Raw genomic sequence first — 55,659 nt, 5'->3', positions numbered from 1 at the left:
GTTGCAAAAAATCCAGTCTTCTCCTTGCAAAACAGGCCCGCCAATCGGGAACTCGGGCCGCGCAAGCGGCCCTTTCATTTGGCGCAGGCTTGATTCCAGTGAGCCAAGGCTTACTTCTGACGTTGACGCGGGGTGGAGCAGCGCCCCGTCCGCCCGCAAAGGCCGAAGGCCTCGAGGACGGACAAAACAGAAAGTCCGGGCTGCCCGGCCGGCATTCGCCGTCTGGTTGACGCGGGGTGGAGCAGCCCGGTAGCTCGTCAGGCTCATAACCTGAAGGTCACAGGTTCAAATCCTGTCCCCGCAACCAAATAAAAAACGGCCCGCATCACGCGGGCCGTTTTGCGTTTGCAGCCTGCTGGCCGCCTTCTCCGGCATGGAAGTGATCATGCGGTCGAGTTCAGGCCGCGTCCCTATTCCCTACCGCAGGCTTTCCAACTCGCGGATGCGTTTGGCGCCGTCGGCCTCGAGCTGCCGGGTGACGGCGCCGATCAGCGTTTCGGCCACGACGAAAAGGGCCGCCGAAGAATCCCAGGCCGAGGGCACGGCGGTGCGCCCGGCGATGACATGGCGGGCAAAGCGGGCGATTGGCGACAGCCACTGGTCGGTGAACAGCACGATCTGCACGCCGCGCTGGTGTGCCGTCTCGGCGAAGCGGACCAGGCTGTCCTGGTAGCGCCTGATGTCGAAGATCACCAGCACGTCGCGCTTGCCCATGTCGATCAGCCGATCGCGCCAGACGCTTTCCTGTCCGGCGAGGTGAAAGACGTTGGGCTGGATGATGGCGAGGTGGGCGGCCATGTAGCGCGCCAGCGGATCGGTGAAGCGGCCGCCGATCAGGAAGGTTTTGCCGCGTCGGTCGGCAAGCTTTGCGACGATGTCGGCAAGCTGTTTGTCGGACAGGTGCCTGAACGTTTCGCGCATGTTGTCGAGCGTCGCCTCCAGCATCGGCGACACCGCGCCGCCGTTCGGCGATGGCGGGTTGAGCGTGCGCGATGCCGGCGACTGCAGTTGCGCCGCCAGTTCGTCCTGCAGCGCCGACTGGAATTCCGGGTAGTTCTGGAAGCCGAGGCGGGCGACGAAACGCAGGATCGTCGGCGAGGAGACGCCAGCGGCAGCTGAGAATTCGGCGACCGTCTTCAGCCCGATCAGCGGATAGCTGGCGATGAGCGTCTGCGCTGCGCGGCGCTCGCCCGCCGGCATCGTGCCGATGCGGTCCGAGATCAGTTCGGCAATGCTCGAAATCATCTTTTCCCCATGCCCGGCCGTTTTGCCGAAATCGCATTTGACCCGAAATCGCGTTTGACAAAGCCGGACAAACTGTATGAAATCATCCACAGGGACGCAATGAGGCAAAATACGTAACATACGATACAGCGCTCCCTGGGGACGACAGGATAATGGAGACAGCACGGCCCGCCAGCCTTGCATCGCCTGAAACCGTAGGGGTGACGAACCCCGGCGGATCGAGCCCTTTCGTGCTGACCTGCGACCACGCCTCCAATTTCCTGCCGCCGGAATTCGGAACGCTCGGCCTTGCTGCCGAAGAGCTTTCCCGCCACATCGCCTGGGATCCCGGCGCGCTGCCGGTGGCCCGCCGCATGGCCGCGGCGCTTGACGCGACGCTGGTCGAGACCCGCATTTCGCGGCTTGTCATCGACTGCAACCGCCCGCTCGACGCACCCGATCTGGTGCCGCCGGTCAGCGAGACCACAACCATTCCGGGCAATGCCGGCTTGTCGCAAAAGCAGCGCGCCGCGCGCATCGCCCTGTCCTGGCAACCTTTTCACGATGCGGTCGCTGACATCATCGATACAAGGCTGGCGCGCGGGCTCGAGACGCGGCTGGTTTCAATCCATTCCTTCAACCCGGTCTACAACGGCAAGAGCCGGCCCTGGCACATTGGCGTCATCCATGACGAGGATCGTCGGCTGGCAGCGCCGCTCGTCGCCGCGCTGCAGCGGCTCGCCGGCGTCACAGTCGGCATCAACCAACCCTATTCGCCGGCCGACCGTGTCTATTTCACGCTGGAACGGCACGCGCGCCCGCGGGAGCTACCCTGCGCGATGATCGAAATCCGCAACGACGAAATATCCGACGAAGCCGGGCAGCGAAAATGGGCGGATCTGCTCACGGGGATTTTTTCCGATCTCGAGCCGTCATCCGGATCCCAGGGATCTGGCCGGCGCGGGCTCGGCCATCCGGTGGAACCGGTCAACTGACAAGAAGAAGGGGACTTTCAAATGGCAGGCGGTAATACGAAGCAAGTTGGCAGCGTCGCATACGCGAAGCGCGACAAATCTTATTTCGAGGACCGGCAACTGGTGCGTCACGCCAATGTCTGGCATCTATGGGCGCTCGGCGTCGGCGCCGTCATATCCGGGCATTTTTCGGGCTGGAATTTCGGATTCGGGACAGGCGGCTGGGGCGGCATGCTGGTGGCCGGCATCATCATCGCCATCATGTATGTCGGCCTCGTCTTCTCGATCGCCGAGATGAGCCCGGCTTTGCCGCACACCGGCGCTGCCTACTCCTTCGCCCGGACGGCGATGGGGCCGTGGGGCGGCTTCATCACCGGGCTTTGCGAAAACGTCGAGTATGTGGTGACGCCCGCCGTCATCGCCTTCTTCATCGGCTCCTATATGGGAGGCATCTGGTCGGTCGCCTTTCCCGACTCCAGCGTCTGGCCGCCGCTCTGGTGGCTGGTGACCTATGGGCTGTTCCTGGCGTTGAATATTTTCGGCGTCGCGCTGTCCTTCCGCGTCACGCTGATCGTCACGCTGCTGTCGCTGGCCGTGCTGATTGTCTTCTGGATCAGCGCTATCCCGAGCATGGACTTTTCGCGCTGGGCGTTGAACATCGGCGTCGGTCCGGACGGAGCGGCGATGGAGCTTCCCGAAGGCAATGGCTCGATGTTCCCGTTCGGTTTCTCGGGCGTGCTGGCAACGTTGCCTTTTGCGGTTTGGCTGTTCCTGGCGATCGAGCAGCTTCCGCTGGCGGCGGAAGAATCGGTCGATCCCAAGCGCGACATGCCGCGCGGTATTATCGCCGGCATGCTGACGCTGATGGTCTCGGCCTTCATGATCGTGCTGCTCAACCCGTCGGTCGTCGGCGTTGGTTCGTTCAAGCTCGCGACTTCCGGCGAGCCTCTGCTTGACGGGTTCCGGGCGATTTATGGCGACTCGGGCGCAGTGCTGCTTGGCGTCATCGCGCTGATTGGATTGATCGCAAGCTTCCACACCATCATCTTCGCCATGGGCCGCCAGGTCTATTCGCTGAGCCGCGCCGGCTATTTCCCGTCGGCGCTGTCGGTCACCCACAAAACGTACAAGACGCCGTATGTGGCGATGTTTGCGGGCGCCATCGTCGGCTTCGGCATCATGCTGATCATGTGGTTCGCGCTGGGCGGCGCTACGGCCGGTTCGCTCATCGGCTCGGTGTTGCTGAACATGGCGGTGTTCGGCGCGATGTTCTCCTACATCCTGCAGGCGGTGTCCTTCATCCTGCTGCGCCAGAACCAGCCGAACATGGAACGTCCCTATCGCAGCCCGCTCGGCGTCCCGGGCGCCGTGCTGACGATCATCATCGGCGTGGTCACCCTGCTCTACCAGATTCAGGACGCGAACTTCACCAAGGGCGTGGTCTGGGTGGCGCTGTGGTTCGCCATCGCGATCGTCTATTTCGGGCTGGTCGGCCGTCACAAGCTGATCCTGTCGCCGGAAGAAGAGTTCGCGCTGGAGCACGCGCAGAAAGCCTAACCTGCCTCGGACCTCAAGAAACACCCGGCCGCTTCCTGCGGCCGGGTCCAGAGTTGAACTCTCGAAGCGCCACAAAGGCGGCGGAGCTTGCAAGAATGGCCGGAAATTTCTCGTTCGATCAGTTGAAAAAGGCGGTCTCCAGCGGTGAGGTCGATACGGTGCTGGCGTGCATTGTCGACATGCAGGGGCGGCTGGCGGGAAAGCGGTTCCTGGCACAGTATTTCGTCGATTCCGCCCATGACGAGACGCATGGCTGCAACTATCTCCTGGCCGCCGACATCGATATGGAACCGGTGCCTGGCTACAAGGCGGCGAGCTGGTCGAAAGGCTATGGCGACTTCGTCATGAAGCCGGATCTGTCGACGCTGCGGCGCATTCCATGGCTGGAAAAGACGGCGCTGGTGATCTGCGACGTGCTCGACCATCACACCCATGACGACTTGCCGCATTCGCCGCGCGCCATCCTGAAGAAGCAGGTCAAGCGGCTGAGCGAACGCGGCTATCTCGGCTATTTCGCCTCCGAGCTCGAATTCTATCTGTTCAGCGAAACCTACGATTCCGCCCGCAAGAAGCACTGGCAGGGCCTCGACACAGCCTCGCCCTATATCGGCGACTACCAGATCGGCATCACCACCAAGGAAGAAGGCGTCATGCGCCGGCTGCGCAACGAGATGCAGGCAGCCGGCATTCCGATTGAGAACTCCAAGGGCGAGTGGGGTCCGGGCCAGGAAGAAATCAATGTCCGCTATGCTGAGGCGCTCGAGATGGCCGACCGCCACGTCATCCTGAAGAACGGCGCCAGGGAAATCGCTGAGTCCGAAGGCAAGGCGATTTCGTTCATGGCCAAGTACAATTACGGGCTGGCCGGCAATTCGAGCCATATCCACAATTCGCTGTGGAGCGCCGACGGCGAGACGCCGCTTTTTTACGACAGAAAGGCCGAATGGACACTGTCGACGCTCGGCCAGCAATGGGCGGCGGGCCAGCTCAAATATGCCAGGGAATTCACCTGGTTCCTGGCGCCCTACGTCAACTCCTACAAGCGCTTCCAGGCCGGCACCTTCGCGCCGACCAAGATCATGTGGAGCGAGGACAACCGCACCGCCGGTTTCCGCCTGTGCGGCGAGGGCACCAAGGGCATCCGCATGGAATGCCGCATCGGCGGCGCCGATCTCAACCCCTATCTCGCCTTCGCCGCGCTGATCGCGGCCGGGCTTGCCGGCATCGACGAAAAGCTTGAACTGCAAAAACCCTTCGTCGGCGATGCCTATCAAGCCTCGCAGCTGCCGGAAATTCCGAAGACCCTGCGTGACGCCACCGAGACGCTGGCAAAATCGGAGATGCTGAAGCAGGCACTCGGCGAAGGCGTGCTCGAGCATTATGTCCATACGGCGCACTGGGAGCAGTTCGAATACGACCGCCGCATTACCGATTGGGAACTGCACAGGGGGTTTGAGCGGTACTAAACTACGCCAGCGTCGCCGTTCAGCTTTGCTGCCGGACGGGCGGGCGGCTCAAAACCGAGATTGTCATAAATTGCGAGGACCCAAGGAATGACCGAAACGGTCAAGATAAAATCTCCCGTCGATGGTTCGATCTATGCCGAGCGGCCCATCGCCACGGACCAGGCGATCAATGCGGCGGTCGAGCGGGCCAAGGCGGCGCAGGAGAAATGGGCTGAGACGCCGATCGTCGAGCGCGGCAAGTACATGCTCGCCATGCTGGAAGCGCTGGTCGCCATGACCGACGAGATCGTGCCGGAGATCGCCTGGCAGATGGGCCGCCCGGTGCGCTATGGCGGCGAGTTCGGCGGCGTCAGGGAACGCACCAGCTACATGGTCGAGATCGCCGAAGCGGCACTCAAGCCGGTGATGGCCTCCAATCCGAAGGACGGGTTTCGCCGCTATGTGAAGAAGGTGCCGCTCGGCGTGGTCCTGGTGATCGCGCCGTGGAACTATCCCTATCTCACCGCCGTCAACACCATCGTGCCGGCGCTGATGGCCGGCAGCGCCGTCATTCTCAAGCATGCGGCGCAGACGCTGCTGGTCGGCGAACGTTTTCAACAGGCGTTCGACAAGGCAGGCCTGCCCAAGGGTCTGTTCCAGAACCTCGTCATGAACCATGCGCAGACCGAAAAACTGCTCGGCTCGGGCAAGATCGACCATGTCAATTTCACCGGCTCGGTTGCCGGCGGCCGCGCCATCGAAAAGGCCGCAGCGGGCACCTTCATGACGCTCGGCCTTGAACTTGGCGGCAAGGATCCGGCCTATGTCTTGGCCGATGCCAAGATGGACCATGCCGTCGCCAACCTGGTCGACGGCGCCTTCTACAATTCCGGCCAGTGCTGCTGCGGCATCGAGCGCGTCTATGTCCACGAGAAGGTCTATGACAAATTCGTCGAAGGCTTCATCGCTGAAACCAGGAACTACGTCGTCGGCAACCCGCTCGACCAGGCGACGACGATGGGGCCGATGGCACAGGCGCGCTTCGCCGACCTGATCCGCGAGCAGAAGGCCGAGGCGCTGCGCAAGGGCGCCAGGGCGCATATCAACATGAAGGTGGCCAATGACGAGCCGGGCTCGCCCTATCTGGCGCCGGAAGTGCTGACCGGGGTCGATCACCAGATGAGCGTCATGCGCGAGGAGAGCTTTGGGCCGATCGTCGGCATCATGAAGGTGCGCAACGACGAGGACGCGATCGCGCTGATGAACGACAGCCCCTACGGTCTGACGGCCTCGATTTGGACCAGCGACACCGACCATGCGGCGGCGATCGGTGATCGCGTCGAGACCGGCACCGTGTTCATGAACCGCTGCGACTATCTCGATCCGGCGCTGGTCTGGACCGGCGTCAAGGACACCGGCAAGGGCGCCGCACTCTCGGCCATCGGCTACGACAATCTGACGAGGCCGAAGTCATATCATCTGCGTGAAGCCATCTGATTTTTTTGAAAGACAGAAATGACAAAATTGATTTCCAAATGGAACTATCCGACGACCGTGCGCTTCGGCGCGGGGCGCATCAAGGAATTGCCTGATGTGCTTGAAGCCACCGGCATCAAGCGGCCGCTCTTCGTCACCGATCCGGGGCTGGCCAAACTTCCGGTCGTCGCTTCGACGTTGAAGATCCTCGACGATGCCAAGGTACCCTATGGCGTATTTTCCGAGGTCAAGCCGAACCCGGTGGACTCCAACCTGACCGCCGGCATTGCGGTGTTCAAGAAGGGCAAGCATGACGGCGTCATCGCCTTCGGCGGCGGCTCGGCGCTCGACCTCGGCAAGCTGATCGCCTTCCAGGCCGGCCAGACGCGGCCGGTCTGGGATTTCGAGGATATCGGCGACTGGTGGACGCGCGCCAACTCCGACGCGATCGCACCGATCATCGCCGTGCCGACCACGGCCGGCACCGGCTCGGAGGTCGGCCGCGCCGGCGTCATCACCAATGAAGCGACCCACACCAAGAAGGTGATCTTCCATCCGAAACTTTTGCCGGCCATCGTCATCGCCGATCCGGAACTGTCGGTCGGCATGCCCGGCTTCATCACCGCCGGCACCGGCATGGATGCGCTCGCCCATTGCCTCGAAGCCTATTGCGCGCCGGGCTATCATCCGATGGCCGACGGCATCGCCGTCGAAGGCGTGCGGCTCGTCTTCGAGAACCTGCCGAAGGCCTTCGCCAACGGCAAGGATCTCGTCGCCCGCGCCCACATGATGAGTGCGGCCGCGATGGGCGCTGCCGCCTTCCAGAAGGGGCTGGGCGCCATCCACTCGCTGTCGCATCCGATCGGCGCGCTTTACGACACCCATCACGGCATGACCAACGCCGTGTTCATGCCTTATGTGCTGACCTTCAACCGCGACGCCATCGAGGCGCGCATCGCCCGTCTCGCGGCTTATTGCGGCATCAAGGGCGGCTTCGACGGTTTCGCCAAGACCGTCATCAAGCTGCGCAAGGAATTGGAGGTGCCGCACGCGCTGCCGGGCCTGATCAAGGGGCTCGACATGGACAAGAAGCGCAAGGGCCTGATCGCCGACATGGCAGTGGTCGATCCGACCGCCGGCGGCAACCCTGTCAAGCTGACCAGGAAGGCGGCGCTGACGCTGCTCGAAAATGCCATTGCCGGCACCGCCTGACACAGTATTCGCGCCGGAAACTGATCCGGGAAATTGAGGGCAAAGAAAGGGGGAAAGATGAAAGGTAAGACGGAAACTCGTTAGCCGGAAAAATAGTTGCGAGGCGATTGCTACAGCCGGTTAAAAAGAGTTTACTTTTTCGTACTGCAGGGCATCGCTTTCACAAACCATTCATCGGGCTGTCACACGAAAACGATACCGCATCGCAGGCGTCCAACGGCGTCAGTTCAACGGAGAGAACACATGTTCAAATTCACGGGAAAAGTACTTTCCCTTACGGCCGTCGCCCTGATGGCGACCTCTGCCATCTCGTCGGCGCAGTCAATGGATGAACTGGTCGCCGCCGCCAAGGCGGAAGGCCAACTCACCACCATCGCGCTGCCGCATGACTGGTGCGGCTATGGCGCGGTGATCGCCGGCTTCAAGGCGAAATATCCGGAAATCACCGTCAACGAGCTCAACCCCGATGCCGGCTCCGGCGACGAGATCGAGGCGATCAAGGCCAACAAGGACAATAAGGGCCCGCAGGCGCCCGACGTCATCGACGTCGGCCTGTCCTTCGGCCCGACCGCCAAGGCCGACGGCCTGATCCAACCCTACAAGGTGTCGACCTGGGACACGATCCCCGACAGCGCCAAGGATCCCGAAGGCTACTGGACCGGCGACTATTACGGCGTGCTGGCGATGATGGTGAACAAGGATCTGGTCAAGGAAGTGCCGACTGATTGGGCCGATCTTCTTAAGCCGGAATACGCCAACGCCGTCGCGCTCGCCGGTGATCCACGCGCCTCGAATCAGGCAATCCAGGCGGTCTACGCCGCTGGTCTTTCAAGCGGCGCCGCGGCCGGTGAAGCCGCAGGTACTGCCGGCCTCGAGTTCTTCAAGAAGCTCAATGCCGCCGGCAATTTCGTGCCGGTCATCGGCAAGCCGGCGACGCTTGCACAGGGTCAGACACCGATCCTGATCAACTGGGACTACAACGCGCTTGCCGGCCGCGACACGCTGAAAGGTAATCCGCCGGTCGACGTCGTCGTGCCGAAGACCGGTGTCGTCGCCGGCGTCTACGTGCAGGCGATCAGCGCCTACGCGCCGCATCCGAACGCTGCCAAGCTCTGGCTGGAATATCTCTATTCCGACGAAGGCCAGATCGGCTGGCTGAAGGGCTATTGCCACCCGATCCGCTTCAACGATCTCGCCAAGAACGGCAAAATCCCGGAGGACGTGATGGCCAAGCTGCCGCCGGCCGCATCCTATGAGGCCGCGGTGTTCCCGACCCTCGATGAGCAGGGCAAGGCCAAGGAAGTCATCACCAAGAACTGGGACGCCGTTGTCGGCGCCAACGTTCAGTGAAGTTGAAAACCGCCGGGCGGCTTCACTGCCGCCCGGTATTCCACTAGAGCGACGTGCGTCCAGTTGGACGCACAAGGTACGTTCTAGAACTCAAATTTTCGCATCGTGCTTTCCGAAAATCGAGTTCGATTTTCGGGCCGATGCGATAAGACGGTAGCCGGCGCATGACCGATCTCTCGCTTTCCGATCACGTGATTGCCGGGAAGACGGCGCCACCCAGCGAGGCGCGAGCGTTTCGGCTGCCGACGCAGTGGCTGGGGGTGGCGCCGTTCTTCATCTTCGCCATCATGTTCCTGGTCCTGCCCACGCTCTATCTGGTGCTCGGCGCCTTCCAGAACGCTGCCGGCACGTTCACCTTCGACAACATCGTCGGCATCTTCGACCCACCCAATCTGTCGAACTACATACAGTGCCAATATGATTCTTGGATCTCCTGGGTCGACGGAAACTGCAGGCTGCCCACTATCCTTGCCGCCTACTGGATCTCGATCAAGATCAGCCTCGCTTCGTCGCTCATCGGGGCATTTGCCGGTCTGGCCATTGCCATTGCCATCGTGCGCGGCGGCCTGCCGAACTGGATACGTTCGGCGACGCTGACCTTTTCCGGCGTGGCTTCGAATTTCGCCGGCGTGCCGCTAGCCTTTGCGTTCCTCGCTACGCTCGGCCGGCTCGGCCTCGCGACGGTGATCCTGAACACCGTGTTCGGCCTCAACATTTACGCCCACGGCTTCAACATCCTGTCGTTCTGGGGCCTGACGCTGACCTATGTCTATTTCCAGATCCCGCTGATGGTGGTCATCATCACGCCGGCGATCGACGGACTGAAGAAGGAATGGGGCGAGGCGGCCGCGACGCTTGGCGCCACCACGGCGCAATATTGGCGCATGGTCGTCATCCCAGTGATATGGCCGAGTTTTCTCGGCACCGTCATCCTGCTGTTTGCCAACGCCTTCGGCGCTATCGCCACCGCCTATGCGCTGACCGGCTCGTCGCTCAACATAATTCCCATCGTGCTTTACGCACAGATCCGCGGCGACGTGCTGCACAACCCGCATCTCGGCTATGCCATTGCCTTCGGTATGATCGTCATCACCGGCCTCGCCAACGTCTTCTACATCTGGTTCCGGACGCGCAGCGAAAGGTGGCTCAAATGAAGAGCGGACGTTTCTGGGCCTGGCTCGTCTTCGCGCTGGGTGCGGCCTATTTCTTCATTCCGCTGATCGCGACCGTGGAATTCTCGATGCGCATGCGGCGCGGGGTCTATTCCTTCGATGCCTACGAGGTCGTGCTAGGCGACCCCCGCTTCCAGGCGACCTTCGGCTATTCGGTGCTTGCCGCCATCTTCACCATCATCCTCGGCGTGCTCATTGTTGTGCCCACCGCCTACTGGATCCGGCTACGGCTGCCGCAACTGAGACCGGTCGTCGAGTTCATCACTCTGCTGCCGCTGGTCATCCCCGCCATCGTCATCGTCTTCGGCTACATCAGGATGTACGGATCGAACTCGCCGCTGCCGTTCCTGGCGAGCGACACGGGCACCAACGCCTTGCTGGTCATCGGCTATGCGACGCTGGCGCTGCCCTATATGTACCGCGCCGTCGACACCGGGCTTCGCACTATCGACGTGCGCACGCTGACGGAAGCGGCGCAGATCCTCGGCGCCGGCTGGGGCACGATCATCGCCCGTGTCATTCTGCCCAATGTGCTGATCGCGGTATTGTCGGGCGCCTTCCTTACCTTCGCTATCGTCCTCGGCGAATTCACCATGGCCAGCCTGCTCAATCGGCCGGCCTTCGGTCCCTACCTGCAGAACATCGGCGCCAATCGCGCCTATGAGCCGGCGGCACTTGCCATCATCGCCTTCGCCATTACCTGGGCGTGCATGTCGCTGATCCAGATCCTGTCGCGTTTTGCGCCGCGATCGGCGAACCGGCCAAACTGACCGAAAAGTACTGACCGAAAGAAAAAAAGCCATGGCCGAGCCGTTCCTCTCCATCCAGCATGTGCGAAAATCCTTCGGCATCACCACCGTGGTCCAGGATTTCAACCTCGACGTCGAGCCGGGCGAATTCGTCTCCTTCCTCGGGCCATCGGGCTGCGGCAAGACGACGGTGCTGCGCATGGTCGCCGGCTTCGAGGAGCCGAGCGCCGGCAAGATCGTGGTGGCCGGCAAGGACATCACCCGGCTCAAGCCCAACCAGCGCAATGTCGGCATGGTGTTCCAGGCCTATGCGCTGTTTCCGAACCTGACCGTGGCGCAGAACATCGGGTTCGGGCTGAAAGTCGCCGGCATGCCCAAGGCCGATACCGACAGGCGCGTTGCCGAGATGCTCGACCTCATCAAGCTGCCGCAGATGGGCGACCGCTATCCCTATCAGCTCTCCGGCGGCCAGCAGCAGCGTATCGCGCTGGCGCGGGCGATTGCGCCAAAGCCGAAGCTGCTGCTGCTCGACGAGCCGCTGTCGGCGCTCGACGCCAAGGTGCGCGTGTCGCTGCGCGAGGAAATCCGCTCGATCCAGAAGAAGCTCGGCATCACCACCATCTTCGTCACCCACGACCAGGAAGAGGCGCTGTCGATCTCCGACCGCATCGCCGTCATGTATGGCGGCAAGGCCGAGCAGGTCGGCACGCCGTTCGAGATCTACAACCGGCCGGCAACCAAGTTCGTCGCCAATTTCGTCGGCACGCTGAACGTGCTCGAAGGCACCGTCACCGATGCAGCCTCGGGCAAGGTGCGCGTCAATTCGCAAGAGGTCTCGCTGCAGGGAAAGCTGAACGGCTCCAAGTCCGGCGACACGCTGTCGCTGGCGCTGCGGCCCGAGGCGATTTCGCTCGGCCGTCATCCCGGCCGCGACTCCAGTCTTTCGGGCGAGATCACCGAAGTGCACTTCCTCGGCTCAGTCATCCGGGTTCGCGTCGGCATCGGCGGCAGCACGGTGTCGCTCGACACGTTCAACAGCCCGGCCTCGCCGCCGCCCGCTGTCGGCGAGAGGGCCGAGATTTCGTTCTCGTCGGGCGATATGCTTGTGCTGCATTAGGGGAAGAGTGAATAGTGAATGGTGAATAGTGAGTAGTGAGTAGCAAGAAATACACTTTACGAGCTCCAACCGACCATTCACCATTCACCATTCACCATTCACCATTCACCATTCACCATTCACCATTCACCAGCCGAGCCATCGCCGTTTTTGCAGTGCCAATCGCCCGGCTTCACCGCTACGATGAGGCATGGCGCTTTTCGAGCTGACCCTTGTTCTCCTATTGATCGCCGTCGCGCTGACGGCGTTGTCGCGGCGTCTCCAAGTTCCCTATCCTTCGTTGCTGGCGTTGGCAGGTGCAGGGATCGCCTTCCTGCCGTTTGCGCCGACCATCGAGATTGATCCCGAACTGGCGCTTGCCTTGTTCATCGCGCCGGTGCTTCTTGACGCGGCCTACGACACGTCGCTGCGCGATCTCAATCGCTACAGACTGCCGCTTGTCTTGCTGGCGCTTGGCGCCGTCGTTTTCACCACCGCTGCCGTGGCGCTCGTTGGGTGGACAATGGCAGGCCTGCCGATCGCTGCGGCCATCGCCCTTGGCGCGATCGTGGCGCCGCCCGATGCCGTCGCGGCGTCTGCCGTGCTTGGACAGTTCAAGGTGCCGCACCGCGTCACCGCGATCCTGCAAGGCGAAAGCCTGCTCAACGACGCCACGGCACTGCTGATCTACCGCATGGCGGTTTCCGCCGCTGCCGGCTCCATCCTGCTGAGCAGCGCGATTCCGGTGATCTTGCTGTCGACGGTCGGCAGCCTTGCCGCTGGTTATGTGCTCGGCCGATTGTCTCTCGTCACACTCAGTCGCATCAGAGATCCGGCAAGCGGCACGGTGGTCCAATTTGCCGGAACATTCGGCGTCTGGATCCTGGCCGACAGGATCGGGCTCTCCGCCATTATAACAATCGTGGTCTATGCCATGACCATCGCGCGCACCGCGCCGCGCCGCATGCCGGCCAGAAATCGCGTCAGCTCCTACTCGGTCTGGGAGACGGCGGTGTTCGTGCTCAACGTGCTTGCCTTCGTCCTGATGGGACTTCAGGCACGGTTGATCGTCGGCCGGCTTGCCGAGCAGGGGCAGGTCGAAGCGTTCGTCTTCGCCGCAGCCGTGCTGGCTGTCGTCATCGTCTCGCGTCTCGTCTGGGTGCTGGGATGCGGCGCGATCATGAGGTGGCTTGCCAGCTTCGGTGACGCGGATCGGCAGGCCGAAGCCCCGTCGTTTCGCGGCGGCGTGCTGATCGGCTGGTGCGGCATGCGCGGCCTGGTCACCCTTGCGGCAGCGTTTGCCTTGCCGGCCGACTTTCCCGGCCGCGACCCGATCGTGCTCGCCGCTTTCTCGGTCGTCCTCGGCACCCTGGTGCTGCAAGGCATCAGCCTGAAGCCGCTGCTGCGCCTGCTTCGTCTCGATCCGGACGAAACTATCGACCGCGAGGTCGCGCAGGCACGCGTCGCCATCATGCAGGCAGCGCTGGAGGTGTTGAGCGGCAAGACATCGAATGCCGCGGCCGTGGTCCGCGAGCAATTTGCCGCGCAGCGCACGATCGCTGAAAATCCGGAGGACGCCCAGGCAGCGACCGAGTACGACAGGTTGCGCCTCTATGCCATCAAGAGCCAGCGTGACGCGCTGGAGCAATTGCGCATCGACGGGACGATCGGCGACGAGGCGTATCATCGTCTAGAGGAGGAAATCGACTGGTCGGAACTGGCCGCCTCTCCGCCGGGACGTTTCCAGCCGTTGACGACCTAGCTGCGCTATCTGGCCCAAGCTGTCTGCATCCGGCTGCACATTGCAGCCGATCAGCCCAACGGCTACTGCTTTCAGGGAATTGAGCCGGATAAGCAATGAAGCTGGTCAGCTACAACATCCAGTACGGGTTCGGCGGCGACGGCCGCTACGATCTCTCGCGCTGCGCCAGGATCGTCGCCGGCGCCGACATCATCGCCTTGCAGGAGGTGGAACGGCATTGGATGCGCAGCAACGAAGACGACCAGCCTGAACTTCTTTCGCGATTGCTGCCCGAATACTATTGGGTTTATGGGCCGGCCTTCGACATGGACGCCAGCGAGCGGCGTGACGGCCGCATCGTCAACCGGCGGCGGCAATTCGGCACCATGCTCCTGTCCAAGCTGCCGATCGTCTGGTCGCGCCTGCACGCGCTGCCGCTGCGCCGCACCGTGCGACCGCTCAACACCCGCAACGCAGCGCTGGAATGCATGGTCCGCACCCATGCCGGTCCGGTGCGGGTGTTTTCGCTGCATCTCGCGCATATCGCCGCCGAGGAACGGCTAGAGCAGATCGATTATCTGCTCGCCGAGCATCGCCGCGCGCCGTCCGACGGCGGCCCGTGGAGCGGCGCCGATGACGAACCGGAGCGCAACTGGAGCAATGGCGAGCCGGAGCCGGAAAACCCGCTGGCGGCGATCTGGATGGGTGATTTCAACATGGAGCCGGGCAGCGCCGAATACCGGCGCATCGTCGGCAGCACGCCGTACCATCGCGGTGCCGCCTATCTCGACGGTTTTGTCGACGCCGCCGCCGTCGCCAGCGAACCGCCGAGAGATTTCCATACCCATGTGAAGACCATCGACGGCAGTCTGGCAAAGCGACGGCTCGACCACTGCTTCGTCGGCGGGATGTTGGCGGGACGGGTGCGCTCGGTCAGCGCCGATATCGGCGAAATCGCCTCCGACCACTTCCCACTGCGGGTCGACATCGACCTGGAAACGCCGTTCGCGACAGGGACCGGAGGCGGATGAGCCGCCGATGACCTTGTCCGTCTTCTTCGCGGTGCTTGCCGCCGCCGCCATGCACGCGATCTGGAACGCGCTGGTCAAGGTCCATCTCGACCGTTTTTTGTCGATCACGCTGATGACGCTCGGCATGGGCGCCGTGGCGCTTCTGGCGCTGCCTTTCGTCGAGGTGCCGAAAGCGGAAGCGTGGCCGTACATCATCGCCTCGGTAGTCTTCCACATGGGCTACAGGACATTCCTGATCGCCGCCTACAGGGCCGGCGATTTCGCCCAGACCTATCCACTGGCGCGCGGCACCGCACCGCTGCTTGCAGCACTTGGCGGCATCGTGGTCGTCGCCGAAGTTCCGGCGCCGCTCGCCATCCTCGGCATTGTTCTCTTGTCGGCCGGGACGCTGGTGCTGTCGTTTCGCGGCGGCGCGCATCTGGAAAGACTGAACCTGCGCGCCGTAGGCTTTGCGCTGGGCACCTCGATCTTCATTGCCGGCTATACGCTGTCCGACGGCAGCGGCGCGCGGCTGGCCGCGACGGCGTCAAGCTATGCCGCATGGCTGTTCGTCTGCGATGCGCTGTGGGCGCTGGTGCTGTGTCTGATCCTCCGCGGACCAAAGGCGCTGCCGGTCCTGGCGCGCGACTGGAAGGCGGGCGTGTACACCGGCGTGCTCAGCGGCGCCGCCTACTGGATCGTGATGTGGGCGATGACCAAGGCGCCGATCGCCTCGGTCGCGGCGCTGCGCGAAACCTCGATCCTGTTCGCCATGATGATCTCGGTGTTTGCGCTCGGCGAGAAGATGACGGCGTGGCGCGGTGCCGCCGTGCTCAGCATTGTTGCCGGCGTCGTCGCGCTGAGGCTTGGATAGGCTAAAGCGCGTCGCGTTCGACCGACCTCACGCGACGCGCTTTAGATTGTTGTTTATGCATGTCGTTAACGCAAAACCGCTGCACACTTTTGCGCGACATGCATTAAGCGCCTATCTCGAGGTCGAACACCATCAGCCCGTCGGTTCCGCCTTCAAGCGCCGCGACCAGCCGAGCGCCGGCTCGGCTGTGAGCCTCATGCACCAGATAGGCGTCGCGTGCGGCGGCATCGCGGAAGTCGATGGTGAAGCCGTGCGTGAAGCCGCGCGCGAACGGTTCTGGGCTGACATTGGCGCTGAATTCGACCTTGGCCATGCCGTCGATCACCGACCGCAGCGCCTCAAGATCGGCATGGCCGCGCGCTCGTCGTCGGTGACGTCATTGCGGAATCGAGCGAAAACACAGTGCCTGATCATTCTTGGAATCTCATGCCGCTTGGTTGGTGGAAAACACGGCCGGCGGCAGCGGGTCGCGGCCAAGGATCAGATCGGCGCCCTTTTCGCCGACCATGATGGTTGGCGCATTGGTGTTGGAGGAGGGGATGCGCGGCATCACCGAAGCGTCGCAGACGCGCAAGCCCTCGATACCACGCAGCCTGAGATCCGGCGTCACCACGCTCATCGCATCATGGCCCATGCGGCAGGTGCCGACAGGGTGGTGGTCGGTCTTGGAACTGCGGCAGGCATAGTCGAACAGCTCGTCGTCGCTGGTGAGTGCCGGTCCCGGCAGCACCTCGCGCAGCACGTAGGGGGCCAGCGCGTTCTGCCGCATGATCTCGCGCGCCAGCCTGAGCCCCTTGATCGACATGTCGCGATCGTAGGGATCGGACCAGTAATTCGGGTCGATCAGCGGGTGGTCGGCCGGGTCGGCGCTGTTCAGCCGCACCGTGCCGCGCGATCGAGGGCGCAGGAAGGCCGAGTTCAGCGTCACGCCCGGATTTTTTAGTTTTTCGACACCGGCCTCGATGCCGGAGCCGAGGCCGAGATGCAGCTGGATATCGGGCGAGGCGGCGGTCGGGTCGGCGTACCAGAAGCCGCCGGTCTCGAACAGGCTGGAGGCAACCGGGCCTTTTTTCAACAGCAGGTATTGCAGGCCGGCCCACACCGTCCGGTGCAGCTTGGCGTAGTTGTCGTAGGTGTGGTCGCCGGTGCATTCGGCAATGACGAACAGGTCGAGATGATCCTGCAGGTTGGAACCGACGCCGGGCAGATCGTGCACCGGCGTCACGCCCACCGACTTCAGATGGTCGGCCGGGCCGATGCCCGACTGCATCAGCAGCTTCGGCGAGCCGATGGCGCCGGACGAGACGATGACTTCGCGCTCGGCGCGCAAGATTTTCTTCTCGCCGCCCGGCCTGTCGACGATCTCGACACCAGTGGCGCGGCCCTTGTCGATGACGATGCGCGTCACCAGCACATCGGTCCTGACGGTCAGGTTTTTTCGCGCGCGGATCGGCCTGAGATAGGCGACCGAGGCAGAGGAGCGTCTCGCGTCCTTCTGCGTCAATTGGTAATAACCGACGCCTTCCTGGGCTACCCCGTTGAAGTCCGGATTGAAGGGAATGCCCATCTCCTGCCCAGCGCGGAAATAAGCCTCGCAGATCGGCAGCGGCGCAATCGGGTTCGACACGCCGAGCGGACCCTGGTCGCCGTGAAAATCGTTGGCGTAGCGCTGGTTGTTCTCGGCCCGCTTGAAATAGGGCAGCACGTCGCGATAGCCCCAGCCGGCAAGGCCCTCTTCCTTCTCCCAGGCGTCGTAGTCGCGGGCATTGCCGCGTGTGTAGATCTGGGCGTTGATGGAGGAGCCGCCGCCGATCACCTTGGCCTGCGTGTATCGGAAGACGCGGTCCTTCATGTGCTTTTGCGGCACGGTCGACCAGCCCCAGGCGGCGATGCCCTTGGTCATCTTGGCGAAACCGGCCGGCATGTGGATCAGCGGGTGCCAGTCCTTGCCGCCCGCTTCGAGCAGCAGCACTGAATTCGATGGCTCTTCGCTCAGCCGGTTGGCCAGCACGCAGCCGGCCGGGCCGGCGCCGACGATGATGTAGTCGGTCATGGCGTCACCTGTTCACAGCCTCGGCACCGACAGCGCACCGTCGACATTGATGATCGAGCCGGTCGAAAAGCCGAGTTTGCCGCCGGCGAGTGCCACTACGGCGGCGCCGACATTGGCGGCTTCGCCCCAGCGCTTGGCCGGCACCAGACCGCCGTCGATTAGCGCGTCGTATTTGGCCATTACCCCTGCGGTCATGTCGGTGCGGATGATGCCCGGCCGCACCTCGAACACGCCGATATTTTCGGCGGCGAGGCGTAGCGCCAAGGTTTTCACCCACATCGAAAGTCCGGCCTTGGAGATGCAATAGTCGGCACGTTCCGGCGAGGCCATTTCGGCGCTGACCGAGGTGATGGTGATGATCGTTTTTGGAAAATCACCCGGCGCCGCAAGCATCGCCCTGGCAACGGCCTGGCTGAGGAAGACGGTGCCGCGCAGATTGATGGCGACGATCCGGTCGAAGTTTTCCGGTTTCAATTCCAGCAGGTCGCCACGTACCACGGCGCCGATGCCGGCATTGTTGACCAGGCAGTCGATGCGGCCGAAGGCGCTCGTCGCGGCATCGACCAATGCGGCATGGTCGTCGAGGTCGGCAATGTCGCCGCAATGGTAGGCGAATTTCGCGCCGCGGGCGGTGATGTCAGCGGCAACCCCGTCGCCGGCTTTTTCGGCAAGGTCCACGACAAGGATATCGAAGCCGGCATCGGCCAGCGCCTCGGCGCAGGCAAGGCCGATGCCGCGCGCGCCGCCGGTGATGATGGCTGCCGGACGGCTCATGTGAAGATGTTCCTTTGGACGTCCGCGCCGCCCCTCGTCGCCCTGCCGGGCACTTCTCCCCGTATAGTGACGGGGAGAAGGACGCCTTCATCGCCTGCTTCGCCAATCGCCAGCGTTGCAAAAAAGGCGCCGAGGTTGCGGCCAGCGGGCTTCTCCCCGTTCACGGGGAGAAGGTGCCGGTAGGCGGATGAGGGGCGGCGCAGACCGATCATAGGACAAGCTCGCTCTTGCGGATGTGGTCGGCGACGCGCAGCGCTTGTGCGGCGATCGACAGCGCCGGATTGACCGCGGCCGAGTTCGGCAGGAAGCCAGCGTCGACGACAAACAGGTTCTTGTGGTCGAACGAGCGGCAGAACGGGTCGAGCGGCGAGGTTGCCGGATCGTCGCCCATCTTGACCGTGCCGCACTGGTGCGACGGCGTGCGCTTGTCGAAAGGCCGCGACAGGACGATCGGATAGCCGCAGGCGCGGAAGTTCTCGCGCATCACCTTGGTCAGCCCGTCGAGCGACTGCATGTTGGAGCGCCGCCACTGCATGACGATGTCCTTGCCGTCGACCATGATGCGGCTTTCGGGGTCTGGCAGGTCCTCGCACATCAGGTACCAGTCGACGGCGTGGCCGGCCATGAAGTCCAGCGCGAATTTGGGTGCAAGCTTGACGTTGGCCCTCAGGATATGACCGTCGATCTTGCCGAGAAGCTGGACGTTGCCGAGCGGCTTTCCGCCCTTGCCGTCGGATAGATAGTAGTCGTTGAGCATCAGCGTCTTCTGGTAGACGGAGGTGTTCCTGCGGCGCGGATCGATCGCCAGCATGGCGCTCGAATTGTGGTTCATGAAGTTGCGGCCGACCTGGTCGGAGCGGTTGGCAAGGCCGTTTCCGTTCGGGGACGGCGAACGCAGCAGGATGGCGGCGGAATTGACCGCGCCGGCCGAGAGGATGACCAGTTTCGGCGTCACTTTCGTCAGTATGCCATTCTGGCGATAATGAATGGCGGCGATCGTCCTGGCATCCGGTGAGGCTTCGAGGTATTCGACATGAGCACCGGTCTCGAGCCTGATGTTCGGGTCGGCAAGTGCCGCTGTCAGCGGCCCCGATTGGGCGTCGACCTTGCCGGTCCCGGTGTTGGGAAACGCGTCCCAGCCTGTCTTGCCGTCCTTTAGCCAGGCATCGATGTCGACGCCGAGCGGCAGCGATGCCGGATGCAGGCCGAGGCCCATGAGTTCGGCGCGGGCGCGGGCGATCGGCGGCTCGTCCGGCACCGGCCCGAAGGGGTAGGGGATCGAGTGGAACGGTTCGGTCGGGTCTTCGCCGAATGCGCCGCGCACGCGAAAAAGCTGCTCGGCCCTGGAATACCAGGGCTCGAATTCCTCATAGGAGAACGGCCAGGCCGGCGAGACGCCGTCATAGTGTTCCATGACGGAAAAGTCTTCCCTGCGGTAGCGGATCAGCACCGCGCCATAGAATTTCGAATTGCCGCCGACATAGTAATAATTGCCGGGATTGAACGCAGCACCCCCGGCCTCGCGCCACATCTCCTTCGGCCGGTAGTGGCCGTCGACGAAGATGGCGCGCGTGTCGCGCGTGTGCGGCGTCGCCGGCAGCGGTTCGCCGCGCTCCAGCATCAGGATCGATGCGCCACTGCCGGCAAGGCCGGAAGCGATCGTGGCGCCGCCGATGCCGGAGCCGATAATGACGATGTCCGGGTTTGTCATGGCTGTCAGAGGATGCGGTTCTCGGTCGCCGGATCGAAGAACACCGCCTTGGTCAGGTTGAAGGCGAGCGGCGTGACCGTGCCCGGCTGGATGTTGGCGTCGGCGCGCAGACGCGCCACCACCGCCTTGCCGCCGAGATTGGTGACGGCGAAGGTGTCGGAGCCGGCCGGTTCCACAACCTCGATGTGACAGTCGGCGGTGGCGATGTTCGATGCGTTGCGTTCGGCTCCTTCAGGATCGGTCAGGGCCTCGGGACGGACGCCAAAAATGATCGGCTTGTCGTGGAATGCCGACAGACCAGTCGGCGCATCGGCCAGCGGCAGCGAGATCGGCTCGCGCGCCTCGCGCTGCAGCACCACGGAAAGCGCATTGCCATTGCCGCCGATCGTCGCCGGGATCAGGTTCATCGCCGGCGAGCCCATGAAGTCGGCGACGAACAGATTGGTCGGGTTGTTGTAGATTTCGGCAGGCGTGCCGAATTGCTGCACCTCACCGTCGCGCATCACCGCGATCTTGGTGGCCAGCGTCATCGCTTCGATCTGGTCGTGAGTGACGTAGACGATCGTGGTGCCGGTGGTTGCGTGCAGCCGCTTGATCTCGATGCGCATGTCGACGCGCAGCTTGGCGTCGAGATTGGAGAGCGGCTCGTCGAAGAGAAACAGCTTGGGGTCGCGCACCAGCGCCCGGCCCATGGCGACGCGCTGACGCTGGCCGCCGGAAAGCTGGCTCGGCTTGCGCTGCAGGAGGTGGCCGATCTGCAGCACCTTCGCCACCTTGTCGATCGCCTTCTGGCGCTCGTGGGCCGGCACGCCGCGCATCTCCATGCCGAAGGCAATGTTTCCCGCGACGGTCATGTTCGGATAGAGCGCATAGCTCTGGAACACCATGGCGATGTCGCGCTTCGAGGGGTGGAGATCGTTGATCGTGCGTCCGTCGACACGGATTTCGCCTTCGGTGATAGTTTCCAGGCCGGCGATGGTGTTGAGCAAGGTCGACTTGCCGCAGCCGGACGGGCCGACCAGCACGAGGAAGCCGCCCTTTTCGAGATCAACGTCGATGCCCTTCAGGATCTCGACCGATCCGAACCGCTTCCTCAGCCCATCAATTTCGAGAAAAGCCATTCGATTATCCTTTGACGGCGCCGGCCATCAGGCCGCGCACGAAATAGCGGCCAGCGACCACATAGACGAGAAGGGTCGGCAGTGCGGCGATCATCGCCGCCGCCATGTTGACGTTGTATTCGACGACACCGGTCGAGGTGTTGACGACGTTGTTCAGCGCCACGGTCATCGGCATCGCGTCGCCGGTGCCCGCATAGGCCGAGGCGAACAGGAAGTCGTTCCAGATGTTGGTGAACTGGTAGATGACGGTGACGACGAAGATCGGCATCGAATTCGGCAGCATGATGCGCCGGAAAATCTGGAAGAAGCTGGCTCCGTCGACCTGTGCCGCCTTGACCAGTTCGGTCGGGAACGCCTCGTAATAATTGCGGAAGAACAAAGTGGTGAAGCCGAGCCCGTAGACGACGTGGACAAAGACCAGATTGGCCGTCGGATTGCCCAAGCCGAATGAAAATCCCGTTGCGTTTCGCAGCGTCACGCCGAAGCGGCCGAGGCTGCCGAGGATCGTCGCCATCGGCAACAGCACCGACTGGAAAGGGATGAAGCAGGCAAACAGCATCAGCCCGAAAACCAGCGTGTGGCCGCGGAAGCGCCATTTGGTCAGGACATAGCCGTTGAGCGCGCCGAGCAGCGTCGAGATCAGCACCGCCGGAACCACCATCTTGATGGAATTCCAGAAATAGCCCTTGATGCCGGCGCAGGTCAGGCCGACGCAGGTCTCGCCCCACGCCTTCAGCCACGGCTCGAAGGTCGGCGCCTGCGGCAGCGCCAGCATGTTGCCGTTCTGGATCTCGTCCATGGTCTTGAACGAGGTCACCAGCATGACGAACAGCGGCATCAGGTAGAACAGCGCGAACAGCGCCAGCAGGCCGTAGATGACGATGCGGTTGACGGTCCTGGCGCTGATGCCGCCAGTGCTCTGGCGAGTGGGCGTGGCAATGACGCTCATCGCGGCGGCTCCCTGAGCTCGGAATAGAGATAGGGCACGATGATCGCGGTGATGGTCATCAGCATGATCACGGCGCTGGCCGAGCCGACGGCCATTTCGTTGCGCTTGAAAGTGTACTCATACATGAAGTTCGACGGCAGCCAGGCCGAGCCGCCCGGCCCGCCGCTGGTCAGTGCTACGACCAGATCGTAGGACTTGATGGCGAGGTGAGCGAGCACGATGAAGGCCGAGAGGAAGACCGGCCGCAGCAGCGGGATGACGATCCGGCGATAGAGCTGGACCGTGGTGGCGCCGTCGATCTGCGCCGCCTTCATGATCTCGCCGTCGATGCCGCGCAGGCCGGCCAGGAACATCGCCATGATGAAACCCGAGGCCTGCCAGACGCCGGCGATCACCACGGTGTAGATGACGAAATCCTTGTTCTTGATCCAGTCGAAATGGAAGCTCGTCCAGCCCCATTGATGCAGCGTCTGCTCCAGGCCGAGGCCGGGATCGAGGAACCATTTCCAGGCGACGCCGGTGACGATGAAGGACAGCGCCATCGGATAAAGATAGATCGGCCGCAACATGCCTTCGCCGCGGATCTTCTGGTCGAGCAGGATCGCCAGGAAAAGGCCGAGCGCCAGGCAGATGAAGATGTAGAGAAAGCCGAAAATGCCCATATTGGTGATCGACGTGTACCAGCTCGACGGCGGGTCGCTCTCGAAGGTCCAGCGCCACAGCCGCTGATAGGCACGCGGCCCGGTCAGCGTATAGGACGGGAACGTCTTGGAATTGGTGAAGGACAGATACACCGTCCACAGGATGAAGCCGTAGACGAAGACGATGGTGATCGCAAAGCTTGGCGCCAGTACGATCTTCGGCAGCGCGTCCTGCAGGCGCGAACGCACCGAGACGCCCGGGCGCGCATTATGCTCCGGCGTCAGCTTGATCTGGGTCGCGACCGTTGTCATGGGCTCCTCCCTCGCGGGTCCCTTCACCGCCAGGCGGGGAAGGATAGCCCCGTCGAGACGGGGCGTGTTGGTTGATCGCCGGCGCCATTCCGACCAGAAGCCGACCATCCTGGCTTGGTGGAACCTTCCCCACCGGAGCGGGGAAGGTCCTTTCATGCCGGTTCTTATTTGGCGTCTTCGATTGCGTTGACCAACTGGGTCACGGCCTCGTCCGAGGTCTTGATCTGGCCGTGGACGAATTTCGAGACGACGTCCTTGTAGGCATTGGCGACGGCCGGCGGCGCGCCATAGCCTTGCGCCAGCGAACCGAACAGCGTGCCGCCTTCGTTGGCGGCCTTCAGGTCGGCCATGCCCTTCTTGCCGCAAGCGTCGAAGTCGGTGTCGGGCACGTCGGTGCGGGCCGGGACCGAGCCCTTGACGACGTTGAAAGCCGACTGGAAGCTCTTCGACAAAGTGGCGGTGGCCAAGGCGACCTGGGCGGCCTTGCGGTCCTCCGGAACGTCGAACATGCCGAACATGTCGGAGTTGTAGACCACGCTGCCGTCGGTGCCCGGGAAGCGGTAGCACAGGAAGTCGGTGCCTGGGGTCTTCTTGGCGGCGTTGAATTCGCCCTTGGCCCAGTCGCCCATCACCTGCACCAGCGCATCGCCCTTGATGACCATGGCGGTGGCGAGGTTCCAGTCGCGGCCGGAGAAGTTCGGGTCGACATAGGTGACGAGCTTGGCAAGGTTGTCGAACGACTTCTTCATCGTGTCGGATTTCAGCTGCTCCTCGTCGAGGTCGTTGAAGGCCTTTTTGTAGAACTCAGGTCCGCCGGTCGACAGCACGACGGAATCGAACATGGTGGCTTCCTGCCAGTTCTGGCCGCCAAGCGCGAGCGGGATGACGCCCGCCAACTTGGCCTTGTCGAGCAGCGCGATGAATTCGTCGAAGGTCTTGGGCTCGGTGCCGCCGATCTTGTCCATCACCGCCTTGTTGATCCACAGCCAGTTGACCGAGTGGACGTTGACCGGAGCCGCGACCCACTTGCCGTCATAGACCGAGAATTTCTGCAGGGCGGCCGGCACGGATTTGTCCCAGCCTTCCTTTACCGCCGTCTCCGTCAGGTCGCCCATCACGCCGGCCGCAGCGTAATCGAGCACGGTATAGCCGAGCATCTGCGAGGCGGTCGGGTAGTTGCCCGCCGCAACCATCGCCTTCAGCGCGGTCATGGCGGCGTCGCCGCCGCCGCCGGCCACGGGCACGTCCTTCCAGGCAAAGCCTTGCTTGGCCAGATCCTCCTTGAGCACGTTCAAGGCAGCCGCTTCGCCGCCAGACGTCCACCAATGCAGCATCTCGACTTCCTTGACGTCCTGGGCATGGGCCGCGAACGCAAGACCCGAGCCGAGAGCCGTTCCGATAAGCAGTTTGCGCAACATGTACTTCCTCCCTTGTTGCAGCTACACGACCGGCGGCTGTCCGCCGGGTTCTTCACAGCTCAGCCGACCCACCATCCGGTGCGCTGGCCGCGATGAAACTGGATTGTCTTTTCCTCGGTATAATCCTCGACGGCGCGCTTGCCGAGTTCGCGTCCGAGACCGGATTGCTTGTAGCCTCCGAAAGGCAGCTCGGGATAACCTTCCATGAACGTGTTCACCCAAACGGTTCCCGAACGCACACTCCGCGCCACCGACATGCAGGTGTCGATGCTGGCGCTCCACACACCCGCCGATAGACCATAGGGCGTGTTGTTGGCGATGCGCAACGCCTCTTCAATCGATCCAAACGTCAGTACCGACAGCACCGGGCCGAACACTTCCTCACGTGCAATGGCCATGTCTTCGGTGACGCCGCGAAGGATGGTCGGATCGAGATACTGACCGGCACTGGAGGCGATCTGCTTGCCGCCGCTATAGACGCTGCTGCCGTCGTTTGCCGCCGCCGCCACGTAGCCGGTGACCTTGGAAAGGTGCTCGGAAGAGATCATCGCGCCGACCTTGGTTCTGTCATCGAGCGGATCGCCGACGGTGACCCTGGCGGTGAGCGCCTTCACCGCATCGAGGAAGTCGTCGGCGATCGCCTCATGGACGATTAGCCGGCTGCCCGCGTTGCAGCATTCGCCGGCGTTGAAGAAGCCGCCGAACACCGCCGCGTCGGCGGCGGCTTCGAGGTCGGCGTCCGGAAAGACGATCTGGCCGTTTTTGCCGCCGAGCTCCATCGAGACCTTCTTCAGCGCGTTCGCAGCCGATGCCATGGTCACCTTGCCGACCCGCGTGGAACCGGTGAACGACACCATCTCGACCAGCGGATGGCTGACCATCGGCGCGCCGACATCGGCGCCCAGGCCAGCGAGGATGTTGACGACGCCATCCGGCAAGCCGGCCCGCATCAGGATGTCGCCGAGCACGAAGGTCGAGGCCGAGGTCATCTCGCTCGGCTTGACCACCGCCGTGCAGCCGGCGGCGAGCGCGAACGGCAGTTTCTGGCTGACGATGAGGAACGGAAAATTCCACGGCGTGATGATCGAGACGACGCCGATCGGTTCACGCAGCACGACGCCCAGCATGGCATCGCCGAGGTTGGCGTAGCTCTCGCCATGCAGCGTGCGGGCAAGCGCCGCGGCATAGCGCCAGATGTCGACGGCGCCGCCGATCTCGCCGCGCGCCTGGGCGATCGGCTTGCCGGATTCCAGCGCGTCGAGCCGGGCAATCTCCTCGAGCCGCGCCTCGATCAGGTCCGCCGCCTTGAGCAGGACCGCGGCGCGCTCGCCGGCCTTCATGCGCGGCCAGGGGCCGGTCTCGAAGGCCTTGTGCGCGGCGGTCACCGCCGCCTCGACTTCCTCTTCGCCGGCTTGCGCATAGCGCGAAACGGTGAAGCCGTGGCCGGGGCTGTTGCGCTCCAGCGTCCGGCCGTCGCGGGCATCGACGAACCTGCCGTCGATCAGCAGCCGGTAGGTCTTCGGTGCTGCGGATGCCTCGGCGGGCATGGCGATGGTGAGGGGCAAGTTCATGTGCGTTCTGGGTTCCGCTGCATTCTAGGATCTTGAAAACGCTGGTTTCTGCTTGGTCTTGAAAGCGTTGACACCGGCCTTGAGATCGCCGGTCAGCGTGATGAAGCCGCTGGCCAGCGCCTCGGTTGCGGCGGCACTGTCCTCGCCTTCGGCGATCGCGATCATCAGCTTGGCGGCTTCGGTTGCCAGCGGGCCGCGCTCGGCGATCTTGCCGGCCCAGGCCCTGGCCTCGGTGAATGCGTTGCCCGTTTCGACCACCCGGTCGACGATGCCCAGAGCGAGTGCTTCGGCAGCCACGAACAGTTCTCCGCCAAGCGCCATGCGCCGCACCGTCTGCGCGCCGAAGCGGCGCACCGCGCGCTGCGTGCCGGACCAGCCGGGCACCACGCCGATCGAGGTTTCCGGAAAACCCAATTTGACCTGCGCCTCGGCGACGCGGAAGTCGCAGGCGACCGCCAGTTCCAGCCCGCCACCCAGTGCATGGCCGGACAGAACGGCGATCGTCGGCTGCCGCAACCGCGCCAGCCGATCGAAGACGCGGTGGCCGTAGCGAACCCATTGCACCTGGAAATCGGCGGCGCTCATTTGCGACCAGGCTTCGACGTCGCCGCCGGCGCAAAAGCCCTTGCCTTCGCCGCACAGCAGCACGACACGAACGCTGTCCGCAGCTTCCGCCGTATCGAGCGCGGCTTCCAGCGCGCGCAGCATCGGGATGTCGAGCGCGTTGAATTTCTCCGGCCGGCGCAGCGTGACGATGCCGAGGTCGCCGTCTGTTTCAAAGCTGACGAGACGCTCAGACATGCGCGCCTCCAAGCGAGGCGCCGCCATTGAGCGACAGCCCGATCGGCCGGTCACGGTAGAGCGCGTCCGGCGTGACCTTCAGGTCGTTGGCGACGGCGAGCGGGATCTCGGCCTGCGCCAGCACGTCGCGCTCGAGGTCGATGCCCGGTGCCAACTCATTCACCATCAGCCCATCCGGCGTCAGCTTCATCACGCAGCGCTCGGTGACATAGGTGATGTCTTGTCCTTGCGCGACAGCGCGCTTGCCGGAGAAGGAGATGTGCTCGACCTCGCCGACCACCTTCTTGACCTTGCCTTCCCCGTCGATGCGGATGCCGCCATCGGCAAGCGACAGTTTGGCGCCGGCATTGAAGAAACCGGAAAAGACGATCTTCTTGGCCCGCGCGGTGATGTCGACAAAACCGCCGGCGCCGGCGGTGACATGCGGCCGCGCCGAAAGCTTCGACACGTTGACCGAGCCGTGGCGGTCGATCTGCAGGAAGGACAACAGCGACGCGTCGAAACCGCCGCCCTGGAAGTAGATGAACTGGTGTGGCGAAGGCATGAACGCGTCGGCATTCGACGAGCAGCCGAACTTGAAATCGAGCAGCGGCACGCCGCCGACCGCGCCCTGTTCGATCACCCAGGTGACCTTGCCGTGCTGGCCCTCCTCGATAAGGATGCGCGGCACGTTGGCCGAGATGCCGAAGCCAATGTTGACGGCCATGCCGTCGGCAAGCTCCATGGCGACGCGTCGCGCGATGACCTTCTGGACGCTCATCTCGGCGTTGCGGAAAGTCGACAGCGGGCGGAAGATCTCGCCGGAGATGGCCGGGTCGTAGGGTGTCAGCGTCGTCTGCAACTGGTCGGGCGCCGCCACGATATGGTCGACCAGCACACCGGGCACGCGCACGTCATGCGGCTTCAGCGTGCCGTTCTCGACGACGCGTTTGACCTGCGCGATGACGATACCGCCATTGTTGCGGGCGGCGAGCGCCTGCTCCAGCCCGCCGAGATAGGCGCCCTCGTGCTCGTAGGTGAGGTTGCCGCGCTCATCGGCGGTGGTGGCGCGGATGATGGAGACATCAGGCACGATCGAGCGGAAATAGAGCCATTCCTCGCCGTCGAACTGCTGCACCGAAACGATCGGCTCGCTGGCCGCCGCATTCATGGCGCAGCCCTGATGACGCGGGTCGGCGAAGGTGTCGAGGCCGACCTTGGTCAGCACGCCGGGGCGCTTGGCGGCGGCCTCGCGATGCATGTCGAACAATATGCCGGATGGCACGTTGTAGGCGGCGACCGAATTGTCACCGATCATCTTCCAGATCTGGGGCGGTTCAGAGGATGAAGGGCCGGACGGATAGGAGCCGCACAGCGTGCGCTTCAACAGGCCGGGCTTGGCCAGATGGTCGATACCCCTGATGCCGTACATGTCGCCGGCGGCGATCGGGTGCAGCGTTGTGATGTTCTTCGGATGGCCTTCCGCGTCGAAGCGCTCGCCGATCGCGGCGAGCACCGCATCCGGGCAGCCGAGACCGCTCGACGACGACACCGAAACGACCATGCCGTCAATGATCAGGCTGGCGGCTTGCGCTGCGGAGACGAGTTTGCTCACGCTGCGCCCCCGAGATTCGGATCGATCGCGACCGATTTTCCGGACTTCGCGGATTGCAACGCGGCTTCGGCTGATGTCAGCGACCAGACGCCGTCCTCGCCGGTGGCCGACGGCTGGCCTTCGCCACCGATCGCCGCGTGGAACTGGCGCAGGGAACGGACATAGAGATCTTCGCGGTCGAAGCTCAATTCCTCCTCGCCCTTTGCCGTGCGCAGCAGCACAGAGCCGATCGGCTTCTGCGTCATCACATCTTTCGCGATCAGGGAGCCTTCGCTGCCATGCACCTCGAAGCCGGTGCCGGCGAATTTGGTGGTGAAGCCTTCATGCGACTGGGCGATGATGCCCGATCTGAAGCGCCAGATGCACATGGCGCCGTCTTCCAGCCCGCCGCTGGCCATGCCTGCGGCCTGGGTGAACGCCGAAACTTCGAGCGGATCGTCGCCGAGCACGAAGCGCAGCGTGTCGGCATCGTGCACGGTGATATCGAGCACCACGCCGCCACCGGCTTCCGGCCTGGTTATGCGCCAGCCCTGCAGATTTTCGGGCAGATAGACCGAGTGGAAGACGCGCGCAGCAATCGGCTTGCCGATGCGGCCGTCGGCAATGGCTTCGCGCATCGCCCGGTGCGAGCCGGCATTGCGCAGATGATGGTTGGTGCCGAGCACGATGCCGGCCGCCTTGGCGGCGGCGACCATCTTCCGTGCATCGGCGCTGGTCAGAGCCAGCGGCTTTTCGCACAACACATGTTTTCCCGCGGTGATGGCGGCTAGTGCCTGTTCGAGATGCAATTCGTTGGTGGTCGAGATATAGACGGCGTCGATGTCGGAGCCGAGCAATGCATCGAGCGTCGAGACGGCGAGCGGAATGACGTTCTCCTTGGCATAGGAAGTGGCGCGCTCCGGGTTGGAACTCATCACCGCCGCGATTTCCCCGTCGGCCTGAGCGCGGATGGCGTTGATCATGAATTGCCTGGCGATCGTGCTTGCGCCGATCAGTCCCCATCTGACGGTCATGCCGCGTCTCCCATTCCGGCACGGCGATCAGGACCGCAACTGTCCCTGACGACGAGGTTGACGGCGCCGATATGATCCTCGGCGCGCGTGGTGCGCGACTGGATCATCTTCAGCATGACATGGGCGGCGCGCTCGCCGAGGCCCGCCGAATCCACTGCGACACTGGTCAGCGCCGGCATGTAGTGCTGGGCTTCGATCACGTCGTCGAAGCCGACAACGGCGAAATCCGCGCCGGGCTCGAGGCCGCGCTTGCGCAGCGCCAGCATGACTCCGAAGGCGACCGCATCGTTGAAGCACAGCGCCGCGCTCGGCGGCTCGGCCATGGCGAGGGCCGTCTCCAGGCAGGCAATGCCGCCCTTGCGGCTGGTTTCGCCTTCGACGACCAGTGTATCGCGCTTGGCGATGCCGAGCCCCTCGCAGGCCTCGCGAAAACCGCCCAGCCGCTCGTGATAGACCACCAGATCCGATGAGCCGCCGAAGAACGCCAGCCGGCGATGCCCTTTGCCGATCAGATGGGCGGTGGCGAGCCAGGCGCCGCGATGATTGTCGGGCGCTATCACCGGGATGCGGCTTTCAGGAAGGCGGCGCATGGTGAAGACGATCGGAAGGCCCGCCATCTCGATGCGGCGGAACGCACCGGGAGTCGTGCCGCGCGCCGGCGACACGATCAGCCCGGCGACACCTTGCTCCATCAGCGATTTCAGCACCTCTTCCTGGCGCACCGGGTTCTCCGCCGTGTTGGCGATGAACGGCACGATGCCCGCCGACTGGAACACACGCTCCATGCCGACAGCCATTTCGGCGAAAAACGGGTTGGTAAGGTCGTTGATGACCATGCCGATGACGTTGGAATGGGCCTTGCGCAGATTGGCGGCGCCGCGGTTGTAGACATAGCCGACAGCCTCGATCGCCTTGCGAACCTTCAGCGCGGTCTCAGGCCGGATCAGATCGCTGCCCTGCAGCACGAGCGACACTGTCGACTTGGACACGCCCGCCTCTCGGGCAATGTCGAGTATCGTCGCCTTGGGCCTGCTGGCCATTCAGATACGTCCTCCGGTGTTTTCCGGCCGAATTTATTGGAACGTTCTAATTCTGAGCTGGATTTGAGTCAATCAGGATTTTTCCAGAATTCGAAAAATTTGGCAATCGGCGGCTTAAATGCCACTCTTAAACGGCTTTCTTCGCTGCGATGTAGCATTCTGGGGTATAGATCGAGAATCCACAAAGGCCCTTGATTTGTTGGAACGTTCCATTTAATAGCGCGACGAAGGGAGAGATCGATGGACATTGCCTTGCCCGGGGAGGGCGGTCGCAGCACTCGCTACCGCCTTGTCGGCCAGCCGGCACAGCCGGTGATCGGCGCGCGGTTTTCGCGCATCGCCTATGCCGCCGCCCATGTCGTTGCCGATCCCCTCGCGATGACCGATCCGTGGTCTCATCCTGCGGTCGACTGGGAGCGCACGATGGCGTTCCGCCATCATCTGTGGCGGCTCGGCTTCCGCATCGCCGAGGCGATGGATACCGCGCAGCGCGGCATGGGCTTCGACTGGACAAACGCCAGGGAATTGATCCGCCGCTCGATCGCCGAGGCGCGAACCGTCGAGGGCGCCGACCTCGCCTCAGGCGCCGGGACAGACCATCTGGTGCCGGGCGCCGCCAGGACGCTCGACGATGTCGTCGCGGCCTATGAGGAGCAGTTCGATTTCATCGAAGGCCTGGGCGGCAAGGCGATCATGATGGCCAGCCGCGCGCTGGCGGCGGTAGCAAAGGGTCCGGAAGACTATGCCAGCGTCTATGACCGCATCCTTCGCCAAGCCTCCGGCAAGGTCATCCTGCACTGGCTGGGCGACATGTTCGATCCGGCGCTAAAGAACTATTGGGGCAGCCATGATTTCGACACTGTGCTCGATACGGTCGTCGCCATCATCGAACGCCACGCCGGCAAGGTCGAGGGGATCAAGATATCGCTGCTCGATGCCGGCAAAGAGGTTGCCCTGCGCAACCGGCTGCCGGAAGGGGTGGTCATGTTCACCGGCGACGACTTCAACTATCCCGAGCTGATCGCCGGCGACGGCGAAAGACACTCGCATGCGCTGCTCGGTATTTTCGACGCCATCGCGCCGGTCGCCAATGCCGCGCTGGCGAAACTGGCCGCTGGCGACCGCTCAGGCTATGACGCGCTGATGGCGCCGACGGTACCTCTGTCGCGGAAAATCTTCGAGGCGCCGACCGAATACTACAAGGCCGGTATCGTCTTCCTGGCGTGGCTGAACGGCCACCAGGACCATTTTTTGATGATCGGCGGCATGCAGTCGGCACGCGGCATTTGCCACTATGCCGATGTGTTCCGCCTTGCCGACCAAGCCGGATTGCTGGTCGACCCGGAGCTTGCCATCGCCAGAATGGAGAACCTGTGCGCCGTGGCGGGTGTCTGACCGCCAGCACAAGAAGAGCTCGCCCGAATCTCCGATTTGCCTTGTCTCGGCAAATCTGTATGCGCTATGCGTCCGACGCGGGACCATCCGGCACGCCGACGCAAGATGGTCATAGCGGCCGTTCTGCATAGGGATACGCCAATGGATTTCAACCTAAGGGGCAAGCGCGTTTTCGTGGCCGGGCATCGCGGCATGGTCGGCTCGGCCATATTGCGAAGGCTGGCGGACGAGGACTGCGAGGTCCTGACCGCATCCCGCGATGAACTCGACCTGATGGACCAGGCCGGCGTGCGGCGCTGGATGGCTGGCCACAGGCCGGACGCGGTGGTGATGGCAGCGGCCAAGGTCGGCGGTATCCTGGCAAACAACAGGTTGCCGGTCGATTTTCTGCAGGACAATCTCATCATGCAGACCAATGTCATCGAGAGCGCCTTCCGCAACGAAGTGCAGAAATTGCTGTTTCTCGGTTCGTCCTGCATCTATCCGAAGTTTGCGGCGCAGCCGATCTCCGAGGATGCCTTGCTGACCGGTCCGCTCGAACCGACCAACGAATGGTATGCGATCGCCAAGATCGCAGGGCTGAAACTGTGCCAGGCGTATCGGCGCCAATACGGTGTCGAGTACATCTCGGCGATGCCGACCAATCTCTATGGCCCCGGCGACAATTTCGACCTCTCCACCAGCCATGTCGTGCCAGCCCTGATGCGCAAGGCGCACAAGGCCAAGCGCGCCGGCGACAAAACCCTGGAGGTCTGGGGATCGGGCACGCCGATGCGCGAGTTCCTGCATGTCGACGACGCCGCCGACGCTCTGGTCTGGCTGCTGAAAAACTATGCCGGCGACAGCCACGTCAATGTCGGCTCGGGCGAAGACATCACCATTGCCGAACTGGCCCGCACCATGCTCTCCGTCGTCGGCGCCGAGGCGGTGCTCACATTCGATGCGACGAAGCCAGACGGCACGCCGCGCAAGCTGATGGACGTGTCGCGCCTGTTTGCCACGGGCTGGCGCCCGCGCTACTCGCTTCAGAGTGGCTTGGAGCATACCTATGCCTGGTTTCTCCAGCATATCGAGACGGGCGATCTCCGCCTCGGCGCGGCTTGATCTCAATCGACGCTGATTGTTGCCAGCAGACATGACGGCTGGGGGCGGTCGTCTCTTGACCATGGCCAATGCAAAGTCGCTCGTCGACACGCTTGGTTTAGCGTTTCGGATTCGCGTGGAGGAGCGATGCCCCGGGACATCAAATTTCAATTCGTCTCGTCGATAAGCCCGAAAAGAATGCTCTGCCGAATTCATTGAGTGGCATTGGCTGGGGCCATCTTGCTCCCCCTGGGATGCTTCACGAAGGCGACGAAGTATGGGTTGTGCTGGCGCCGAGTGATCGACTTGCGCAGTTCTGCGAAGTCTGACAGGCCTTTCTCTTGAGAACGATGATTTCGCCATCGATGATGGCGCTCTCGACGCCTAGCGTCTTGGCAAATGCCGAAGGTCGCGATATTTGGACGTCCAATCGAGCCCGCGGCGGGTGAATATCCGCGCACGGCCGGCGTCGAAGGCGATCGGGGAACGGTAGCCGTCGAATTTGACCTCGTGAGACCATCGGTCGCCTTGGGCGGCATTGGCGACCGAGGTAGGCATCATCGCAGGAATGAAACTTGAGCCGGCTGGAGCCGATACTTACAATTTAACGCACCAGCTCGATTCTAGGCGGCGGGCTTGCATTAGACAGAGTGAACAGATCGTGATTCCGTCCAGCGGCGCAACAAAATGGCCGCGCTCGCGTTGCGAGGCATGGAAGTTTACGAGAGCATCCAGCACGCCTGGGCGGCCCTAAGGCTGGTTCGCCTTGCTATCGAGGAGACCTGCCCCGCTGGCGTGCTGCCGCTTTGCGGCCCCGAACTCGTCCCCGAGGGCGACGCCCTCGCCAAAGCTATCATTGAAACCGTAGAGAGACTAAATCGCTGCCACTCCAATACGTCAGTTGTTGGCAGGAAGGTCGGAGAGGCGCGTTAGGTCAGTCATAAACGAAGGCGTACCGTGCTGGCCCATCTGCACGAGAAAGCCCTTACTCTTGAGGAACATGACATGGAGCCACAACCAATCCCTGAGCCGCTGTAGGTCGCTCTCCAGAGCTTCCCGCTCCGCGATCACCTGGGCTTCGAGCAGTCTCTCCGGGTGACGTTCATGGAGCAGAGCACTCGCCCGCGAAAACATGGCTTTCAGCGTTCCGACATCCAAATCGAGGCCCTTCGCCAAGCCGGCGCCGCCTTCTAAGGTCATTCGTGCGAATGGAGTTGGCTCCCCAATACGCTGGGCGTTGGGCAGCCTCAAGAGTCCTTTTCGCTCAAGCCATCCCAGTATTGCGTCGGCGTCCTTTGTTCGGATGTTGAGGAGCGCCTGGCGGTTGCGTTCCTCTACTGCGCTCAAGCAGGCGAACGCGATGCCTTCTACTATTTTTCTAACCTGCAGCGCGACCCGTTCTGCGCGGAGAAGATTGGACCCTGCCGACCCGCTCTCCTCAATCAGCACAAAGCGCCACCGGATCAATTGCATAATCGCGAAGTACGAAATGTCGGGGTCCTTGGCATCTAATTGCTCTTGCGCTCAATGATCAACTCGTCCGCCGGCCGGGACGCGCCGCCAACACTATACCGGATATACCGGAGGCTGACTTCGTGCATGACGAATCCCGCGAATGACTCGCGGATTGCCGGTACGTCGTTGATCGATAGGATGAAGCGACCCTTCAGCGCCCGCGGCCTTGTCGCGATCACCTCGAATTGGTCGCGGCCGAACAGCTCCTTATCATAGTCGCCCTCGTCGTAGTATGGCGGATCGAGGGTTTCCGGCCGGTCGTAGCGGTCCAAAAATCAAGCGGTCCGATTTGGGGTTCTCGAGAATACGGCATTCACGCGGTACAACCAGAAGCGCGCCCCTACGAGTGACGGCGGATTGTCTGGATGGTGGGCGTGACAGGGATTGAACCTGTGACCCCTGCAATGTCAATGCAGTGCTCTCCCGCTGAGCTACACGCCCATCCGAAGCCGCGCATACACCATTTTTGCTCCGGCGCGTCAATAGCAGGAAAGGGAAAGAAAAGGTTCGCCTTGCCACGCCGTCGAAGGCGCGCCGGAAGCCGGCGGCGGAAAGCGTGTCAGGCTGCCTGCAGCATCTTTTCGACCTCGTTGACGAGGTCGCGCAGATGGAACGGCTTCGACAGCACCTTGGCGTCTTTCGGCGCCTTGGAATCCGGATTGAGCGCAACGGCCGCGAAGCCGGTGATGAACATGACCTTGAGGTCGGGATCGATCTCGGTGGCGCGTCTAGCGAGTTCTATGCCGTCCATCTCCGGCATCACGATGTCGGTCAAGAGCAGCGAGAAAGGCTCTTCGCGCAGCCGCTCATAGGCGCTGGCGCCATTGTCGAAATCGCTGACCTGGTAGCCGGCACGCTCCAGCGCCTTGACGAGGAACCGGCGCATGTCGTCGTCGTCTTCCGCCAGCAGAATGCGTGCCATCTTATCCCGTCCGAATCACCCGCCCGAGACTGCCGTGCGGCAGCCCGTTAACCATCCTGTATATGAGGAGGCGAGGGTAAACATCAAGTGAACGATAAAGGCCCGACCGGCCTTAACAAAGCGGTCCGGACGCCGAAACGCTGGACATGCGGCCGGCGAGGTGGCACCTTTCCAACCATGATACATTGGTGTTTCCGGATTCGTTCAAATTGAAAACGGCAGCCGAGGATTTTTCGGTCGTTCCCCCCTTCGAAATCCGGTCGGGCGCCGAACAGCGCGTCCCCTTCCTCTTCAACTCACCGCATAGCGGCCGTCACTATCCGGACCGGTTCCTGGCGATGGCAAGGCTGGACCGAAACGCCATCCGCCGCTCCGAAGATTGCTATGTCGACGAATTGTTCGGCGGCGCCGTCGCGCTCGGCGCGCCGATGCTGGCGGCAAACTTCCCGCGCGCCTATCTCGACGTCAACCGGGAGCCGTGGGAACTCGATCCGCGCATGTTCGCCGAACCCGTGCCGTCGTTCTGCAATATCCGCTCGGCGCGCGTCGCCGGCGGGCTTGGCACCGTGCCCAAGCTGGTAGGAGAGGGGCTCGAAATCTATGCCGGCCGCTTGCCGTTGGCGGAAGCCGTCGGGCGCATCGAGGCTGTCTACAAGCCTTATCACGAGACGCTAAAACGGCTTTTGACCAGGACCCATGCGCGGTTCGGCTTTGCCGTGCTGATCGATTGCCACTCGATGCCGGCGAGCATCAGGGTCGGCGACAGCGGTGTCAGGCCCGACTTCATCGTCGGCGACCGTTTCGGCATCTCCGCCGCGGCAGCGTTGACCGAGACGGCGATCGGCCTGCTGATCGGCATGGGCTATACCGTCGCCCATAACAAGCCTTATGCCGGAGGCTTCATCACCGAGCACTATGGCCGCCCCGTGCGCCACCTCCATGCACTGCAGATCGAGGTCAATCGCGGGCTTTACATGAACGAGCGGACGTTCCAGAAATCCGCCGGCTTCGATGCGCTCGCCGACGATCTGGCGCAATTCTCGGCCGACCTGATGGCGATGCCCGACCACAATTTTATCGACCTGCCGCTTGCCGCCGAATGATTGCCCAAAAACGAAACGAGATCTGGCGCCGGATAAAGGCATCGGGGTGCGGGTCGGGACGCGCAATCGGCTGAGTGCCGCGCCGAAAAAAAGACCGCATCGTTTGCACGACACGGTCGAAGTCTAGGGAGGAAACGCCCAAGGAGGGCATGGACAGGAGAACCTGTCCGAGAACAAATCTATTGTGCGATGCACAAATGTCAAGCCGCCGTGCGGCGTTTTTAATTCACTATGATGTGGAAACTGCGTTTCGAGGGCGCCAGCGTTGCATTCGAGCAACAGTCGTCGATGCGCAAAAGTCCCGCACGCCCTTGTTTTGGCGGAAATCCACAGGCAGACGATGGTTCCAGCACGCTAAAGCGCCTCGCGTTTGACCGGACGACGCGCTTTAGGTTGTTGTTTTATGCATGTCGTTATCGCAAAACCGCTGCACACTTTTGCGCGACATGCATTACGCGGGAGAATCAGTTGGACATCAGCATCGATTTCATGCGGCGCATTGCGGATGCCGCCGCAGCCGAAACCTTGCCGCGCTTCCGCAGCCAGGGCGCAGTCGCCAACAAGGAGCAAGGCAGCTTCGACCCGGTCACCGAGGCCGACCGCGAGGCCGAGCGGGTCATCCGGGCGCTTATTTCAGCGGAATATCCCGATCACGGCATCCTCGGCGAGGAGCATGGCAGCGAGAACATGTCCAGCAGGCATGTCTGGGTGATCGATCCGATCGACGGCACCCGTGCCTTCATTTCCGGCCTGCCGGTGTGGGGAACCTTGGTCGGGCTGACGGTCGACGGCGATGCCGTTGCCGGCATGATGTCGCAGCCCTTCACCGGCGAGCTTTTCTACGCCAACGCGTCCGGTGCCCATTATGAAGGCCCGGGCGGACCGCGAAGGCTGACCACACGCAAGACGACAAGCCTCGCCGAGGCGACGCTGTTCACCACCACGCCAGCACTGTTCAAGGGAGATGCGCGCCTGCGCTACGACCTGTTCGAGCGGCAGGTCCAGCTCGCCCGCTACGGTACCGACTGCTATGCCTTCGCCATGGTCGCGGCGGGAAGCGTCGACATCGTCGCCGACCCCGATTTGAAACCCTACGATATCGTCGCGCTGATCCCGATCATCGAGAAGGCCGGCGGCGTCGTCACCACCTTCGAAGGCGGACCGGCGGAAAGGGGCGGCGACATCCTGGCTGCGGCAACGCCGGAGCTTCATGCCGCCGCGATGGCGGCGTTGCGTGGCTGAACCGGCTGGGCAGCTGGCCATTACGCACTGAGGTGCCCACGGCGACGATAACCCAATGCTCCTGACGGCAGGGTGTCAGCAGCTCTCGGCTATGGAGACAATGCCACGGGAGGGAGTCTCATGCCGACGCAGTCAACAACCAGCCGTTCCGAAGATGCTCCAGCAGAAAATGCGCCGGCAGAAAATGCTCCATCAGATGGGCGGGCCGATTTCGATTTCTTCTTCGGACGCTGGAACGTCAGTCATCGAAGGTTGCAGGAGCGCCTGCAAGGCGACACGAACTGGGACGTGTTTGGCGGGACATGCGAGGTGCGCCCGATCCTTGGCGGGCTCGGCAATGTCGATGACAATGTGATTGAATTGCCCGGCGGCGCCTATCGCGCCGCCACGCTGCGGACCTTCGATCCGGCGACGAGACAATGGTCGATCTGGTGGATCGACGGCCGCAGCCCGGCGACCATCGATATTCCGATGCGCGGCGCCTTCGAAGCAGGTGTCGGCACGTTCCTGTGTGAAGACGTCTTCGACGGACGCGATATCCAGGTTCGCTTCCTGTGGTCGCGGATTACTGAAAATCGGCGCGCTGGGAGCAGGCTTTTTCACCGGATGGCGGCAAGACCTGGGAGACAATTGGATCATGGATTTCGCCCAGCAAGTGTAGGCCGACGATCGACCTGGCAGACATTTTTTCAAGCCAAGTCATTCTTTCAAGCCAAATGATGGATTTTCAATGATTTGGAGCGGTCTTTTGGCGTCCGGAGGGAGCGCGGCACTCAATCAGGCGTTGTCGTCGCTTCCCGGAATGAAGGCATCGAAGGCGGCAAAGAACTGCTCGCGATAGAAGTCGGTCTCCTGCAATATTTCATGGCGCGCACCATCGATCACCAGCAGCGAACCGAGACGCAGGCGTCTGGTGTAGGTTTCCACCGCTTTCGTCGAGACGACCTGGTCGGCGCCGGCGGCGACCACCAGCAAGGGAACCCGGATCCTGGCCATGAAGTCGGGATCGCTGATGACCTCGGAGGCCTGCGCCGCCGCTTTCAGCCAGCGGATCGTCGGGCCGCCGAGCGCCAGCTGCGGGTAGGTTTCGTAGAGCAGCGTGTTGCGCCGATACCGCTCGGGATCCGATGTCACCTTGTTGACGGCAAAGGGTATGGTTTTTCTGGGCCGCGGGCCCCAGGCGGCATAAAGCTTGCCAAGACCCAGCAGACAGAACAGCGAGCAGAGGCGGCGAACGGTGGTTGTCGAGACCGGCAGGTCGGGCACCGCCAGGAAGGGCGCGATCAGCACCATGCGCCGTACGCGGTTCACCATCGACGGCCCGGCAAGCAGCGTGATCACCGCCCCGGCCGAATGGGCCAATATGTAATACGGCCCCCGGCAGTCGGGCAGCACGATCTCCTCGAAGAACTGTTCCAGGTCGCCGGTGTAGTCGAAGAAACTGCGGACATAGCCGCGCTCGCGATCGCTGATCAGCCGGTCGGAACCGCCCTGGCCGCGCCAGTCAAAGGTGGCGACGCCAAAGCCGCGGTCGGCGAGGTTGCGGATGGTCTCGAAATATTTTTCGATGCACTCGTTGCGGCCGGTCAAGACGACCACGGTACCCTTCATCGGGCGGGCAACGGCGGCAAAGAGGCCATAACGGATCTTCTTGCCGTCGCGCGTGGTGAAGAAACCACCGGCCGCATTTTCCGGCAGCGGATTGCCCGGAATTTCGCGGAAGAGGGGAATTTTGTCGAGGAGGTCCGTCATTCGGCGCTGCGTTTCAAGTGTCGCTGCCTGCATGGCGCAAGCTGTGGTAGGCATAGACGCCCCATGCAGCAAAAGCAAAGGGCAGCAAAAGCAAAGGAATTCCGGACGCGTTGGAAAGGCTGAACGAGCCAGCCGGCGAGTGAGGCCGAAAGCAGCTTGCGGCATGCTTCCGGCCCCCCGTCGATCCGGGAGGAAGGGACGTTACACCCGGTCGGCCCCGTTGCGGCATCTCGCGCATAACCGCGAAAACCGCAGCCGATTTCGCCGTGAATCATGCGCAATCAAAGTGTTACAGCTTCCTTTTGCATGTCCGAGAGGACGCGCGACGCCGTAACCGCCGCCTGTTCCTTGATCCTGGAAGCAGTCTAGCGCGACTTAGCTGAACGTCCGCCGAAGCCGCGGTTCATCTGCCGTTCATCGAGGCGGCAGAATCTTGAAATGCCTTCTCGTGCTCCCCAAATGTCTGCTGCGGCCGCCAATGTCGGGGCCGCTGGCCCATCCGGAACGCCGTCACGGGTTTCGCACCGGCCATACGTTTGTTGCTCAACAGGAGAACACACTATGCGTCACGTTGATTTTTCCCCGCTCTATCGTTCGACCGTCGGTTTCGACCGGCTGTTCACCATGCTCGATTCGCTTGCGCAGCCGGAAGGTGCACAGACCTATCCGCCATACAACATCGAGCGCACCGGTGAGGATTCCTATCGCATCTCGATGGCGGTCGCCGGCTTCTCGGACGATGAGCTCTCGATCGAGGCTCACCGCAACGTTCTGACAGTCAAGGGTGAGCGCAAGGAGGGCAATGGCGAAGGCTCCGAACTGCTCTATCGCGGTATCGCCAGCAGGGCCTTTGAGCGCCGCTTCCAGCTTGCCGACCATGTTGATGTCGTCGGCGCCTCGCTGAAGAACGGCCTGCTCTTCGTCGACCTCAAGCGCAATATTCCCGAGGAACTGAAGCCGCGGAAGATCGCGATCACCGCGTCTTCGGCGAAGGCCAAGCAGATCGAGGCCAAGACCACCGCGTAAGCTGCGTCACAAAGACGACCTAACAGACGAGGGCGGCGCTTGGCGCCGCCCTTTTGATGGATAGGTACCGCTATCCAGCAATTAGCTCGCCAAAGCGGTCGACCTCTTCGGCCGTGGTCGCAAAGCTGGTGACGAAACGATAGAGCGCTTCGTCCTCGCCGATATGGCCATCAAAGTCGTGCGGCTTGTGCCAGTCATAGAAGGCGGCACCGGCCAAAAGCACCTGTTCAGCCTTGGCCTTTTTCATCACTGCGAACACTTCGTTGGCTTGCGGCAGCCAGGCCAGACGCGCCGACGCGGAATCCTCGATCAGTGCTGCGAGGCGTGCTGCCATGGCGTTGGCATGCCGCGCCGTGTCGAGCCACAGGTGGTCCTTGAAATAGGCTTCGAACTGCGCTGCGATGAAGCGCGATTTCGAGAACAATTGCGCCGCGCGCTTGCGCAGGAAGGCCAGTTCCCTGGCGCGGTCGAGGTCGAACAGCACGATAGCCTCGGCGCACCAGCAGCCGTTCTTGGTGCCGCCGAAAGAGAGGATGTCGACGCCGCCCTTCCAGGTCATCTCCGCCGGTGTTGTCTCGAGCGCGACCAGCGCATTGGCGAAGCGGGCGCCATCCATGTGCAGCGGCAGTTTGTGATGCTTGGCGATCGCCGAAATCCTGGCAATTTCGTTCAGTGTGTAGATGGTGCCGACCTCGGTCGACTGGGTGATCGACACCGCCATCGGGCGTCCGGAATGGACGATTTCAGGCGCGAACCGGCCCACCGCCCTGTCCAGCCTATTCGGATCGATCTTGCCCAGCGCGCCGTCGACGGCATGGAGCCGTGAGCCGCCGGTAAAGTATTCCGGGGCGCCGCATTCATCCTCGATGACATGCGACTCTCGATGGCAGAAGGAAATGCCGCCCGATTTGTTGTAGGCGGTCAGCGACAGGGAATTGGCGGCGGTGCCGGTGGCCACGAAAAACACCGCGACCTCGCGCTCGAAGATTTCGTTGAAGCGCTGGTATGCGGCCTCGTCGAGGGCGCCGTCGCCATAGGCGGTGGAAAAGCCGCCGGCATGGGCCGACAGGCCCGCGGCGATGCTGGGATGGGCGCCTGCCCAATTGTCGGAAGCGAAATTCATGCGTTTGCCTGTGCTGAGAAAATCGAGGCGACCTTGGCCGCTTTCGCATGCCGCTCGCAAGTGCCAAGCGCCGGAAAAGCGGTAAAGCCAGCGAGAGGCGGGGGACCTAAAGCGCGTCGCGTTCGGCCGGCCTCATGCGACGCGCTTTAGGTTTTTGTTTTCATGCATGTCGTTATCGCAAAACCGCTGCACACTTTTGCGCGACATGCATTAAGGCGGACGACTGAAGGTTGCGTTTTGGCCGGGTCGCGCGTAATTTTCTGTCTCTGAATGCCCACGATTGTTGTGAATCGGTCTTGTGCGCATCCGCAACTTCTGTCATAAAAATTTAGGACAGTAGTGCTGTCTTATTTTGTCGCACAAAACAGGCTGGATTGGCGTATCATTGGGCCTCTCCGGCCGTTGCCGCGAGCGACAGGTAGACAGCCCGGCTCTGGCCTGTACGATTGCCGGATGCGAACCAGGCCGCCTGGTTCGGCAAGGATTTCGCAAGACGTGCCGCAAGGATGAGAGGGAAGCTCATGCGCTTCCCAACGGAAACCAGCGCCCGAAGGGCTGGCATGGAGGACAGGACGATGACGGAAGTGACGCCATCTGCGACGAACGGCCCGGCCGCGCAGACGAAAGCGCCAGCCGTCAAAAATCCGTCCATCCCCACTGGCCTGACCAGGATCGGGCGGACCCCTACCGGGTTCGCCGCCCACGGCCTCTACGATCCGCGCAACGAGCACGATGCCTGCGGCGTCGGCTTCATCGTCAATATGAAGGGCGTGAAGTCGCATCAAATCGTCACGGACGGCCTGGCGGTGCTCGAAAATCTGACGCATCGCGGCGCCGTCGGCGCCGACCCGCTGATGGGCGACGGCGCGGGCGTGCTGGTGCAGCTTCCCGACCGCTTCTTCCGCGAGGAGATGGCCAGCCAGGGCGTCGAACTGCCCAAGCCCGGCCATTACGCCGTCGGCCATGTGTTCATGCCGCGCGATCCTGAGCTTCAGGCGCATATCGAAGGCATCATCGCCGAGGTCGCGCAGCTCGAAGGCCAGCCGCTGCTCGGCTTTCGCGACGTGCCGGTCGACAATTCATCGCTGTCAAAGGCGCCTGATATCGCTGCTTCAGAACCGGTCCAGCGGCAGGTGTTTTTGGGTCGTGGCGCCGAGATCGAGAGCGACGACGATTACGAACGGCGGCTCTACATCCTGCGCAAGGTCATTTCCGGTCGTATCCACGAAGAGACCAAGGGCGTCGACAATGGCTTCTACGTCGTGTCGATGTCATCGCGGACCATCGTCTACAAGGGCATGTTCCTGGCCTATCAGGTCGGCGCCTATTACAAGGATCTGACCGATCCGCGTTTCGAGACGGCGCTGATCCTCGTCCACCAGCGTTTCTCGACCAACACCTTCCCGTCGTGGAAGCTGGCGCATCCCTATCGCATGGTCGCCCACAATGGCGAGATCAACACGCTGCGCGGCAACGTCAACTGGATGGCGGCGCGGCAGGCCTCGGTCGATTCCGAACTGTTCGGCAACGACATCTCCAAGCTGTGGCCGATCTCCTATGAGGGGCAGTCGGACACCGCCTGTTTCGACAATGCGCTCGAATTCCTGACGCAGGGCGGCTACTCGCTCGCCCACGCGATGATGATGCTGATCCCCGAGGCCTGGGCCGGCAACAAGCTGATGGATCAAGATCGCAAGGCCTTTTACGAATACCACGCCGCCCTGATGGAGCCGTGGGACGGGCCGGCGGCGGTTGCCTTCACCGACGGCCGCCAGATCGGCGCCACACTCGACCGCAATGGGCTGCGCCCGGCGCGCTACATCGTCACCGACGACGATCGCGTCATCATGGCCTCGGAAGCCGGCGTGCTGCCGGTGCCGGAGGAAAGGATCGTCAAGAAGTGGCGGCTGCAGCCCGGCCGCATGCTGCTGATCGACCTGGAGAAGGGCCGCATCGTTTCCGACGAGGAGATCAAGTCGGAGATCGCGACCAGGCATCCCTACAAGAGCTGGCTCGCCAACACCCAGCTCATCCTCGAAGACCTGAAGCCGGTCGAACCGCGGGCGCTGCGCAGGGACGTCAGCCTGCTCGATCGCCAGCAGGCGTTCGGCTTTACCCAGGAAGACACCAAGCTGCTGATGTCGCCGATGGCGACCACCGGCCAGGAAGCGGTCGGCTCGATGGGCACCGACACGCCGATTTCGGCGATGTCGGACAGATCGAAGCTGCTCTACACCTATTTCAAGCAGAACTTCGCCCAGGTCACCAACCCGCCGATCGACCCGATCCGCGAGGAACTGGTGATGAGCCTGGTGTCGTTCATCGGGCCAAGGCCTAACATCTTCGACCTCGTCGGCAATTCGCGTCGCAAACGGCTCGAAGTGCGCCAGCCGATCCTGACCAATGGCGATCTTGAGAAGATCCGCTCCATCGGTCACACCGAGGACCGTTTCGACACCAAGACGATCGACATCACCTATGCTTCGAACGAAGGCGCGGCCGGCATGCAGGGCGCCATCGACCGGCTGTGCGAGCGCGCCGAGGCGGCGGTCGCCGGCGGCTACAACATCATCATCCTGTCCGACCGTCAGCTCGGGCCGGACCGCATCGCCATCCCGGCATTGCTGGCGACGGCGGCAGTCCACCATCATTTGATCCGCAAGGGATTGCGCACATCGGTGGGGCTGGTGGTCGAGTCCGGCGAACCGCGCGAGGTGCATCATTTCTGCTGCCTTGCGGGCTATGGCGCCGAGGCGATCAATCCCTATCTCGCCTTCGACACGCTGCTTGACATGCACAAGCGCGGCGAGCTGCCGGCCGAAGTCGACGCCAATGAGGTCGTCTCCCGCTACATCAAGTCGATCGGCAAGGGCATTCTCAAGGTGATGTCGAAGATGGGCATCTCGACCTACCAGTCCTATTGCGGCGCGCAGATCTTCGACGCCATCGGGCTGAAGACCGACTTCGTGCAAAAATATTTCACCGGCACCGCGACGCTGATCGAAGGCGTCGGGCTGGAAGAGATCGCGGCCGAGACGGTCAGCCGCCACGCCGACGGCTTCGGCAACGACCCGGTGCTGCGCAACAGCCTCGAGGTCGGCGGCGAATACATGTTCCGCATGCGCGGCGAAGCGCATATCTGGTCGCCCGATGCGGTGGCCACCCTGCAGCACGCCGTGCGCCAGGGATCGTGGCAGACGTTCAAGGACTATTCCGCTCAGATCGACAGCGAGACGGCGCGGGCGCAGAGCATTCGCGGCCTGTTCAAGATCAGGCTGGCCGAAGAAACCGGGCGCAAGAAGGTCGCGCTCGACGAGGTCATGTCGGCTGCCGATATCGTCAAGCGGTTCTCGACCGGAGCGATGTCCTTCGGCTCGATCTCCAGGGAAGCGCACACCACGCTGGCGCGCGCCATGAACACCATCGGCGGCAAGTCTAACACCGGCGAGGGCGGCGAAGAGGCCGACCGTTACCTGCCGCTGCCGGACGGCGGCAAGAACCCCGAGCGTTCGGCGATCAAGCAGGTCGCTTCCGGGCGTTTCGGCGTGACGGCGGAGTATCTGGTGAACTCCGATGTGATGCAGATCAAGGTCGCGCAAGGGGCGAAGCCCGGCGAGGGCGGGCAACTGCCCGGCCACAAGGTCGATGCCACCATTGCCAAGGTCAGGCATTCGACGCCCGGCGTCGGTCTGATCTCGCCGCCGCCGCATCACGACATCTACTCGATCGAGGATCTGGCGCAGCTCATCTACGACCTCAAGAACGTCAATCCGGCGGCTGATGTCTCGGTCAAGCTGGTCTCCGAAGTCGGTGTCGGCACGGTTGCGGCCGGCGTCGCCAAGGCGCGCGCCGACCACATCACCATTTCCGGCTATGACGGCGGCACCGGCGCATCGCCGCTGACCTCGCTCAAGCACGCCGGCAGCCCGTGGGAGATGGGCCTTGCCGAGACGCACCAGACGCTGGTGCTCAACGGCCTCAGGTCGCGCGTCGCGCTGCAGGTCGATGGCGGCCTGCGCACCGGGCGCGACGTCGTCATCGGCGCGCTGCTTGGCGCCGACGAATTCGGCTTCTCGACCGCGCCGCTGATCGCGGCCGGCTGCATCATGATGCGCAAGTGCCATCTCAACACCTGCCCGGTCGGCGTCGCGACGCAGGATCCGGTGTTGCGCAAGCGCTTCAAGGGCACGCCGGAACATGTCATCAACTTCTTCTTTTATGTGGCGGAAGAGGTCCGGGCGCTGCTCGCCGAGATGGGCTACACCCACCTCGACCAGATCATCGGCGACACCGACCTCTTGGAAAAGCGGGGGCTGATCCAGCACTGGAAGGCACGCGGGCTCGATTTCAGCAAGATGTTCTTCAAGCCGGATGCGCCGCATGAGGCGGTGCACTGGACCGAGCGGCAGAAGCATCCGATCGACGACGTGCTCGACCGCAAGCTGATCGAGTTGGCCAAGCCGGCGCTGGACGCCAGGCAGCCGGTCAGCATCGAGCTGCCGATCCGCAATGTCGACCGTTCGACCGGCGCCATGCTGTCGGGCGAAGTGGCAAAGCGCTTCAAGCACAAGGGCCTGCGCGAGGACACGATCTCGGTAAAACTCACCGGAACCGCCGGCCAGTCCTTCGGCGCCTTCCTGGCGCGTGGGGTTTCGTTTGAGCTGGTCGGTGCGGCCAATGACTACGTCGGCAAGGGCCTGTCGGGCGGCCGCATCGTCATCCGCCCGCCAGAGAACACGAAGATCGTCGCCGCGGAGTCGATCATCGTCGGCAACACGGTGCTCTACGGCGCGACCGAGGGCGAGGCCTATTTCTGCGGCGTCGCCGGCGAGCGTTTTGCGGTTCGCAATTCGGGCGTCGCCGCCGTCGTCGAAGGCGTTGGCGACCATGGCTGCGAGTACATGACCGGCGGCATTGTCGTCGTCATCGGGCAGACCGGCCGCAACTTCGCCGCCGGCATGTCGGGCGGCGTCGCCTATGTGCTCGACGAGGTGGGTGATTTCGCCGAGCGCTGCAACATGGCGATGGTCGAACTGGAACCCGTTCCCGAAGAAGACGACCTGATGGAGAAACTGCTCCATCATGGCGGCGATCTCGACCACAAAGGCCGCGTCGACGTGTCCGGCGACATGACCAGCCATGATGAGGAGCGGCTCTATCAGCTGATCTCGAACCACGTCCATTACACGGGTTCGGTGCGTGGCCGCGAGATCCTCGACAACTGGGCGACTTTCCGGCCGAAATTCCGGAAGATCATGCCGGTCGAATACCGCCGTGCGCTGATCGAAATGGAACGCATGCGCATGGGCGTTGCGGCGGAATAGGCTTTGGGAGTTGCCGGGAAGCCAAGCTTCCCGGGCGGCGCCTTCATCAACAATCCTGGCCTCGGACTGAAGGTTGCCATGGCTGCCTTATGAGGTTAACGGGTGCGTCGTCGAGCGCGCCATCTGGACAGCAGGGACTGGACTATGGGCAAGGTAACAGGGTTTCTCGAGATCGACCGGCAGGTGCACAAGTACCAGCCGGCTTCCGACCGCATCCGGCATTTTCGCGAGTTCACGCTGCCGATGTCGGACAAGGAGGTCGAGAAACAGGCCGCGCGCTGCATGGATTGCGGCATTCCGTACTGTCACGGGCCGACCGGCTGCCCGGTCCACAACCAGATCCCGGACTGGAACGATCTCGTCTACAATGGCGACTGGGACAATGCGATCCGCAACCTGCATTCGACCAATAACTTCCCGGAATTCACCGGCCGCATCTGTCCGGCACCTTGCGAGGAAGCCTGCACGCTGAACCTCGAGGACATTCCGGTCGCCATCAAGACGATCGAGCAGGCGATCGCCGACAAGGCCTATGAAACCGGTCATATCCGGCCCTATCCGCCGGAAAGGAAGACCGGCAGGCGCGTCGCAATCATTGGCTCGGGGCCGGCCGGCATGGCGGCCGCCCAGCAGCTTGGCCGCGCCGGCCACGACGTTCACGTCTACGAGCGCGAGAGCCGGCCGGGCGGGCTGATGCGCTACGGCATCCCCGACTTCAAAATCGAGAAGCACTATATCGACCGGCGCATCGAGCAGATGCAAGGCGAGGGCGTGAGTTTTCATTGCGGGATCAATGTCGGCGTCGACAAGCCGGTGGCGGAGCTGCTCGCAGAATATGATGCGGTGCTCTATTGCGGCGGTTCGGAAACGCCGCGCCCGGCCAACATTCCCGGCGACGATCTCGACGGCGTGCATGACGCGATGCCTTACCTGGTGCAGCAGAACAAGCGCATCGGCGGCGAGCCGATCCAGTCGGTGGCGTGGCCCTCGCCGCCGATCGTCGCCGGCGGCCAGCATGTCGTCGTCGTCGGCGGCGGCGACACCGCGTCCGACTGCGTCGGCACTGCCTTCCGCCAGGGCGCCGTGCGTGTCACCCAGCTCGACATCCGGCCGCAGCCGCCGGAAAAGGAGGACAAGCTTTCGGTCTGGCCCTACTGGGCGACGAAGATGCGCACCTCGTCCTCGCAGGCGGAAGGCGCCGAGCGCGAATTCCAGGTGGCGACGCTCGAATTCATCGGCGAGGACGGCGCGTTGACCGGCGTCAAATGCTGCGAGGTCGATGAAAAGCGCAAGCCGATCGCCGGCACGGAATTCGTCATCCGCGCGGATCTGGCCTTCATCGCTATCGGCTTTGCCGGGCCGGTCGCGGTCGGGCCGGTGTCGGAGCTGGCTGGCCAGATGAAGATCGCCATCGACAGCCGCCGCTCGAACAACGTCGAGGCCAATGATCGCGACTACAAGACCAGCGTCGAAAAGCTCTATGCGGCGGGCGATGTGCGCCGCGGTCAATCGCTGGTCGTCTGGGCGATCCGCGAGGGCCGTCAGGCAGCGCGTTCGATCGACGAGGCGCTGATGGGATCGAGCGTGCTGCCGCGCTGAGACCGTTTGAGGCTTTTCTGCGCTTCCGGCCTTCGCCGGCCGAAGCACTTGTGAGCGGTCGTGGCAGTTAAAGCTACGGCCCGCGTAGGCCGGTGCCCGGAGCAGTTTACTTACGGAGTGATCGCCGTGGTCGTTTCGGGCACGGCCGCCGCCGCAGGCTGCTTCCTTGGCGGCCAGGAAAAATCGTCGGCGCGTCCGGGCGAAGCAGCTGATACATTGCCCTCGACGAAGAGTTTTTCGCCAGGCCCGTCCGCCTTTGCCGGCGCTGCGGCGCCGAGAAGTTCCGAACCGCCGTCGAGTGCCGGATCGCTGAGCAGCATCGGCACCGTGCGATCGACGGGCATGGGTGTCGGTGTCGGCGCCCCGACCGGAGCGCCGGCTGGCGCATAAGCTGCCAGTGTGCCCGGAGGCGAGGTCATTCCAAGGATCTTCAGCAAGGGTTTTTCGGCATAGAAGGCGAGCTTGCGTTTGCCGGCTTTCGACACACGGATGCCGTCGTCGGTGCGCAGGCGCACCGGCTGGCCGTTGATGTCAGGCCCGCTGGTGACAAAGGCGCCTTCCTCGTCGACGAAACCGTCCCAGATGTCGACGAATTCGCCGCCGTGGCTCTCGGCCGTCGAGCGGTAGATGTCGTTGAAAGCCAGCATGTCGGAGGTCATCTTCGGCGCCTTGAAGGCCGGCATGCCGACCCACAGATACGGCACCTTGGCCGATGCAATGGCCTTGCCGAACGCATCGGTACGGCGTTCGTATTCCTCGGTCCACGCTTCGGTCCGTGGCTGTTCGCGTTCACCGTTCACGCGCATCTGCTGCCGATCGTTGGAACCCAGCATGACGATCACGGCCGCGGGCTTTTCGGTCTCGATCAGCGACTTGATCTGTTCGGGCCAGTTGTAGAAATCGTCACGCACAAAACCGGACGAACCATTGCTGCGGACGACGATCCTGACCTTGTTGTTTTCGGCAAAGGCGGTGTCGAGACCCTCGGCGAGGCCGGTCGCCATGAAATCGCCGACCACCAGAACGGTGCGGGCATCCGGCGCCTTCTGGACAATGGGGGCTGCCGGCTCAGCCGGCCGGCGCGGCGCGGCACGCGACTTTCTGACTTTTGGCTTGCGTGGCCCGATTCTCTGAATCCGTCGCGGCTCAATCAGTCGCGGCGGCTCCACCCGCTCCCTTCGGCGCAGAAACAACAGGTCGCGCAGCGACCAGCCACGCCTTTGTTCTTCCTGCGCCACGGCCGGCGTGTGAAAGACGGCGGCAGCGCCGACGGCCAGGACGGCAATAGCCAGAATCAGGATCGGCACGCGACGAAGGATCACACGGATACGCGCAGCCGAAACCAATTACCGTCTCCATCCCTAAAGAGCGCCGGACTCTGATACAACCGTGCCGCCGCTCTACCTTAAGTTGAGCATCGGATTTCCTCAAAACCGGTTTGGGTCCGATGCTCCAGGTCTGCCCTATGCGAGACTAGTTCTGCCTGAGCCATTTGAGCACTTCCATGCTCGGATGTCCGTCCTGGGTCAAGCCAGCCTTCGCCTGGAAGGCCATGATGGCGGCTTTCGATCCCTCGCCGATCTTGCCGTCGAACTTGCCGTCATAGTAGCCGTACTGGGAAAGCCGTTGCTGAAGCTCCTGCCTCTCCTCGAAGGAGAGCTTCGTGAAAGGCCGCTTCCAGTCCTGCACAAGCCCGCCATAACCGGCGATTTCGTCGGCAAGAAGGCCAACGGCAACCGCATATTTGTCGGCATTGTTGTAACGCTTGATGACCGAAAAATTCTTGACCATCAGGAAAGCCGGGCCGCCACGGCCGCCTGGCACCTTCAGCGTGGCCTTCTCCCCACTCTTGAACGGCTTGCCGTTGGCACGCGTGACACCCAGCGCTTGCCATTGCGACAACGACTTCGATCCGGCCGGGAACTTCTTTCCGTCGGGAAGGCTGACTTCATAGCCCCAGGTCTTGCCGGCCTGCCAGCCGTTCTTCCTGAGCAGATTGGCGGCCGTTGCCAATGCATCGGGAATCGAATTCCAGATGTCGCGCTTGCCGTCGCCGTCCATGTCGACCGCATAGGCCTGGTAGCTGGTGGGAATGAACTGGGTATGGCCCATGGCGCCGGCCCATGAGCCACTGAGGTGGCTTTTATCGATGTCGCCCCTTTGCAGGATTTTCAGCGCCGCGATCAACTGTGTGCGGGCAAACTTCGATCGTCTCGAATCAGCATAGCCAAGCGTTGCCAGTGAACGCACGACATTGCGCATGACATCGTCGCGCTTGAGGATTTCGCCGTAGTTCGATTCCATCGACCAGATCGCCAGCAGGATGTGACGGTCGACGCCGTATCTTGCCTCGATCCTGTCCAGCCACGGCTTCCACTTCCTGGCCATCTGCTTGCCAACAGCGACCGACTGGTCATGGACGCGGTTGTCGAAATAGTCCCAGGCGGGCGCGGTGAATTCGGGTTGATAACGCGCTTTTTCCAGCACGACCGGGTCGGCATCGCTGATGCCCTCGAATGCGCGGTCGTAAACGGCGCCGGAAACGCCGCTCCGCACCGCGGTGGCGCGGAAGCTCGCCACCCATTGCCGGAAACCGGTGTCGGCAAAAGCCGATCCGGTGGGCATCAGCAAGGCAAGCGAAAGGCTGGCGGCCGCAACGATGCTGGTGAAGCGCTTTGCGGCGTCGCGAACGGACATCTTTTCCTCCTTCTTCATCACAGGAAGATCATTCATCGCCTAACCCGGTTAGCATTTAGTTTACCATAGGTGCCGTTGGGAACGAAAAGGCGGGTTGGTGCTTTACGGACTACAGATTTTTTCTGACCAGCCGTTCCATAATCCCAGATTCCGGCACGAAAATGTCTTGAAGCGGGATTGCCGAACAGCCTTAGAAGCGGATATTTGACAGCATGAAGAGAGTTCGCAAGGCAGTTTTCCCGGTCGCTGGCCTCGGCACGCGTTTCCTCCCGGCCACCAAGGCCATACCCAAGGAAATGCTGACCGTCGTCGACAGGCCTGTCATCCAGTATGTGGTCGACGAGGCACGCGAAGCCGGCATCGAGCATTTCATCTTCGTGACCGGACGCAACAAGGCGGTCATCGAGGACCATTTCGACGTTCAGTTCGAACTCTATGACACGCTTGCCCAACGCGGCAAGGACGACGAGCTCGCCCGCCTGCAGCGGCTGCAACCTTCGCCAGGGCAGACCAGCTTCACCCGCCAGCAGGTGCCGCTTGGCCTTGGCCATGCCGTCTGGTGTGCCCGCGAGCTGGTCGGCGACGAGCCCTTCGCGCTGCTTTTGCCCGATATGATCATGCAGTCCGAAAAAAGCTGCATGAAGGAGATGGTCGAGCTTTATGCCGAGACCGGCAACAACATCGTCGCGGTTCAGGAATGCGACCCCGCCGAGGCCCATAAATACGGCATCGTCGGCCGCGGCGAGGATACGCATCACGGTTTCCGCATTACCGGCATGGTGGAAAAGCCGAAGACCGGCACGGCACCCTCCAACCTATACATCAACGGGCGCTACATCCTGCAGCCGGAGATATTTGGGATACTCGAAGGCCAGGAGAAGGGCGCCGGCAACGAGATACAACTCACCGATGCGATGCTGAAGCTGGAGAAGCAGCAGCCCTTCTATGGCTGCCACTACCGAGGGCGCACCTTCGATTGCGGATCGCCGGAAGGCTTTGTCGAGGCCAACGTCGCCTTCGCGCTGTGGCGCAGCGACATGAACGGACGCATGGCGGGCGTTATCAGCAAGCTTCTCGACGAGATGAAACCGTCAGAGCAGCGGGGCGCGGCGTTCTAACCCCCGGGCTAATGCATGCGCGCAAAAGCATGCCCTCGGGCCTGAACCGAGGGTGCGCGGCGGCTTGGTTTACGGCTGCAGCGTCACCCCGACAAAGATGCTGTGGGCGGTGTAGTCGCGGCCCTCGATGTTGCTGGTCTGTTTTTCAGTTCTGGCGCGGGTGGTCAGTCCGGCATATCGGTTCAGCCACCATGTCAGTCCGGCCTCGGCGCTCAGCGTCAGATCCTGGCCGTCCGACCCGATGTAGTCGCGCCAGTCTACGCCGAGAGCTGCGTTGCCGATCAGGTTGGCACGGATTTCCCGCTCGGCGGTGAGGAGGCCGGAGTAAAGGATGGTGCCGCTTTCGTCGGCGGTTGTCGTGCCCTCGACGATCGTCTGCCCGGTGAGGCCGATCGTGGTGCCGCGTTGCGGCGACCATCTGAGGTCGGCGTTCACCGTGGCGCCCGAAATTGCCGGCAGGCGGTCATCGTCGATCGCCTCGCGCAGCCAGCCGGCCGAGAACTCGCCGGCAAGCTTCTCGCCGAGGTCGAGCTCGGCGCCGGCCCGAACCCCAAGCCGCGTCGAGGATCGTTCGAAACCATTGCTGTCGACCCGCAAATCATAGACCCGGCGGCCGATTTCGACCTCGGTGAAAGGGGTGATGGCGGGCGAAATCTCATAGCCGGTGCGCAAGGTGGCGGTATAGAGCGTCGAATCGCGGTCTTTCTGCGACAGCGTTCCGCCCGTCGAAAGCCTGGCGTCGCCGTAGATGTCGTGTTCGACTGCGCCGGTCAGGGCGAAGCGCATCTTGCCGGCATCCTTCTCGACCGCCAGGCTGCCATCAATGGTCTGGCGCACCGGCTGCTCGGCGGTGCCTTCGATGACGACCGGCGAGGAAGCCGATTCCGGAGCCGCCTCGTAACCGAGCTTGGCGATAGCGCGCAGATCGTTGTCGAAGTCGACATTGAGCGTGCCTTCGACACGGCCGCGCGCCTCCTCAACCTCGTCGCCCGATAGGGTCTTGAGAAAGGTCCCGTAGCCGTCGACGATAGCCGAATTCTCCCGCCAGTCGGAGATCGCGTTGAAGCGCAGCGTCGTTTCCGACAGCAGGGCCGGCTTTCCTTCGCTGCTTGAATCGGCATTCGATGAGGCCTTCAGGCCTTGCTCGAGCGTCGGCCTGATCACGAAGGAGCCGAGTTTGATACCGGTGGCGGCGAACGGATCGTCCTCGGCCCTCCTGTCCCGGCCTTCGATGGCTTCGGCGCGCTCGGCGCCCGGATCGAGTTGCTGCCTGTCGGCGGAATCGATAGTCACGGCACGGGAATTGATTGGGTCCGTCTCGGCGGTGTCCTCGTCATCCGTCGGGGCCGTCGCCGCGGTGGCGGCCTGTGTCTCGGCGGCTTCGTCCTGATCGGCTGCGCCCTGGGTTGCGCTCGATGGCCGGCGCGGCGGGACGGGAACGGGGGCGTCTGCAAACGGATCGTCGGTTGCTTCCGGCGGATCAAAAATGCTGCCGGTCGCGGGTGCCGCGTCGTCGTCCTGCACGGCGCCCGGGCTGGCCGGCTGATAGGCGGGCGTCGGCGCAGTGCTCTGGGTGGTTGCACCGGCCTGCGCCGTCTGATCCTGGGCGATGCTCAATTGCCTGGTTTTGCGCTGCTGGTCGTCCAGAATCGCCGATTCCGAAACCTCGCCGCGCAGCTCGGTTACCTGGGCATAGGGCTGCGCAGGCCGCAGCAAGGCGAAGACGCTGGTCGCCAGCAGCAAGGCGCAGACCGCCTTGCCGTTTCGTCTTCTTTTCTTTTCAGGCGGGGCCCCGGACATCGCTACCACTGCTTGCGCGGCGCACGCGCGCCATACTTACCGAACCGTAAACGGGGATGGTTAACGTCGGGTTGAGGCGGCGGTCGATCAAAGCCCACTTGACGGCTGACGGATGGCAATTCCATTGGACAGGCGCGCAGCAAAGCGCTAATCGCATCAGCCATGCATGCGGGATCCCCAGACAAGAAGCGGCTCGATGGGCAGGCTTCGATCGCCTCGGCGCTTAGAACGGTAGCGACCGAGCAGGCCGGTGTCGCGGCGCTGGCGGCCGCGCTCGAAAACGGATTGACCGAACCGTTCGCGCGCGCCGTCGATATTGTGTCGCATATCGCTGGCCGCGTCATCGTCACCGGCGTCGGCAAGAGCGGCCATATCGGCTCAAAGATCGCGGCGACGCTCGCCTCGACCGGCACGCCGGCTTTCTTCGTCCATTCTGCCGAAGCCAATCATGGCGACCTCGGCATGATCGCCAGGGACGACGCCATCATCGCCATATCGTGGTCGGGCGAGAGCCGCGAGCTCAAGGGCATCATCGCCTATTCCAGGCGCTTCTCGATTCCGCTGATCGCAGTCACTGCCGGAGAGCGATCGGCGCTGGCGCGGGCGGCCGATGTGGTGCTTTTGCTGCCGCGTGCGTCGGAAGCCTGCCCGCACGGCCTGGCGCCGACGACATCGACGCTGCTGCAACTGGTGATCGGCGATGCACTGGCCATCGCGCTGCTCGAAGCGCGCGGCTTCACGCCGGATCATTTCCGCACCTTCCATCCCGGTGGGCAACTTGGCGCCAATCTGACGCAGATCCGCGAGATCATGCATGTCGGCGACAGGCTGCCGCTGGTGCCTTCCGGCACTGGAATGCAAGAAGCGATCCTCGAATTGTCGCGCAAGGGGTTTGGCTGTGTGGCGATAACCGCTGCGGATGGTGCGCTGATCGGCATCATCACCGACGGCGACATCAGGCGCCACATCGGCAGCAATCTTCTGGCGATGAGCGTCGATCAGGTCATGACCAAGGAGCCGAAGACGGCCGGACCGGATACGCTGGTGGCGACCGCGCTGCAGACGATCAACAGTTCGACCAT

45 protein-coding genes and 2 tRNA genes (1 of these 47 only partly in view) are annotated in these 55,659 nt (G+C 63.0%); 22 read left to right on the top strand and 25 right to left on the bottom strand.

Going from position 1 to position 55,659, the window contains the following annotated elements; translation table 11 throughout:
• The first annotated feature begins 230 nt into the window (after positions 1-230).
• A tRNA-Met gene (locus AC0L2C_RS24430) sits at positions 231-307 on the top strand.
• A gap of 110 nt (positions 308-417) precedes the next feature.
• Here the strand turns inward: AC0L2C_RS24430 and AC0L2C_RS24425 are convergent.
• Positions 418-1,245, bottom strand: coding sequence for a MurR/RpiR family transcriptional regulator (locus AC0L2C_RS24425; RefSeq protein ID WP_023798113.1), 828 nt, complete (start codon positions 1,243-1,245; stop codon positions 418-420).
• Between the two features lie 152 nt (positions 1,246-1,397).
• Between AC0L2C_RS24425 and AC0L2C_RS24420 the strand changes: the two genes are divergently transcribed.
• From AC0L2C_RS24420 to AC0L2C_RS24365, 12 genes are all read left to right on the top strand, one after another.
• Positions 1,398-2,219: an N-formylglutamate amidohydrolase gene (locus AC0L2C_RS24420; RefSeq protein ID WP_128248467.1), complete on the top strand. Its 822-nt coding sequence runs from the start codon at positions 1,398-1,400 to the stop codon at positions 2,217-2,219.
• A gap of 21 nt (positions 2,220-2,240) precedes the next feature.
• A complete protein-coding gene (locus AC0L2C_RS24415) occupies positions 2,241-3,755 on the top strand; it encodes an amino acid permease (protein WP_128248466.1) in 1,515 nt (504 codons plus the stop codon).
• Positions 3,756-3,850: 95 nt separating this feature from the next.
• Positions 3,851-5,221 (top strand): glutamine synthetase family protein, encoded by a 1,371-nt coding sequence (locus AC0L2C_RS24410; RefSeq protein ID WP_128248465.1) that lies wholly within the window; start codon positions 3,851-3,853, stop codon positions 5,219-5,221.
• Positions 5,222-5,308: 87 nt separating this feature from the next.
• The gene (locus tag AC0L2C_RS24405) at positions 5,309-6,697 is read left to right on the top strand and encodes an aldehyde dehydrogenase family protein (RefSeq protein ID WP_128248464.1); all 1,389 of its coding nucleotides are present in this window, start codon (positions 5,309-5,311) and stop codon (positions 6,695-6,697) included.
• Between the two features lie 18 nt (positions 6,698-6,715).
• Entirely contained in the window at positions 6,716-7,888 is a 1,173-nt protein-coding gene (locus tag AC0L2C_RS24400; protein WP_473524638.1) for an iron-containing alcohol dehydrogenase, read from the top strand.
• 243 nt (positions 7,889-8,131) lie between these two features.
• Positions 8,132-9,238: an ABC transporter substrate-binding protein gene (locus AC0L2C_RS24395; RefSeq protein ID WP_128248462.1), complete on the top strand. Its 1,107-nt coding sequence runs from the start codon at positions 8,132-8,134 to the stop codon at positions 9,236-9,238.
• A gap of 164 nt (positions 9,239-9,402) precedes the next feature.
• Positions 9,403-10,392, top strand: a complete 990-nt coding sequence (locus tag AC0L2C_RS24390) for an ABC transporter permease (protein WP_128248461.1) — start codon at positions 9,403-9,405, stop codon at positions 10,390-10,392.
• On the top strand, positions 10,389-11,180 hold the full coding sequence (locus AC0L2C_RS24385) for an ABC transporter permease (RefSeq protein WP_023798105.1): 792 nt from the start codon (positions 10,389-10,391) through the stop codon (positions 11,178-11,180). The genes AC0L2C_RS24390 and AC0L2C_RS24385 overlap by 4 nt, the downstream gene beginning before the upstream one ends.
• Before the next feature lie 31 nt (positions 11,181-11,211).
• Positions 11,212-12,276: an ABC transporter ATP-binding protein gene (locus AC0L2C_RS24380; protein ID WP_473524637.1), complete on the top strand. Its 1,065-nt coding sequence runs from the start codon at positions 11,212-11,214 to the stop codon at positions 12,274-12,276.
• A gap of 190 nt (positions 12,277-12,466) precedes the next feature.
• Positions 12,467-14,017 carry a cation:proton antiporter gene (locus AC0L2C_RS24375; protein WP_287241888.1) on the top strand — a complete coding sequence of 517 codons (1,551 nt, stop codon included), beginning with the start codon at positions 12,467-12,469 and terminating at the stop codon, positions 14,015-14,017.
• Between the two features lie 95 nt (positions 14,018-14,112).
• The gene (locus AC0L2C_RS24370; RefSeq protein ID WP_287241890.1) at positions 14,113-15,027 is read left to right on the top strand and encodes an endonuclease/exonuclease/phosphatase family protein; all 915 of its coding nucleotides are present in this window, start codon (positions 14,113-14,115) and stop codon (positions 15,025-15,027) included.
• Positions 15,028-15,034: 7 nt separating this feature from the next.
• A complete protein-coding gene (locus AC0L2C_RS24365) occupies positions 15,035-15,880 on the top strand; it encodes an EamA family transporter (protein ID WP_287241893.1) in 846 nt (281 codons plus the stop codon).
• 103 nt (positions 15,881-15,983) lie between these two features.
• Here AC0L2C_RS24365 and AC0L2C_RS24360 read toward each other — a convergent pair whose 3' ends face one another.
• The 14 genes from AC0L2C_RS24360 to AC0L2C_RS24295 all read right to left on the bottom strand — a co-directional run bounded on the left by AC0L2C_RS24360 (position 15,984) and on the right by AC0L2C_RS24295 (position 31,126).
• A complete protein-coding gene (locus AC0L2C_RS24360) occupies positions 15,984-16,205 on the bottom strand; it encodes a Dabb family protein (RefSeq protein WP_473524636.1) in 222 nt (73 codons plus the stop codon).
• Positions 16,206-16,304: 99 nt separating this feature from the next.
• Positions 16,305-17,933, bottom strand: a complete 1,629-nt coding sequence (locus AC0L2C_RS24355; protein ID WP_287363645.1) for a GMC family oxidoreductase — start codon at positions 17,931-17,933, stop codon at positions 16,305-16,307.
• A gap of 12 nt (positions 17,934-17,945) precedes the next feature.
• Positions 17,946-18,707, bottom strand: coding sequence for a 3-ketoacyl-ACP reductase (locus AC0L2C_RS24350; protein ID WP_287241901.1), 762 nt, complete (start codon positions 18,705-18,707; stop codon positions 17,946-17,948).
• A gap of 208 nt (positions 18,708-18,915) precedes the next feature.
• Complete coding sequence (locus tag AC0L2C_RS24345; protein WP_473524635.1) at positions 18,916-20,418, bottom strand: GMC oxidoreductase; 1,503 nt, start codon at positions 20,416-20,418, stop codon at positions 18,916-18,918.
• Positions 20,419-20,423: 5 nt separating this feature from the next.
• Positions 20,424-21,539 carry an ABC transporter ATP-binding protein gene (locus tag AC0L2C_RS24340; protein WP_128173791.1) on the bottom strand — a complete coding sequence of 372 codons (1,116 nt, stop codon included), beginning with the start codon at positions 21,537-21,539 and terminating at the stop codon, positions 20,424-20,426.
• A gap of 4 nt (positions 21,540-21,543) precedes the next feature.
• Positions 21,544-22,488: a carbohydrate ABC transporter permease gene (locus tag AC0L2C_RS24335; protein WP_128247053.1), complete on the bottom strand. Its 945-nt coding sequence runs from the start codon at positions 22,486-22,488 to the stop codon at positions 21,544-21,546.
• Positions 22,485-23,441 (bottom strand): carbohydrate ABC transporter permease, encoded by a 957-nt coding sequence (locus AC0L2C_RS24330; RefSeq protein WP_473524634.1) that lies wholly within the window; start codon positions 23,439-23,441, stop codon positions 22,485-22,487. Before AC0L2C_RS24330 ends, AC0L2C_RS24335 begins: the two co-directional genes overlap by 4 nt.
• Before the next feature lie 164 nt (positions 23,442-23,605).
• Complete coding sequence (locus AC0L2C_RS24325; protein ID WP_473524633.1) at positions 23,606-24,859, bottom strand: ABC transporter substrate-binding protein; 1,254 nt, start codon at positions 24,857-24,859, stop codon at positions 23,606-23,608.
• Between the two features lie 59 nt (positions 24,860-24,918).
• On the bottom strand, positions 24,919-26,430 hold the full coding sequence (locus AC0L2C_RS24320) for an aldehyde dehydrogenase family protein (RefSeq protein WP_128247055.1): 1,512 nt from the start codon (positions 26,428-26,430) through the stop codon (positions 24,919-24,921).
• Positions 26,431-26,454: 24 nt separating this feature from the next.
• Positions 26,455-27,231: an enoyl-CoA hydratase/isomerase family protein gene (locus AC0L2C_RS24315; protein ID WP_128247056.1), complete on the bottom strand. Its 777-nt coding sequence runs from the start codon at positions 27,229-27,231 to the stop codon at positions 26,455-26,457.
• Complete coding sequence (locus AC0L2C_RS24310) at positions 27,224-28,825, bottom strand: acyl CoA:acetate/3-ketoacid CoA transferase (RefSeq protein ID WP_473524632.1); 1,602 nt, start codon at positions 28,823-28,825, stop codon at positions 27,224-27,226. The genes AC0L2C_RS24315 and AC0L2C_RS24310 overlap by 8 nt, the downstream gene beginning before the upstream one ends.
• Positions 28,822-29,838 carry a Gfo/Idh/MocA family protein gene (locus AC0L2C_RS24305; protein WP_287241907.1) on the bottom strand — a complete coding sequence of 339 codons (1,017 nt, stop codon included), beginning with the start codon at positions 29,836-29,838 and terminating at the stop codon, positions 28,822-28,824. Before AC0L2C_RS24305 ends, AC0L2C_RS24310 begins: the two co-directional genes overlap by 4 nt.
• Positions 29,835-30,878, bottom strand: coding sequence for a LacI family DNA-binding transcriptional regulator (locus AC0L2C_RS24300; RefSeq protein ID WP_128247059.1), 1,044 nt, complete (start codon positions 30,876-30,878; stop codon positions 29,835-29,837). The genes AC0L2C_RS24305 and AC0L2C_RS24300 overlap by 4 nt, the downstream gene beginning before the upstream one ends.
• 68 nt (positions 30,879-30,946) lie before the next feature.
• Entirely contained in the window at positions 30,947-31,126 is a 180-nt protein-coding gene (locus tag AC0L2C_RS24295) for a hypothetical protein (protein ID WP_287241909.1), read from the bottom strand.
• Here AC0L2C_RS24295 and AC0L2C_RS24290 point away from each other — a divergent pair.
• Together AC0L2C_RS24290 and fcl are read left to right on the top strand one after the other, a co-directional pair.
• Entirely contained in the window at positions 31,119-32,273 is a 1,155-nt protein-coding gene (locus tag AC0L2C_RS24290) for a dihydrodipicolinate synthase family protein (protein WP_128247060.1), read from the top strand. The genes AC0L2C_RS24295 and AC0L2C_RS24290 overlap by 8 nt on opposite strands.
• A 141-nt stretch (positions 32,274-32,414) precedes the next feature.
• Entirely contained in the window at positions 32,415-33,377 is a 963-nt protein-coding gene (gene fcl, locus AC0L2C_RS24285) for a GDP-L-fucose synthase (protein WP_287241911.1), read from the top strand.
• Positions 33,378-34,253: 876 nt separating this feature from the next.
• On the opposite strand, the gene AC0L2C_RS24280 is transcribed toward fcl, so the two are convergent.
• The 4 genes from AC0L2C_RS24280 to cpdR all read right to left on the bottom strand — a co-directional run bounded on the left by AC0L2C_RS24280 (position 34,254) and on the right by cpdR (position 35,793).
• A complete protein-coding gene (locus tag AC0L2C_RS24280; RefSeq protein ID WP_473524631.1) occupies positions 34,254-34,805 on the bottom strand; it encodes a hypothetical protein in 552 nt (183 codons plus the stop codon).
• Between the two features lie 59 nt (positions 34,806-34,864).
• On the bottom strand, positions 34,865-35,143 hold the full coding sequence (locus AC0L2C_RS24275) for a DNA adenine methylase (protein WP_353843010.1): 279 nt from the start codon (positions 35,141-35,143) through the stop codon (positions 34,865-34,867).
• A 94-nt stretch (positions 35,144-35,237) separates the two neighbouring features.
• Positions 35,238-35,312, bottom strand: a tRNA-Val gene (locus tag AC0L2C_RS24270).
• A gap of 118 nt (positions 35,313-35,430) precedes the next feature.
• On the bottom strand, positions 35,431-35,793 hold the full coding sequence (gene cpdR / locus AC0L2C_RS24265; RefSeq protein WP_006199474.1) for a cell cycle two-component system response regulator CpdR: 363 nt from the start codon (positions 35,791-35,793) through the stop codon (positions 35,431-35,433).
• Positions 35,794-35,939: 146 nt separating this feature from the next.
• Here cpdR and AC0L2C_RS24260 point away from each other — a divergent pair, with 146 nt between their 5' ends.
• Together AC0L2C_RS24260 and hisN are read left to right on the top strand one after the other, a co-directional pair.
• Positions 35,940-36,896 carry an N-formylglutamate amidohydrolase gene (locus AC0L2C_RS24260; protein ID WP_128247063.1) on the top strand — a complete coding sequence of 319 codons (957 nt, stop codon included), beginning with the start codon at positions 35,940-35,942 and terminating at the stop codon, positions 36,894-36,896.
• Positions 36,897-37,364: 468 nt separating this feature from the next.
• Positions 37,365-38,138 (top strand): histidinol-phosphatase, encoded by a 774-nt coding sequence (gene hisN / locus AC0L2C_RS24255; RefSeq protein ID WP_128247064.1) that lies wholly within the window; start codon positions 37,365-37,367, stop codon positions 38,136-38,138.
• Positions 38,139-38,330: 192 nt separating this feature from the next.
• Here the strand turns inward: hisN and AC0L2C_RS24250 are convergent, their stop codons facing one another.
• Positions 38,331-38,777: a hypothetical protein gene (locus tag AC0L2C_RS24250; protein ID WP_287241915.1), complete on the bottom strand. Its 447-nt coding sequence runs from the start codon at positions 38,775-38,777 to the stop codon at positions 38,331-38,333.
• Positions 38,778-38,915: 138 nt separating this feature from the next.
• The gene (locus AC0L2C_RS24245) at positions 38,916-39,890 is read right to left on the bottom strand and encodes an alpha/beta fold hydrolase (RefSeq protein ID WP_287241917.1); all 975 of its coding nucleotides are present in this window, start codon (positions 39,888-39,890) and stop codon (positions 38,916-38,918) included.
• A gap of 561 nt (positions 39,891-40,451) precedes the next feature.
• Here AC0L2C_RS24245 and AC0L2C_RS24240 point away from each other — a divergent pair.
• Positions 40,452-40,916: an Hsp20 family protein gene (locus tag AC0L2C_RS24240; RefSeq protein WP_023798077.1), complete on the top strand. Its 465-nt coding sequence runs from the start codon at positions 40,452-40,454 to the stop codon at positions 40,914-40,916.
• 70 nt (positions 40,917-40,986) lie between these two features.
• Here the strand turns inward: AC0L2C_RS24240 and AC0L2C_RS24235 are convergent, their stop codons facing one another.
• Positions 40,987-42,039, bottom strand: a complete 1,053-nt coding sequence (locus tag AC0L2C_RS24235; RefSeq protein ID WP_128247066.1) for a threonine aldolase family protein — start codon at positions 42,037-42,039, stop codon at positions 40,987-40,989.
• Between the two features lie 575 nt (positions 42,040-42,614).
• Between AC0L2C_RS24235 and gltB the strand changes: the two genes are divergently transcribed.
• Both gltB and AC0L2C_RS24225 read left to right on the top strand, forming a co-directional pair.
• A complete protein-coding gene (gene gltB, locus AC0L2C_RS24230) occupies positions 42,615-47,363 on the top strand; it encodes a glutamate synthase large subunit (protein ID WP_128247067.1) in 4,749 nt (1,582 codons plus the stop codon).
• Between the two features lie 144 nt (positions 47,364-47,507).
• A complete protein-coding gene (locus AC0L2C_RS24225) occupies positions 47,508-48,962 on the top strand; it encodes a glutamate synthase subunit beta (RefSeq protein ID WP_287240517.1) in 1,455 nt (484 codons plus the stop codon).
• Between the two features lie 110 nt (positions 48,963-49,072).
• On the opposite strand, the gene AC0L2C_RS24220 is transcribed toward AC0L2C_RS24225, so the two are convergent.
• Positions 49,073-50,308: an SGNH/GDSL hydrolase family protein gene (locus AC0L2C_RS24220; protein ID WP_128247069.1), complete on the bottom strand. Its 1,236-nt coding sequence runs from the start codon at positions 50,306-50,308 to the stop codon at positions 49,073-49,075.
• Positions 50,309-50,435: 127 nt separating this feature from the next.
• The gene (locus AC0L2C_RS24215) at positions 50,436-51,659 is read right to left on the bottom strand and encodes a lytic murein transglycosylase (protein WP_128247070.1); all 1,224 of its coding nucleotides are present in this window, start codon (positions 51,657-51,659) and stop codon (positions 50,436-50,438) included.
• Between the two features lie 212 nt (positions 51,660-51,871).
• Between AC0L2C_RS24215 and galU the strand changes: the two genes are divergently transcribed.
• A complete protein-coding gene (gene galU, locus AC0L2C_RS24210; RefSeq protein ID WP_023798070.1) occupies positions 51,872-52,777 on the top strand; it encodes a UTP--glucose-1-phosphate uridylyltransferase GalU in 906 nt (301 codons plus the stop codon).
• A 69-nt stretch (positions 52,778-52,846) separates the two neighbouring features.
• On the opposite strand, the gene AC0L2C_RS24205 is transcribed toward galU, so the two are convergent.
• Complete coding sequence (locus tag AC0L2C_RS24205) at positions 52,847-54,577, bottom strand: outer membrane beta-barrel protein (protein ID WP_128247071.1); 1,731 nt, start codon at positions 54,575-54,577, stop codon at positions 52,847-52,849.
• 162 nt (positions 54,578-54,739) lie between these two features.
• Here AC0L2C_RS24205 and AC0L2C_RS24200 point away from each other — a divergent pair, with 162 nt between their 5' ends.
• Positions 54,740-55,659: the 5' portion of a KpsF/GutQ family sugar-phosphate isomerase gene (locus AC0L2C_RS24200; protein ID WP_023798068.1), read on the top strand. The gene runs 82 nt beyond the window's last position; 920 of the gene's 1,002 nt are visible here — the first part of the coding sequence; it begins with the start codon at positions 54,740-54,742; its stop codon lies off the right edge, out of view.

The organism is Mesorhizobium sp. WSM4845 (assembly GCF_055811455.1).
Note: the sequence above shows the minus strand (reverse complement) of the source record. Positions and strands in the feature narration are given on the sequence as shown.

Coding starts and splice junctions, on each gene's coding strand:
- AC0L2C_RS24405 (WP_128248464.1), top strand. CDS start 5,309: ATGACCGAAACGGTCAAGATAAAATCTCCCGTCGATGGTTCGATCTAT.
- AC0L2C_RS24205 (WP_128247071.1), bottom strand. CDS start 54,577: ATGTCCGGGGCCCCGCCTGAAAAGAAAAGAAGACGAAACGGCAAGGCG.
- AC0L2C_RS24345 (WP_473524635.1), bottom strand. CDS start 20,418: ATGACAAACCCGGACATCGTCATTATCGGCTCCGGCATCGGCGGCGCC.
- AC0L2C_RS24260 (WP_128247063.1), top strand. CDS start 35,940: ATGCGGCCGGCGAGGTGGCACCTTTCCAACCATGATACATTGGTGTTT.
- cpdR (WP_006199474.1), bottom strand. CDS start 35,793: ATGGCACGCATTCTGCTGGCGGAAGACGACGACGACATGCGCCGGTTC.
- AC0L2C_RS24410 (WP_128248465.1), top strand. CDS start 3,851: ATGGCCGGAAATTTCTCGTTCGATCAGTTGAAAAAGGCGGTCTCCAGC.
- AC0L2C_RS24385 (WP_023798105.1), top strand. CDS start 10,389: ATGAAGAGCGGACGTTTCTGGGCCTGGCTCGTCTTCGCGCTGGGTGCG.
- AC0L2C_RS24355 (WP_287363645.1), bottom strand. CDS start 17,933: ATGACCGACTACATCATCGTCGGCGCCGGCCCGGCCGGCTGCGTGCTG.
- AC0L2C_RS24425 (WP_023798113.1), bottom strand. CDS start 1,245: ATGATTTCGAGCATTGCCGAACTGATCTCGGACCGCATCGGCACGATG.
- AC0L2C_RS24350 (WP_287241901.1), bottom strand. CDS start 18,707: ATGAGCCGTCCGGCAGCCATCATCACCGGCGGCGCGCGCGGCATCGGC.
- AC0L2C_RS24215 (WP_128247070.1), bottom strand. CDS start 51,659: ATGTCCGTTCGCGACGCCGCAAAGCGCTTCACCAGCATCGTTGCGGCC.
- AC0L2C_RS24320 (WP_128247055.1), bottom strand. CDS start 26,430: ATGAACTTGCCCCTCACCATCGCCATGCCCGCCGAGGCATCCGCAGCA.
- AC0L2C_RS24395 (WP_128248462.1), top strand. CDS start 8,132: ATGTTCAAATTCACGGGAAAAGTACTTTCCCTTACGGCCGTCGCCCTG.
- AC0L2C_RS24315 (WP_128247056.1), bottom strand. CDS start 27,231: ATGTCTGAGCGTCTCGTCAGCTTTGAAACAGACGGCGACCTCGGCATC.
- AC0L2C_RS24370 (WP_287241890.1), top strand. CDS start 14,113: ATGAAGCTGGTCAGCTACAACATCCAGTACGGGTTCGGCGGCGACGGC.
- AC0L2C_RS24420 (WP_128248467.1), top strand. CDS start 1,398: ATGGAGACAGCACGGCCCGCCAGCCTTGCATCGCCTGAAACCGTAGGG.
- gltB (WP_128247067.1), top strand. CDS start 42,615: ATGACGGAAGTGACGCCATCTGCGACGAACGGCCCGGCCGCGCAGACG.
- AC0L2C_RS24240 (WP_023798077.1), top strand. CDS start 40,452: ATGCGTCACGTTGATTTTTCCCCGCTCTATCGTTCGACCGTCGGTTTC.
- AC0L2C_RS24225 (WP_287240517.1), top strand. CDS start 47,508: ATGGGCAAGGTAACAGGGTTTCTCGAGATCGACCGGCAGGTGCACAAG.
- AC0L2C_RS24250 (WP_287241915.1), bottom strand. CDS start 38,777: ATGATCCAATTGTCTCCCAGGTCTTGCCGCCATCCGGTGAAAAAGCCT.
- AC0L2C_RS24295 (WP_287241909.1), bottom strand. CDS start 31,126: ATGTCCATCGATCTCTCCCTTCGTCGCGCTATTAAATGGAACGTTCCA.
- AC0L2C_RS24325 (WP_473524633.1), bottom strand. CDS start 24,859: ATGTTGCGCAAACTGCTTATCGGAACGGCTCTCGGCTCGGGTCTTGCG.
- AC0L2C_RS24390 (WP_128248461.1), top strand. CDS start 9,403: ATGACCGATCTCTCGCTTTCCGATCACGTGATTGCCGGGAAGACGGCG.
- AC0L2C_RS24305 (WP_287241907.1), bottom strand. CDS start 29,838: ATGACCGTCAGATGGGGACTGATCGGCGCAAGCACGATCGCCAGGCAA.
- AC0L2C_RS24415 (WP_128248466.1), top strand. CDS start 2,241: ATGGCAGGCGGTAATACGAAGCAAGTTGGCAGCGTCGCATACGCGAAG.
- AC0L2C_RS24330 (WP_473524634.1), bottom strand. CDS start 23,441: ATGACAACGGTCGCGACCCAGATCAAGCTGACGCCGGAGCATAATGCG.
- AC0L2C_RS24365 (WP_287241893.1), top strand. CDS start 15,035: ATGACCTTGTCCGTCTTCTTCGCGGTGCTTGCCGCCGCCGCCATGCAC.
- galU (WP_023798070.1), top strand. CDS start 51,872: ATGAAGAGAGTTCGCAAGGCAGTTTTCCCGGTCGCTGGCCTCGGCACG.
- fcl (WP_287241911.1), top strand. CDS start 32,415: ATGGATTTCAACCTAAGGGGCAAGCGCGTTTTCGTGGCCGGGCATCGC.
- AC0L2C_RS24375 (WP_287241888.1), top strand. CDS start 12,467: ATGGCGCTTTTCGAGCTGACCCTTGTTCTCCTATTGATCGCCGTCGCG.
- AC0L2C_RS24290 (WP_128247060.1), top strand. CDS start 31,119: ATGGACATTGCCTTGCCCGGGGAGGGCGGTCGCAGCACTCGCTACCGC.
- AC0L2C_RS24245 (WP_287241917.1), bottom strand. CDS start 39,890: ATGACGGACCTCCTCGACAAAATTCCCCTCTTCCGCGAAATTCCGGGC.
- AC0L2C_RS24235 (WP_128247066.1), bottom strand. CDS start 42,039: ATGAATTTCGCTTCCGACAATTGGGCAGGCGCCCATCCCAGCATCGCC.
- AC0L2C_RS24400 (WP_473524638.1), top strand. CDS start 6,716: ATGACAAAATTGATTTCCAAATGGAACTATCCGACGACCGTGCGCTTC.
- AC0L2C_RS24335 (WP_128247053.1), bottom strand. CDS start 22,488: ATGAGCGTCATTGCCACGCCCACTCGCCAGAGCACTGGCGGCATCAGC.
- AC0L2C_RS24380 (WP_473524637.1), top strand. CDS start 11,212: ATGGCCGAGCCGTTCCTCTCCATCCAGCATGTGCGAAAATCCTTCGGC.
- AC0L2C_RS24300 (WP_128247059.1), bottom strand. CDS start 30,878: ATGGCCAGCAGGCCCAAGGCGACGATACTCGACATTGCCCGAGAGGCG.
- AC0L2C_RS24340 (WP_128173791.1), bottom strand. CDS start 21,539: ATGGCTTTTCTCGAAATTGATGGGCTGAGGAAGCGGTTCGGATCGGTC.